General features: G+C 42.3%; 44 protein-coding genes, 1 tRNA gene and 1 pseudogene (2 of these 46 running past the window's edge). 31 read left to right on the top strand and 15 right to left on the bottom strand.

Going from position 1 to position 57,671, the window contains the following annotated elements:
- Both GSF13_RS01945 and GSF13_RS01940 read left to right on the top strand, forming a co-directional pair.
- A protein-coding gene (locus GSF13_RS01945; protein ID WP_010375246.1) for a cation diffusion facilitator family transporter crosses the window boundary here: on the top strand, positions 1 to 537 show its 3' portion. 354 nt of this gene lie to the left of the window's left edge; only the last 537 of its 891 coding nucleotides appear in the window; the start codon falls outside the window, past its left edge; it ends in the stop codon at positions 535 to 537.
- Positions 538 to 654: 117 nt separating this feature from the next.
- A complete protein-coding gene (locus GSF13_RS01940) occupies positions 655 to 3,438 on the top strand; it encodes an ATP-binding protein (protein WP_211865835.1) in 2,784 nt (927 codons plus the stop codon).
- Between the two features lie 28 nt (positions 3,439 to 3,466).
- Here the strand turns inward: GSF13_RS01940 and GSF13_RS01935 are convergent, their stop codons facing one another.
- On the bottom strand, positions 3,467 to 7,954 hold the full coding sequence (locus GSF13_RS01935) for an EAL domain-containing protein (protein WP_211865826.1): 4,488 nt from the start codon (positions 7,952 to 7,954) through the stop codon (positions 3,467 to 3,469).
- Between the two features lie 480 nt (positions 7,955 to 8,434).
- Here GSF13_RS01935 and GSF13_RS01930 point away from each other — a divergent pair, with 480 nt between their 5' ends.
- A complete protein-coding gene (locus GSF13_RS01930; RefSeq protein WP_010607506.1) occupies positions 8,435 to 8,629 on the top strand; it encodes a (2Fe-2S)-binding protein in 195 nt (64 codons plus the stop codon).
- Between the two features lie 32 nt (positions 8,630 to 8,661).
- Here GSF13_RS01930 and bfr (GSF13_RS01925) read toward each other — a convergent pair whose 3' ends face one another.
- Both bfr (GSF13_RS01925) and bfr (GSF13_RS01920) read right to left on the bottom strand, forming a co-directional pair.
- Positions 8,662 to 9,126 (bottom strand): bacterioferritin, encoded by a 465-nt coding sequence (bfr, locus tag GSF13_RS01925; RefSeq protein WP_102058584.1) that lies wholly within the window; start codon positions 9,124 to 9,126, stop codon positions 8,662 to 8,664.
- A gap of 17 nt (positions 9,127 to 9,143) precedes the next feature.
- A complete protein-coding gene (bfr, locus tag GSF13_RS01920) occupies positions 9,144 to 9,611 on the bottom strand; it encodes a bacterioferritin (RefSeq protein WP_010607507.1) in 468 nt (155 codons plus the stop codon).
- 272 nt (positions 9,612 to 9,883) lie between these two features.
- On the opposite strand from bfr (GSF13_RS01920), the gene GSF13_RS01915 reads away from it, so the two are divergent.
- The 11 genes from GSF13_RS01915 to GSF13_RS01865 all read left to right on the top strand — a co-directional run bounded on the left by GSF13_RS01915 (position 9,884) and on the right by GSF13_RS01865 (position 22,270).
- Positions 9,884 to 10,210, top strand: coding sequence for a DUF2946 family protein (locus GSF13_RS01915; protein ID WP_174170702.1), 327 nt, complete (start codon positions 9,884 to 9,886; stop codon positions 10,208 to 10,210).
- A gap of 372 nt (positions 10,211 to 10,582) precedes the next feature.
- Positions 10,583 to 11,692 carry an efflux RND transporter periplasmic adaptor subunit gene (locus tag GSF13_RS01910; protein ID WP_211865824.1) on the top strand — a complete coding sequence of 370 codons (1,110 nt, stop codon included), beginning with the start codon at positions 10,583 to 10,585 and terminating at the stop codon, positions 11,690 to 11,692.
- A 13-nt stretch (positions 11,693 to 11,705) separates the two neighbouring features.
- Positions 11,706 to 14,834 (top strand): CusA/CzcA family heavy metal efflux RND transporter, encoded by a 3,129-nt coding sequence (locus tag GSF13_RS01905; protein ID WP_211865822.1) that lies wholly within the window; start codon positions 11,706 to 11,708, stop codon positions 14,832 to 14,834.
- A 57-nt stretch (positions 14,835 to 14,891) separates the two neighbouring features.
- Positions 14,892 to 15,776: a cation diffusion facilitator family transporter gene (locus GSF13_RS01900; protein WP_174170705.1), complete on the top strand. Its 885-nt coding sequence runs from the start codon at positions 14,892 to 14,894 to the stop codon at positions 15,774 to 15,776.
- Between the two features lie 107 nt (positions 15,777 to 15,883).
- Positions 15,884 to 16,402 (top strand): hypothetical protein, encoded by a 519-nt coding sequence (locus tag GSF13_RS01895; protein WP_010607512.1) that lies wholly within the window; start codon positions 15,884 to 15,886, stop codon positions 16,400 to 16,402.
- A 14-nt stretch (positions 16,403 to 16,416) separates the two neighbouring features.
- Positions 16,417 to 17,028, top strand: a complete 612-nt coding sequence (locus GSF13_RS01890) for a superoxide dismutase (RefSeq protein ID WP_174170706.1) — start codon at positions 16,417 to 16,419, stop codon at positions 17,026 to 17,028.
- Positions 17,029 to 17,409: 381 nt separating this feature from the next.
- Positions 17,410 to 18,768, top strand: coding sequence for an AlkA N-terminal domain-containing protein (locus tag GSF13_RS01885; RefSeq protein ID WP_174170707.1), 1,359 nt, complete (start codon positions 17,410 to 17,412; stop codon positions 18,766 to 18,768).
- Positions 18,765 to 19,226 carry a methylated-DNA--[protein]-cysteine S-methyltransferase gene (locus GSF13_RS01880; protein WP_174170708.1) on the top strand — a complete coding sequence of 154 codons (462 nt, stop codon included), beginning with the start codon at positions 18,765 to 18,767 and terminating at the stop codon, positions 19,224 to 19,226. The genes GSF13_RS01885 and GSF13_RS01880 overlap by 4 nt, the downstream gene beginning before the upstream one ends.
- A gap of 104 nt (positions 19,227 to 19,330) precedes the next feature.
- Positions 19,331 to 20,056, top strand: a complete 726-nt coding sequence (locus GSF13_RS01875; protein WP_227387831.1) for a transporter substrate-binding domain-containing protein — start codon at positions 19,331 to 19,333, stop codon at positions 20,054 to 20,056.
- Between the two features lie 56 nt (positions 20,057 to 20,112).
- Positions 20,113 to 20,691 (top strand): thymidine kinase, encoded by a 579-nt coding sequence (locus GSF13_RS01870; RefSeq protein WP_010607517.1) that lies wholly within the window; start codon positions 20,113 to 20,115, stop codon positions 20,689 to 20,691.
- 181 nt (positions 20,692 to 20,872) lie between these two features.
- Positions 20,873 to 22,270 (top strand): ATP-binding protein, encoded by a 1,398-nt coding sequence (locus GSF13_RS01865; RefSeq protein WP_010607518.1) that lies wholly within the window; start codon positions 20,873 to 20,875, stop codon positions 22,268 to 22,270.
- Between the two features lie 115 nt (positions 22,271 to 22,385).
- Here the strand turns inward: GSF13_RS01865 and GSF13_RS01860 are convergent, their stop codons facing one another.
- Positions 22,386 to 25,250 carry a pitrilysin family protein gene (locus GSF13_RS01860; protein ID WP_211865818.1) on the bottom strand — a complete coding sequence of 955 codons (2,865 nt, stop codon included), beginning with the start codon at positions 25,248 to 25,250 and terminating at the stop codon, positions 22,386 to 22,388.
- Between the two features lie 343 nt (positions 25,251 to 25,593).
- Between GSF13_RS01860 and GSF13_RS01855 the strand changes: the two genes are divergently transcribed.
- The 6 genes and pseudogenes from GSF13_RS01855 (at position 25,594) to GSF13_RS01830 (ending at position 32,877) form a co-directional block, all read left to right on the top strand.
- Entirely contained in the window at positions 25,594 to 26,850 is a 1,257-nt protein-coding gene (locus GSF13_RS01855; RefSeq protein WP_088532372.1) for an HlyD family efflux transporter periplasmic adaptor subunit, read from the top strand.
- Between the two features lie 14 nt (positions 26,851 to 26,864).
- On the top strand, positions 26,865 to 27,587 hold the full coding sequence (locus GSF13_RS01850; protein ID WP_010607521.1) for an ABC transporter ATP-binding protein: 723 nt from the start codon (positions 26,865 to 26,867) through the stop codon (positions 27,585 to 27,587).
- A 3-nt stretch (positions 27,588 to 27,590) separates the two neighbouring features.
- Positions 27,591 to 28,903: pseudogene (locus GSF13_RS01845) on the top strand (ABC transporter permease).
- Between the two features lie 18 nt (positions 28,904 to 28,921).
- Positions 28,922 to 30,124 (top strand): FtsX-like permease family protein, encoded by a 1,203-nt coding sequence (locus GSF13_RS01840; RefSeq protein ID WP_211865816.1) that lies wholly within the window; start codon positions 28,922 to 28,924, stop codon positions 30,122 to 30,124.
- 114 nt (positions 30,125 to 30,238) lie between these two features.
- Positions 30,239 to 31,579, top strand: coding sequence for a sigma-54 dependent transcriptional regulator (locus GSF13_RS01835; RefSeq protein WP_174170712.1), 1,341 nt, complete (start codon positions 30,239 to 30,241; stop codon positions 31,577 to 31,579).
- Positions 31,580 to 31,587: 8 nt separating this feature from the next.
- A complete protein-coding gene (locus tag GSF13_RS01830; protein ID WP_211865814.1) occupies positions 31,588 to 32,877 on the top strand; it encodes an ATP-binding protein in 1,290 nt (429 codons plus the stop codon).
- Positions 32,878 to 32,917: 40 nt separating this feature from the next.
- Here the strand turns inward: GSF13_RS01830 and GSF13_RS01825 are convergent, their stop codons facing one another.
- The 4 genes from GSF13_RS01825 to GSF13_RS01810 form a co-directional block, all read right to left on the bottom strand.
- The gene (locus GSF13_RS01825; RefSeq protein WP_010607526.1) at positions 32,918 to 33,562 is read right to left on the bottom strand and encodes a 2OG-Fe(II) oxygenase; all 645 of its coding nucleotides are present in this window, start codon (positions 33,560 to 33,562) and stop codon (positions 32,918 to 32,920) included.
- Positions 33,563 to 33,625: 63 nt separating this feature from the next.
- The gene (locus GSF13_RS01820; protein WP_102058596.1) at positions 33,626 to 34,099 is read right to left on the bottom strand and encodes a low molecular weight protein-tyrosine-phosphatase; all 474 of its coding nucleotides are present in this window, start codon (positions 34,097 to 34,099) and stop codon (positions 33,626 to 33,628) included.
- 193 nt (positions 34,100 to 34,292) lie between these two features.
- On the bottom strand, positions 34,293 to 35,462 hold the full coding sequence (gene hmpA, locus GSF13_RS01815) for an NO-inducible flavohemoprotein (RefSeq protein ID WP_211865812.1): 1,170 nt from the start codon (positions 35,460 to 35,462) through the stop codon (positions 34,293 to 34,295).
- Positions 35,463 to 35,487: 25 nt separating this feature from the next.
- The gene (locus tag GSF13_RS01810; protein WP_211865810.1) at positions 35,488 to 36,702 is read right to left on the bottom strand and encodes an NnrS family protein; all 1,215 of its coding nucleotides are present in this window, start codon (positions 36,700 to 36,702) and stop codon (positions 35,488 to 35,490) included.
- Positions 36,703 to 37,088: 386 nt separating this feature from the next.
- On the opposite strand from GSF13_RS01810, the gene norR reads away from it, so the two are divergent.
- The 8 genes from norR to GSF13_RS01770 all read left to right on the top strand — a co-directional run bounded on the left by norR (position 37,089) and on the right by GSF13_RS01770 (position 47,943).
- On the top strand, positions 37,089 to 38,651 hold the full coding sequence (norR, locus tag GSF13_RS01805) for a nitric oxide reductase transcriptional regulator NorR (protein ID WP_211865807.1): 1,563 nt from the start codon (positions 37,089 to 37,091) through the stop codon (positions 38,649 to 38,651).
- Between the two features lie 241 nt (positions 38,652 to 38,892).
- The gene (gene bfr / locus GSF13_RS01800) at positions 38,893 to 39,363 is read left to right on the top strand and encodes a bacterioferritin (RefSeq protein WP_010374801.1); all 471 of its coding nucleotides are present in this window, start codon (positions 38,893 to 38,895) and stop codon (positions 39,361 to 39,363) included.
- A 3-nt stretch (positions 39,364 to 39,366) separates the two neighbouring features.
- A complete protein-coding gene (bfr, locus tag GSF13_RS01795) occupies positions 39,367 to 39,849 on the top strand; it encodes a bacterioferritin (RefSeq protein ID WP_102058600.1) in 483 nt (160 codons plus the stop codon).
- A 152-nt stretch (positions 39,850 to 40,001) separates the two neighbouring features.
- Entirely contained in the window at positions 40,002 to 41,231 is a 1,230-nt protein-coding gene (locus GSF13_RS01790) for an ABC transporter substrate-binding protein (protein WP_211865805.1), read from the top strand.
- Complete coding sequence (locus GSF13_RS01785; protein WP_174170721.1) at positions 41,228 to 44,539, top strand: response regulator; 3,312 nt, start codon at positions 41,228 to 41,230, stop codon at positions 44,537 to 44,539. Before GSF13_RS01790 ends, GSF13_RS01785 begins: the two co-directional genes overlap by 4 nt.
- Before the next feature lie 78 nt (positions 44,540 to 44,617).
- Entirely contained in the window at positions 44,618 to 46,771 is a 2,154-nt protein-coding gene (locus GSF13_RS01780) for an exonuclease domain-containing protein (RefSeq protein WP_211865803.1), read from the top strand.
- A 54-nt stretch (positions 46,772 to 46,825) separates the two neighbouring features.
- Positions 46,826 to 47,152, top strand: a complete 327-nt coding sequence (locus GSF13_RS01775; protein WP_249122664.1) for a DUF1294 domain-containing protein — start codon at positions 46,826 to 46,828, stop codon at positions 47,150 to 47,152.
- A 278-nt stretch (positions 47,153 to 47,430) separates the two neighbouring features.
- On the top strand, positions 47,431 to 47,943 hold the full coding sequence (locus GSF13_RS01770) for an Mpo1-like protein (protein WP_174170723.1): 513 nt from the start codon (positions 47,431 to 47,433) through the stop codon (positions 47,941 to 47,943).
- 48 nt (positions 47,944 to 47,991) lie between these two features.
- On the opposite strand, the gene GSF13_RS01765 is transcribed toward GSF13_RS01770, so the two are convergent.
- Positions 47,992 to 48,948, bottom strand: coding sequence for an FHA domain-containing protein (locus tag GSF13_RS01765; protein WP_010374789.1), 957 nt, complete (start codon positions 48,946 to 48,948; stop codon positions 47,992 to 47,994).
- 591 nt (positions 48,949 to 49,539) lie between these two features.
- Between GSF13_RS01765 and GSF13_RS01760 the strand changes: the two genes are divergently transcribed.
- Positions 49,540 to 50,127 (top strand): CBS domain-containing protein, encoded by a 588-nt coding sequence (locus tag GSF13_RS01760; RefSeq protein WP_010607539.1) that lies wholly within the window; start codon positions 49,540 to 49,542, stop codon positions 50,125 to 50,127.
- A 130-nt stretch (positions 50,128 to 50,257) separates the two neighbouring features.
- On the opposite strand, the gene GSF13_RS01755 is transcribed toward GSF13_RS01760, so the two are convergent.
- Both GSF13_RS01755 and GSF13_RS01750 read right to left on the bottom strand, forming a co-directional pair.
- Positions 50,258 to 51,175, bottom strand: coding sequence for a M14 family metallocarboxypeptidase (locus tag GSF13_RS01755; protein ID WP_010607540.1), 918 nt, complete (start codon positions 51,173 to 51,175; stop codon positions 50,258 to 50,260).
- 91 nt (positions 51,176 to 51,266) lie between these two features.
- Positions 51,267 to 51,674 carry a hypothetical protein gene (locus GSF13_RS01750; protein ID WP_010607541.1) on the bottom strand — a complete coding sequence of 136 codons (408 nt, stop codon included), beginning with the start codon at positions 51,672 to 51,674 and terminating at the stop codon, positions 51,267 to 51,269.
- A 426-nt stretch (positions 51,675 to 52,100) separates the two neighbouring features.
- Here GSF13_RS01750 and GSF13_RS01745 point away from each other — a divergent pair, with 426 nt between their 5' ends.
- Positions 52,101 to 52,493 (top strand): hypothetical protein, encoded by a 393-nt coding sequence (locus tag GSF13_RS01745; RefSeq protein WP_010607543.1) that lies wholly within the window; start codon positions 52,101 to 52,103, stop codon positions 52,491 to 52,493.
- Between the two features lie 130 nt (positions 52,494 to 52,623).
- Here the strand turns inward: GSF13_RS01745 and GSF13_RS01740 are convergent, their stop codons facing one another.
- Positions 52,624 to 54,168 carry a PAS domain-containing methyl-accepting chemotaxis protein gene (locus tag GSF13_RS01740; protein WP_249122663.1) on the bottom strand — a complete coding sequence of 515 codons (1,545 nt, stop codon included), beginning with the start codon at positions 54,166 to 54,168 and terminating at the stop codon, positions 52,624 to 52,626.
- A gap of 358 nt (positions 54,169 to 54,526) precedes the next feature.
- Here GSF13_RS01740 and GSF13_RS01735 point away from each other — a divergent pair, with 358 nt between their 5' ends.
- Positions 54,527 to 55,237 carry a MauE/DoxX family redox-associated membrane protein gene (locus GSF13_RS01735; protein ID WP_211865940.1) on the top strand — a complete coding sequence of 237 codons (711 nt, stop codon included), beginning with the start codon at positions 54,527 to 54,529 and terminating at the stop codon, positions 55,235 to 55,237.
- Positions 55,238 to 55,292: 55 nt separating this feature from the next.
- On the opposite strand, the gene GSF13_RS01730 is transcribed toward GSF13_RS01735, so the two are convergent.
- The 3 genes from GSF13_RS01730 to GSF13_RS01720 form a co-directional block, all read right to left on the bottom strand.
- Complete coding sequence (locus GSF13_RS01730) at positions 55,293 to 56,060, bottom strand: DNA/RNA non-specific endonuclease (protein WP_010607546.1); 768 nt, start codon at positions 56,058 to 56,060, stop codon at positions 55,293 to 55,295.
- Positions 56,061 to 56,745: 685 nt separating this feature from the next.
- Positions 56,746 to 56,822 (bottom strand) — tRNA-Pro (locus GSF13_RS01725).
- 163 nt (positions 56,823 to 56,985) lie between these two features.
- Positions 56,986 to 57,671 carry the final stretch of a sodium:alanine symporter family protein gene (locus GSF13_RS01720; protein ID WP_010607547.1) on the bottom strand. 733 nt of this gene lie beyond the right edge of the window, so only the last 686 of its 1,419 coding nucleotides appear in the window; its start codon lies beyond the right edge, outside the window; the stop codon is at positions 56,986 to 56,988.

The following is a 57,671-nucleotide window of genomic DNA, read 5'->3' as shown; positions in this document are numbered from 1 at the left end:
TATTTAATGTCTATGATTGCTGCAATTGGGTTTTTGTTTCATGGGGCCTCCGCTTGGGTGCTGTACAAAGGCCGTAAAGACAGTATTAACGTCTATGCTGTTTTCTTGCACTCATTTTTTGATTTACTGTCCACCATATCGACATTTATCGCAGGTGTGATTATACACCTCACAGGCTGGGAGGTGGTTGATATTCTCTCGAGCATGCTGATTTCTGTCTTTGTATTGTTCACAGGAATTAAGGTGATAATTGCTTGTCTTAAAGGACTTGCTACACCCCCAGAAGTTTTACCTACGGTTCAAGAAGTTGAGAGAACGATTGTGTCTACGGAGCATGTTGAAAGCGCCCATAATATTACGGTTAGCAAAATTGATGGGGCGGTTGTCGTTGGTGCACATGTGGTATTAAAGCATCACTGTACTATCGAATCTCATGATTCAGCGTGTCGCGTGGAAGTGGAAGAAGCGTTGAAAAAGTCCTTTAATGTGCTGAGTAGTGTGCTACAAATAGAGAGCCATGACTGCCCTCATCATTAGGGAAAATAAACCCAATGTGTGATATATTTTTTAGTTATTTGTTGCACTACCTTGGCAGGTTTTAAAATATTTTTTATTGTTATACATAGGCAATATCAAAAACCGGTGATGTAACATTTGAATCAAAAGCAAGCGCTCATCATAACTTTAGTCTTAGGTGTACTTGGCGGGCTGGCCAATCTGTTGCCAATTTGGTTTTTGGATAGTTCTGAATTCCTTTTTGGCCAGCTGTTTGTATTATTTATCCTGCTGCTATGCGGATGGCGCTATGCCATCATCGCTGTGATTATAGGTGCCGGTTTTATTTGGTATCGATGGGAGCATGCTTGGCCTTCTGTGGTTTTTTTCTTCGAAGTGTTGTGGCTTCACTTTGTCTGCGTCCGTTTCGCCAAGCCATTTTTTGTTCGGGGTATCGTTTATTGGATTTTGTTGGGGTTACCTGCATTATTTATTTTTGGCTATTTTGCCCTCGAACTGCCGTTACTCGTTATATTCACTGCACTTGCTAAGTACCTAATCAACGCTGGTATTTGCCTCGCTGTGGTCGACTTGCTGAGCTTTTTCTTTACTCGCAGCAAATGGCAAGGGATGCCGCTCAATCAAATTCTGAATTCTACCGTCAACCTTGTTATCGTTTTAGTTGTATTAATGACAACCGTCGTGCTGACAAACAATTACTATAAAAGAATTGAAGCAGAGATAAAAACACAGCTTGAAGAAGCCTCCGGTTCTATTGTCGCTCAAATTGATGACTACCTTGATGCATACCGTCGCGCGATGGTGATATCCGCAACGGATGTATCCTTAGGGATTGATGCTGATTATGTTATTGAGCGGTTGCTAAAAACTCATGCTAATTTTAGAACCGCGATTGTTGCGGACAAAGATGCTAATGTTACTCACCTTTATCCGCAGCATTTTGCTGAGACGATGAAGGGAACAAACGCCAATGTGTCAGATAGAGACTACTTTATTAAAGCTCCCGAATACCCAGAAGGATTTGTTTCAGGCATATTTCAAGGACGTGGTTTTGATGAAGCGCCTATTGTCGCAATTTCAGCACCAATCTTTATCGCTGAAGAGTTTAGGGGGATTGTGGAAGGGTCTTTAATATTTGGTTCATTTGAACGCTTTATTCCAAAAATTCTTGCTGAAGATGCCAATTTGATTGTGTTGGATAAACACAAAAGGGTTGTCTATAGCTCGTTAAAGACCGAATTTAAAACCCTAGATATGCCAAGTGATGTGGTGTTGCAAGCCCTATTTGATAAGGAATCCTCAACTTTTGAAGACTCGACTGAGCAGATCTTATTTAAACAAACTGCGGTATCTAAACAATATGAATGGTCAGTTATCACTATGCTTGACCGTAAATATCTTAACTTAGTTGCTGCTGAAGCTTGGTCAGATGCATTGGGACTTGCGCTTGCGATTATTGTATTGAGCTCTATTTTTGTCCGTCAGCTCACGCGATTGTTGGTGCGTCCAATTGTGGCGCTCAGTCATGATATTCGTGCTTACGAACCTTCAACTTTAATCGAAAATTCGGCTAATGCAGACAGCAGCTTTCTAGAAATAATTGAGTTGCAGCAACAGTTCAATCAGCTGGCTTTTAAGCTAACACTGAGTTTTACAAAACAAAACCAAGCCAGCCTAGAAAACGAAAGACTTAACCGCAAGCTTACCGACTTCAATCGTGAGTTAGAGCAACAAGTTGCTGAGAAAACGGAAGAGCTAACCAAAGCCGTAGAAGCCGCTAACGCTGCTAATCATTCCAAGAGCCGGTTCCTCGCCAATATGAGTCATGAAATTAGAACGCCGTTAAATGGAATTATCGGTATGTCGGATAGCTTGATCAGAGAGCAAAGTCTTAGCAATGAGATGGCAGACCAAATAACAATTATACGGCAGTCGGCAAAGAACCTGATGCTTATCCTCAATGATATTTTGGATTATTCTAAAATTGAGGCGGGGGCTTTGAAAATAGAACGCCGGGCAGTGAATTTACAAGAAATGCTCGACAGTCTGGTCAGCATTTTCAAAATTTCTAACGTCAGATATGGTGTTGAGTTTAAGTACGAGAAGGGGGCTGAACTCCCTACATACCTTGAGTTAGATGAACTACGCGTGTCACAAGTGGTAAATAATTTACTCAGCAATGCTGGAAAGTTTACCAACAAAGGCCACATAACACTTTCCGTCCATTATGAGAGTGGGATGTTAAAGTTTACTGTTGCTGACACTGGAATTGGCATTTCAAAAGCGCAACAGGAAACGTTGTTCCATGAGTTTACTCAGGCAGACCTTTCAACCACAAGAAAGTTTGGTGGTACCGGACTTGGCTTAGCTATTTCTAAAAAACTAGTCGAAGCGATGCATGGCGAGATAAGCATTCACAGTGAACTTGGGCTCGGTAGTAAATTCTATGTAGATATTCCAGCTTCAAAAGGGCAGGGGGTTAAGAGAGAGCAACAAGAAGTAGGGGCTCCTGATTTTAATGGCCTCGATGTTCTATTGGTAGAAGACAATAAAATTAACCAAGTGGTTGTTGGTAAGTTGCTAGAGAAAACGCACTGCTTGTTAGATAAAGTGGACGACGGAGTCGAAGCTTTAGTTGCAATGAAGGCGAAAAACTATGCCTTGGTTTTAATGGATTGCCAAATGCCGAATATGGACGGCTTTGCTTGTACCAAAGCGATCAGAAACGAGCCAAATATATACGGCAATCCACATATTATTGCGATAACAGCGAACGCCTACGAAGAAGATAAACAAAAATGTATCCAGGCAGGCATGGATGATTTTATTGCTAAACCCATTGATATTAACGAACTTTATCAAAAGCTTAGTGAATGGCAGCGCTCAGAACTGCCTGGTAGTGAAACGCAAGATAAGGGCTAACGCTTAGGCTAGCCCACCCAACCCGCGATCAAGCTCGTGAGCGTTCATGCTGTTCGTAAAATGCGAGCAAATCGTCAATCGCCATAGGCTTTGCGAAGTGGTAGCCTTGCATATATTCACAGCCTACGTCTCTTAGATAATTAAGCTGAGATTCTGTCTCGACACCTTCTGCAATACACTTCATGTTTAAGCTTTGCGCCAATAAATAAATGGTTCTAATGATAGATTTATTCGCGGGTTTTGCGCTCATATTGCGTACAAACCCTTGGTCAATCTTTATAATATCAAGAGGGAACTCATTCAGATACGTGAGTGAAGAAAAGCCAGTGCCGAAGTCGTCGAGTAGCAATATAAAATCAGCCCGCTTCATTTCGTTGATAGTTGCTCGTGCCTTAACCATATCAGACATAAAAATTGACTCGGTGATTTCAAGTCTTAAGCAACGATTAGTAAGACCATGCGCTTTTAAAATCTCAGTGAACTGGTGTGCGATATCTGAGCGTAAAATATGTACCGCGCTTAAATTAAGAGATAAATAAAAGTCTGGTTCTTGTGTAAACAATGGACGCAATTCTATTAAGGCTCTGATAAGCGCTTGCTCAGTCAAGGTTTCGATCAAGCCGCTTTCTTCAGCGATTGGAATAAAATCGCATGGAGGAATTAGCATGTCATTATTGCGCCAACGCATGAGTAACTCAACGCCTGCAAGCTGACCCGTTGTGGTATTGATGATAGGCTGATAGTGATTGAAAAACTCACCGTCTTTAACTGCCGTTTTCATTGCGGTTTCTAACCGAAGCTTTTTACTGATCTCTTCATTCATTGTCTCAGTAAAGAACTTGAATGCATTTCTTCCCGATTGCTTTGCATGGATCATGGCGATATCCGCGTTACGGATTAAGGATTCTGAGTCCGGTGCATCAAACGGGTAAACTGCAACGCCAATACTGGCAGATACACTCATGGTGATCCCATCAATTTCGATACGTTCGGGTATGTGCTTCACTAAGCGGGAGACTACCTCGCTCACATATTCGATGCTAGGGAAGGACTTAATTAGCACAAGAAACTCATCGCCACTCTGCCTTGCTAAGATACAATTATTGTTAATTTGCTCTTTGATCCGCTTAGTTATCGCGACCAGTAGTTTATCGCCAATATGATGTCCATAGGCATCATTAATTGGTTTAAATTTATCTAAGTCAATAAAGAGTAGGGCACAGCTTTGCTGTGTGTTGTTTGCGTTAAACAGCGCAAATTCAATGTGCTGTAGCATTAAGCTGCGATTCGGCAGCTCCGTCAAAGCGTCGAAATTGGCGAGATATCTAAGTTCATTCTCGGCTTTTTTCTGCTCAGTCAAATCGGTAACAACGACCACGAAGTATTGGAGATTCACATTGTCCTTGGAAACCGCGCTAATGCTTAGTTGAACTGGATGCACTTTATCCCAGCCGTCTGTAACTTGAACTTCCTGTCTTAGATATTGATTTGGTCCAAGAGATTTTAAATTTGCAATTAAACCGTGGAACTTCTTTTGCCCGATGGCATTAACAAAACGCTCAGTCGTTAAGTCGTTTAACGCTTCGTTTTCCTGTAGTTGAAATGCTCTACAGAAGCTACTATTGACCGAAATGGGCTGTAAGTTAGGGTCTAAGATCACAATCCAATCGTTCACTTGGCTGAAGGCCTCACCCAGCATATTTGCGCGCATCTGGTTCGCTTTTTGCGTGGTTACATTGGTATAAATACCGTGTAGTTCAGTGGCTTTGCCTTGTGCGTCAAACTCTGCGACTTGGCCAAAGTCGTGAAACCAGTGCCAATTATTGTCAGTGCAGCGCAGTCGATAAGATAGAGAAAGCTGCTCTTTGGTCGGGTTAGAAATAAATTTCTTCCAAGCACGCTCGACAACTTCTCTATCATCCGGATGAATGGCGTTATAGTGTTCTTGCAACGTCATAGTATCACTCTCAAAGCCAAGCGCTTCGGCGCGCTGCTGTGTGATTTGGCGTGCAACGACATCTGCTGACCAAACGCCGCTTTTGGTTGATTTCAACGCCAGCTTCGTTTGCCTTCCTGCATGCGTAACGGCTTTAAGTGCAGTTTCAAGCTGACGTTGTTTCTGTTTGTGCTTAATAACGACGAGCGATATTAGCGCGAATGCACTTAGACTGTATAAGATTAATGCAACAGGCGAGCGCCATGGAGAGTGAGCAACATGAAAGCGCAAGTTGAGTGCGTTGCTCAGGTCATCACCGTCAAGCGAACGCGGTGCAACGATTAACTGATAATCACCAGGGAGTAATTGATTTAGAAATACTTTGTTTCGTTTTAAGCTTGAAAACATAAGTGCACTTGGACCATGCAAAGAAGCTTGGTATTGAATATGATGATTGGCATTGAAGTCAAAATCAGAAAACTGTAGCTCAATGCCCATGTCATCAAACTTAAAATCAAATGCTTGCAAAATTGCATCAGGTGCTAAGTAGGTTTGATCCCTGCTTAAAATATCCATTTGAGTGACCAGTAGTGGGCGGCGCTTAACCGCGCCATCTGAAAACTGTTCCGGATCGAAAGTGATAGAGCCGTTGACTGTACCGAACATCAGCTTGCCAGATTCAAGTGCTGCTGCTGCCCCTCCGTTAAACTCAAGCGTCGGCAGGCCTTGATTCGTTCCAAAGGTTTCCAATACTTTATTTATTGGATCAAATTTAAACATGCCGCGTTGACTGCTGGCCCAAATCATTCCATCTCTATCTAACTGGAGATTGTAGATAGCATTACTCATCAAACCTTGTTCAGTGGTTAGCTTGTATTCTTCGGCGTAAGTATCTTTATTGATCCCGACTAGACCTTCGGTTGAGGTTGCCAACCATAGTGTTCCAGCTCTATCTACTACCCAACTATTAACGGCGGAGACCAAGTGCTTATCCGATTTGTTGTAAATTGTTGTTAGGGTATCTGTTGACTCATTATATTTGACCAAACTGATGTCCGTACTTATCCAATATTCATCGTTAGTCGTATCCAAAGGCGGTAGGATCAAAAAGCTCTGTGCCGCTGCCAGCTGCTTTGACAGTCCTTCTAATGCCCGCACTGTACTAGTGGCAGCATCATATTCATAAAACCCGTTGCTATTGATAAATGGAAACTTACTTTCTGAGTACTTAGCGATACCCCAGCTATATGGTTCAAGTTTGTCACCATTTTCAAGCGTAATTGGGTTTAGCTGTTTGGTGTCGGTGTTAAATAGTGCGGTCTCTTGAGTTGTTTGTATAAGAAATGTATTTTTGTCGAAATATGAAGAATTAAAAATAGAGAATACAGCATCTGCTCCGTACAGCGCTTTTGGGTCTCTATTTTGCAGGTAACTGGATTTCAATTGCTGGGTGCTCAAATCAAACTCATTAATGCCGTTATCCGTACCAAGGAGTACCGTGTTATTGTTGGTAGGGTGAATCGACCAGATATTGTTATTGGCAAATCTGTCTTGGGTGTTTATAAATGTTGTAAAGCGCAGCGAGCTTGAAGGCCATAAATATGCACCATCATTATACGTGCCCATCCATAGGTTATTGTTTCTATCTGCGTAAAGGTTAGTGATACTGGGATTGGTGAGACGATATTGCCCCTCGGTTAAGGAAAGCACCTTTGAACTGGTTTTTTTTCTTCTATCAATAAGCAACAATCCATGTTCGGTAGCAATAAACTCGCCATAGGGAGTGATTTGATGTCCCCAAATATTTTTCTCAGGCACAAGCTCATAGCTTTTTGAAGCAACAAGTGTTTGATTACTGACTGGAATTACAAATAAGCCTTCTACAGTACCAACGAGTAACCCCAACGATGGGTCGCGTTTGAGTAATTTAACATCATGACTGAGTTCTGACTTTGAATCTGTGTAATTTATTTGCTCTACATTGCCGGTCGCAAGAGAATAGGTGAATAGACCTTCCGTTGTACCAATAATCACAAAATTACCGATAACGTTTATGGCGCGAATGTAGCTACTTGGTGCGAAGTGAGTGAGTAATTCTGACTTTAACGTATCGCGATCTAATGTGTAGAGGTCACTTTCAATGGAGAAGATGATATTTTCTCGATGAGCAATGGCTGTAGCGATGGGTTTTGGAGCTGCGTTGTTGTCTTGACGTTTACCGTCGTAGATTTGTTGAACTGTGTAGTCATCAACATTCAGTAAATACGCACCGCTGATACCAGTAGAGATCAGTAACTCGTCATTCGAGATATTGAATAACCCAACTATTTCTTGCTCATCAAGACCCTGAGAGGCTGCAATACTAACGATTTGATTGCCGTCATAGCGGTTTAAGCCTTGAAGAGTACCGATCCAAATAAAGCCATGTTTATCTTGTGTGATGGCGGTGATTGCTGATTGACTTAACCCCTCCTCAACAGAGAAACGAGAAGTATATTGACCGAAGTTATGGGCGTGGCTAGGCGCGACTATGCAACACAAAGATAATAATATAAAAAAACACAATAGCGCTTGCTTCATTAAAAGACCTTTCTCTATCCAATCTCATTTAGTCCTTTAACAACATGTTACCAATCAAACTAAGCTGATCCGCGCTAATAAAACTGTTAGCGGTGACGCGAAGTCTAGCGGAAATGCTAGATTGAAATCAACTTAAACCTTGGTTTTTATGCAATATATTTAACAATTTATACATGTTTAAGGTTTGTCATTTGTAGCAAACAAAACAATCTTCTTGGGTGAAAGTGCACCCAAACTCTCATGTTTAAAGTGACACTCATCTGGTTAAGTTAAGCGTAGCAGTTTTACTGGATTTTTCTTAATTTTATAGAAATAAACGTCGGCTTGAGTACGACGTTTTACGAAGTGTGAATAACGAAGTCTTTGCTGCAGCTTACAAAGAAAAATAATTCGCATTTATAGCTAAGGTATGTGTTGATAATTGTTATCGTTTAGATTAGACTTGTTGTCAGTTAATGAGTTTGAGATTGGTTTTCATTTATGTACGTGTGCATTTGCCATGGTGTTACAGATAAAAAGATTGCAGAGACGATAGACGATGGTGCTCGTTCAATGCGTGATCTTAGCCAGACATTATCTGTTGGTAAGCAGTGTGGAAAGTGCTGTAACTGTGCGAAGAAAATTCTAAATGAAAAGCTGATTGCGATTGTTGATGTCACTGATCAGGTTGCGTAACAGTACATTATCACGCAACCTCGATTAAATACTTATAGTTGAGACTGTAAGTAGTTTTCTATTCCCATCACCTTAATTAGATGTTGCTGAGTTTCAAGCCAGTCAATTTGCTCTTCTTGCTCGTTTTGGATTTTATCTAACGCTTCACGGCTGATGTAATCTTGCTTTTCTTCACACAATTTAATTGCTGCTTGGAGGTCGACCAAAGACGCTTGCTCAAATGCCATATTGCAATCAATCATCTCAGCGCTGTTTTCACCAATTTTTAAACGACCTAAATCTTGTAAGTTAGGAAGGCCTTCCAAGAACAAAATTCGCTCGATAAGGCGGTCAGCGTTTTTCATTTTTTGTATTGAGACTTTATAATCCGCTTTGTCTAACTGGCTAAAACCGAAGTCTTTAAACATACGTGCGTGCAAAAAGTATTGGTTGATACCTACCAACTCATTGGCCAAAACTTTATTAAGCGCTCCGATTACTTCTCTATCACCTTTCATTTGTCGAGTCCTTAATATTAAAGCTGAGATTGGATATAATTCGGAGCACCGATAAGATCAATCAGGCGAATTTGCTGCTCTAGCCAGTAAACATGATCTTCTTCTGTATCAAACAACAGCTTTTCAAGCGTTTCTCGAGATTGGTAATCTTGCTCTTCTTCACAGATTTTGATTGCTTCTTTAACGCATTCGACAACTTCAAGCTCTAGTTTTAGGTCGTTTTCCATCATGGACTTAACATCTTGGCCGATGAGTAGATCACGACGTTTTGTCATGTTAGGTACCCCTTCCAAGAAAAGAATGCGTTTGATCAACCAATCTGCATGCGTGGTTTCTTCTTCACGTTCGTGCTCAAGGCGTTGGTATAGTTTGCTCAACCCCCAATCTTCGTACATACGTGAATGGATGAAATATTGATCGATAGCTGCAAGCTCATTGGCTAATAGCTTATTGAATGCGTCGATGACTTTTTGTTTACCTTGCATGCTGTTACCTCAAACTGTGAATATGCGGCTAGTCTAACGGATTTATGTGATGTGTCAATGAAAAATCTTTATAAAACATGGTGTTATATATTGATTATAATTCGCATTTAAGTTGATGTTTTGGCCTAACAATGCAAATTATTGTTATTTCATTTTGAGTAGGATCAGTAATGACAGCAAAAAATAAGACTTAAAGCTTAGCGCTACTATTGACAGAACAAGTGCAGGTGGTAAATTGACAACGATCTTTTGTTTTAAAGAGAAATGTAGATTTGAATAAGCTAGTTTTGATTTTTGTGATGCTCTTACTTTCGGTGCAAGCTGTGAGTGTGTTCGCGTCTGAATCTAGCTTCCATCAAATCGAAGTGTCTCACCTCCAACATACTCACGACCATGCTGAAGATGCGCAAGCAGACTCCAGCGACCATCACACAAAAGATTGCCACCACTGTGGCCATTGCAGTGGGACGCATTTGAATTTAGTGATTTTAAAATCTTTTATCCCCTTTGAAATGCGACCAAATAGCGAAATTTATCCTCAATCAGATACTAAAGTGCGTGCTTTTGTAGAGCAAGCACATCGTCCACCGATCGCTTAAGTCGCGGTTATCATTGAAGGCGTGAACTCAATTTAACTTGTTTAGGTTAATGCGTAAATTGATAAACCCAACTTAGCGCAAATTCGTGTTAGTGAGCAAACAACTAGACCTGTTTTCTATGCTTATGTGTTTTGCTTTCAGTGATATTGCCCACTCCGTTTATACCAATTGTATTAAGTAAATGAGCTACTTTAACCCTGATTGGTATTACTCCTTCTTAGCTGATGACGTTGATTACAGATAAATCTCGTCTGCTTGAGAAGCGCATTCTTGTTTACGAATTGGCACTGTAAAAGCAATGCTTGGTGCAATTCGCTACACAAGCTAACGGTTTTGAACGTCAACTTACGTTCTTGAGTAAAAGAGTATCGAATGACAAACTTTAAAATTTTCTCCATCTATTTCGCGGTGAACGCGCTTTTTAGCTCGCTAGCATATGCTGGCGATGGTCATGAAGAACATGAAGAGGAAGAAAATGCCATCGTACTAACGCAGCAACAAATGCGTTTTGCCGGAATTCAGACCAAAGAAGTCAAGTTGGAAAGCCATGAGCGCTTTTATTTTGCACCTGGAGAAGTAAAAGCCAATGGTTATACCAGCTATTTAGTATCGCCAAGAGCCGATTCAATCGTGTTAAAGCGACACACTACACTTGGCTCTATGGTTAATGTTAACGACCCACTTATCACCTTATTCTCAGAGGCAATGGCGCAGGCCCAAGCGCAATATTTGGTCGCTTCAACAGAATGGGATAGAGTTAAACGCTTAAGCAAAGAAACCATCAGTGAGCGTGAACGCGTTCAAGCAAGTGCCGATTTTAGTTCGGCTTATTCAAAGTTGTTGGCACTTGGAGTAACAGAAAAGGAGATCAAAGAAATAGCCACTAAGCCCGCCAGTGAACTTGGCCAATATACGCTCGTTGCTGAGCGCGAGGGGGTGGTGACTCAAGATGCCTTTACTCAGGGCCAGCATGTTGCTTCTGGCACAACTTTAATGGCAATCACTGATGAAAGCGAGCTATGGGTGGAAGCCCGTTTACAACCGAACTCTCAACTTTCGTTAGCGGTTAACTCTAAAGCATTGATTGGCATAGAAGATCAGCAATATGCGGCTCGAGTTATCCAAGCAGCGCATACAATCGACCCCATTACTCGAACCAGACAGATCCGCCTATTGGTTGAAAATAGTGACGACAAGCTACACGCAGGGATGTTTGTTAACGTCAACTTTATCATACCGTCAAAAGAGCCAACCATTGCGTTACCTGCAGACGCGTTAAGTCGTGGTCCTGACGGTGATTGGGTGGTGTACATCGAAGAAGCGCCCGGCGAGTTCCATCCCAAAGAAGTGACTTTAGGTGAAGATTTTGGCACTCAGGTTGAAGTTATCGGTTTGGCTGTGGGTGAGCGCGTGGCCGTAACCGGGGCGTTCTTTATTGCGTCAGAGCAAGCCAAATCAGGCTTCGATCCGCATAACCATTAAGGGGAGCCTCATCATGTTTAATCGAATTATCGATTGGTCTGTAAACAATCGCCTTCTAATTATTCTTTTTTTACTCGTTATCACGGCAACTGCTAGCGTGACTATTCCAAAACTCAACTTAGATGCGTTTCCCGATGTAACGAATGTGCAGGTTGCGGTGAATACTGAAGCGCCGGGACTGGCAGCGGAAGAGGTTGAGCAGTTAATCACTTATCCAATTGAGGCTGTGATGTATGCCTTGCCTGATGTGCAGCAAGTGCGTTCAATTTCTAAAACAGGTCTATCTGGCGTTACGGTGGTATTTAAGGAAGGCACCGATATCTATTTTGCCAGACAGTTGGTATTTGAGCGCCTCCAAGCTGCAAAGGAGTTGATCCCAAGTGGTGTGGGTACGCCGGAAATGGGGCCAAATACCTCAGGGCTTGGTCAAGTATTTCAATATATGCTGATGAGCGAGCCGAACTCTGAATATGATGCAATGGCCTTGCGTAGTCTCAATGACTGGGTGGTCAAGCTGTTAATTATGCCAATTGACGGAGTAACTGATGTATTGGCCTTTGGCGGCGATGTGCGCCAGTATCAAGTCAATATCGACCCAAATAAGCTATTGGCTTATGCGCTCACTCAGCAAGATGTGGTGAGTGCCATCGAGCGTAATAACCAAAATGTCGGCGGCTGGTATTTAGAGCGCGGTCAAGAGCAATTGGTGATCCGCGGAACTGGCTGGTTTCAAAGTGGGGAGAAGGGGATCCAGGAGATTGCCAACGTGCCCGTCAAAACCATTGATGGCACGGTCGTGACTGTGGCTCAGGTTGCTACTGTATCGATTGGTGGAGAAATCCGTCAAGGCGCTATCACGATGTCTAGAAAAAGCGCCTCTGGTGGAGTGGAACAGCTCGGTGAAGTCGTAACAGGCATAGTGCTAAAGCGAATGGGAGCAAACACCAAAGCAACCATTGATAGCATTAACAACCGCGTGGAACTTATTAATAAAGCGCTACCCGAAGGGGTAAGGTTTGAGCCGTTTTACGATCAGTCTGATTTGATCAGCAAAGCAGTACAAACTGTCGTTGAAGCCTTGGCACTGGCATTTATTTTTATCGTTGTGGTGCTCGCGCTGTTTTTAATGAACCTGAGAGCAACTTTTCTGGTGCTCATTTCAATTCCTATTTCAATTGCCATTGCACTTGTGGTTATGGCGTGGCTTGGCGTCTCGGCCAACTTAATGTCGCTAGGCGGTATCGCAGTCGCGATAGGGATGTTAGTTGACGGCTCAGTGGTGATGGTAGAAAACATCTTTAAGCACCTAACAAAGCAAAAGGAAAGTGATGACTTTTCTGTAGGACTCATTGTTGAGCTCGCAGGAAAGGAAGTGGCAAGGCCAATCTTTTTTGCTGCCAGTATTATCTTAGTGGTATTCACCCCGTTATTTAGTTTTGAAGGAGTTGAAGCTAAGTTATTTCAACCCATGGCAATCAGTATTATTTTGGCTGTTGTTGCGGCGATATTTGTTGCCCTTATCATTGTCCCAGCGCTTGCGACCTACTTATTTAAACATGGCGTTAAAGCGCGAGAGAGTATAATTCTCGTCGCGCTAGAAAAAGGTTACCGCTGGACGTTAAATCGAGTGTTGCATAGGCAAAAGTTGTTGATGGCAATCGTCATATTATTGATGGCGGCGGCCGGTTTTACGTTCACTAAAATTGGTACCGAGTTTGTCCCAGAGCTTGAAGAAGGCACCATCAACCTAAGGGTAACGCTAGCGCCTTCCGCCAGTCTTGAAACCGCGCTTAATGTTGCGCCTGAGCTGGAAAAAATGCTGCTCACTTTTCCTGAAGTAAACTACGCACTAAGCAGAATTGGTCGAGCGGAGATAGGTGGCGATCCTGAACCGGTAAATAACATTGAAATCTATATTGGCCTTGCGCCAGTAGCACAGTGGCAAAGCGCAAATAATCGCTACGAATTACAAGCTTCGATGGAACAAAAACTATCGGCTTATCCCGGCTTACTGTTTAATTTTTCACAGCCTATTGCGACGCGTGTCGATGAATTACTCTCAGGTGTTAAAGCGCAGTTGGCGATTAAGTTGTTTGGCCCAGACTTAGCTGTGCTTGCAAAAAAAGGCAAGGAAATTGAGGCTGCCGTGGCGCAAGTTGAAGGAACAGAGGGCGTACAACTTGAGCAAATAGCTGGTGAGTCACAGCTGATCATCACCCCAAAACGTCAAGCCTTATCGCGCTACGGTTTAGCTGTCGGGGACGTTATGGCTTTAGTGCAAGATGGCATTGGCGGCAGTAAAGCGGGGCAGGTTATCAACGGTAATGAGCGCTATGATATTTACGTCCGCTTGGCACCTAAGTACCGTCAAAGCAAACAGACCATTGAAGAAATACGTTTACAATCAAGTTCAGGTGCGTGGATCCGGTTGGCTGATGTTGCGAATGTTGAATATCAATCTGGTCCACCGCAAGTAAGGCGAGATGACGTTCAACGTCGAGTGGTGATCCAAGCTAATGTGCAAGGTCGTGATATGGGCAGTGTAGTAAGTGATATTCGCGCGGCTATTGATAGTAAAGTTGACTTACCAACAGGTTATGGTGTTGAAATCGGTGGTCAATTTGAAAACCAGCAACGAGCACAAAAACGCTTGGCAATCGTGGTGCCGTTATCTTTGGCGCTAATAGCACTCTTGCTTTACTTTGCATTTGGTTCAATGGCTCAGGCTGCGCTTATTTTAGTGAATGTGCCGCTTGCGGTCATTGGTGGGGTATTTTCTTTATATATCTCAGGACAATATCTCTCGGTCCCAAGCTCGGTTGGGTTTATCACCTTATTCGGTGTCGCGGTACTCAATGGTGTGGTCATGGTTGAGAGCATAAACCAGCGATTGGCTGCGGGAGAATTGCTTCATTCGGGTGTCTTTGAGGGAGCAGTTTCAAGGCTTAGACCCGTGCTTATGACTGCGATAACCTCAGCGCTGGGACTTATTCCCATGCTGCTATCGACAGGAGTGGGCGCTGAAATTCAAAGGCCGCTTGCCAGTGTAATTGTTGGTGGATTATTAACGTCAACCTTGCTGACTTTGTTTGTATTGCCAGCACTTTATCCACTATTCTCAAAGCAAATTAAAAATTCGTAATGCCCGTGGGGGCCATTGAAAGTGGCCCCTTCTTCGGATCAATAAATAGGATTTAGTATGTCTCACGCACATCATCACCATCATGGAAATAAGCTCGGTTGGGCCGTATTTGTTAATATTCTACTGAGTGTCGCGCAGGTCGTTGGTGGCATTCTTTCTGGTAGTCTCTCTTTGGTTGCTGATGCGCTACATAATTTAAGTGACGCCGGTGCGCTTATTATCGCGTTAGTCGCGCAAAAAGTTGCAAGAAAGCCGGCCTCACTTGAACTCACTTATGGCTATCAACGTGCTGAAATAATTGGGGCGTTAATTAATAGTGCGACACTCATCGTTGTTGGGGTTTATCTGTTATTCGAGGCGATTTCTCGATTTTTAAATCCAGAGCCAATTGATGGCTGGATAGTGGTGTGGCTCGCGGCCTTGGCGTTAGTTATCGATGTTATCACAGCACTTATTACTTATTCTGCAGGTGCAAAAACCAGCCTAAATATTCGTGCGGCATTTATTCATAATGTTTCTGATGCTGCGGCTTCCGTTGCGGTGATCGTGGCTGGAACATTAATCATCTTATATCAATGGTATGTGGTGGATCTTATCGCCACTGTATTGATCTCCGCGTACGTGATTTACCATGGTGTTGAACTGAGTAAAAGTAGTATTAGAATTCTCATGCAGGCGACGCCAGATAATTTGAATATTCAAGAGGTTAAGGAATACCTTGAGACTCAAGAGAATGTTAAGACAGTAAGCCATATTCATGTTTGGCAGCTCAATGAGCATGATTATATTTTAGAGGCGCAAGTTGTCATTACGTCCTTGAGCGACCAAAGCACGCTAGTGCGGTTGAAAGAGGGGTTACAGTCGCGGTTTGGATTGTCGCATACCACACTTGAATTAACCGAGGACTCTTTGGTAACACATCAGTGTGTAGAAATTAAATAAATACAAATGAAAATAGTTTGCATTAATGTTTGTGTGATCATATAGTGCTCCAATAGCTCATACTGGTTTGCTTGCACAAGTAAGCTAGTTCGGTATAAGGGTAAAATATGAAAAATCGCATGGACCTTAGTGCAAATCGCTTAGCAAGCGGAGCTTGCGCGTTATCTTCAGTGTTGTCACCTTGGCAAGCTAAAATACTCTCTGGTAATCAAGCATATCAAGCGCAAATATTTCTGCGTGCCCGTGATGAATATCAGGTTGCATTGACACTCGCGACAGGTATTTTAGATGAGTTTTTATTATGCCAAAAGGACAGCGTCGTGATGAGTGCCATAGAGCACAGTTTACCAGCCGTCGTAGTATCCGCACATAATCTAGCTGATACCTTTATTGCGCTTGACCAACCAAATAGAGCGTGCCAGCAACTTATCTCAATCCATCTGAAGATACATGCAACCTACCTTGAATATAACAATGAACTTGCGCCTACCGTCTTACATCATTTGCATAAAACTCGACAAGAGCTGATCCATTTTGCAACACGCTATCCTCATTTACCTGAGCTTATTCATCAAATTAACGAAGCGATGCTGGTAACGCACCAGCATTCTCGCGTTTTACATTAACATTTGGAGGTCGAATGGCTTATACCTTACCTGAATTACCGTACGTATATGATGCACTGGAACCACATATCGACGCGAAAACGATGGAGATCCATCATACTTTGCATCATCAGACATATATAAATAAAGCAAACGCAGCATTAGAGGGGACGGAGTTCGAGGGTAAAGACACCGAAACGTTGCTGAGAAACATTAAAACGTTACCTGAAACCTTACAAAAAGCAGTGCAAGAACATGTCGGCGGGCACAATAACCATAGTTTGTTCTGGCAAATTATGACTCCGAATTCTGCGCCTTTGTGTGATGGGCCGTTAAAACAAGCGATAGAAAGTGAATTCGGCGGTTTTGATAGCTTTAAAACTGAATTTACAAACGCTGCTGTCAGCCGATTTGGCAGTGGCTGGGCATGGTTAGTTGTAGATGAAAATGGCAAGTTAGCGGTGACGAGTAGTCTTAACCAAGATAGTCCCTACATGGAGCAGCACACCCCAATATTGGGCTTAGATGTGTGGGAACATGCCTATTACCTCAAATATCAGAATCGTCGACCAGAATACATCGCGGCTTTTTACAACGTCATTAATTGGTCTGAAGTCGAGCGCAGATATAATCAAGCAATAGGTTAGTACTTTTTCCTCAGTTATTTAACCTGAGGTTTGGGTAAGTAATGAGCTAACATATAGTTTTAAAATTTATCTTGAATGACTTTCTGTCTAGCCAGAGAGTTTTAGGGATAACACCGCTTCCGCGTCCTGCTCTCGCTAAGGTACCTACTTCCTGTAGGCAAGGCGAATTTACGCATTAATAGCGGGCTATTGGAAGTGAATTCAACGCAGTTAGCGCTAAAACTGGCTGCTAGAAAGGCATTAGTTATCCGAAGCTCAGGTTAGAAAGCCCCTAGCGGGCTTTTTTCATGAATACTCCAAATATGGTTGAGTACCAAAAATGGCTAGTTTGCTATAGTGATAGCTATTAGACTGAGTGAAAACGAAGTACGAGCGAAAGTCATGTATACACCAGAAGTTTGTTCTCAAGCTAGAAATAGTCGCGATGCTAGATTTGATGGGTTGTTTTTTGTTGCGGTAAAGAGCACCGGCATTTATTGTCGGCCAATATGTCCAGCACCTGCTGCAAAAGAAAAAAATGTTGAGTATTTTCAATTTGCCCACAATGCAGCGCAAGCTGGCTTTAGACCTTGTATTCGCTGCCGCCCTGACAGCGCACCGGGTAGTTATGCATGGCTTGGCACGGAAACAACCGCAGTCAGAGCCAAAAAGTTAATCGACGAGGGGGCCTTGATACGTCATTCGACAGAAGACTTAGCCGATAGGTTAGGCATTTCGGTCCGTTATTTAAATAAAGTATTCAATCAATATTTTGGCACCAGCCCCAAACAATATGCACTTTATAAGCAATGTGACTTAGCTAAGCAGCTATTACAGCAAAGTGACCTTCCTGTCACGCAAGTCGCGTTTGCCGCCGGGTTTAATTCATTGCGACGCTTTAATGATGCATTCCAAAAACTGTATCAGTTATCACCAAGTCAACTCAGAAGAGACGCAGGTAGTGGCTCAGCCATTGCGATTTACTTGTCTTATCGACCACCGTACAACTGGGATAAAATGCAGCAGTTTTTAGCAATGAGAATTGTGCCAGGTATCGAGTGGTTAACAGAAAACGGTTATGGGCGAACCGTGATGATAGAAGGGGAAACAGGGCGCTTCACCGCGACTATTGAGCCTGAAAAACATCGCTTTAAAGTGGTTATCGCGCTCAGCGATTTATCCTTGTTAGTTCCGATGATTGCGCAGATCAGGCGTGTGTTAGATTTGGATGCGGATACCTGTTTTATTGAGTCTCACCTTCATGAAGCCGCACCTGATTTGCCGCTACAAGAGGGACTCAGATTACCTGGGATCTGGAGTGAGTTTGAAGCGGGAATGAGAGCTATTTTAGGTCAACAAATCAGTGTTCAAGCGGCGAGAAACTTACTTGCTTTATTGGTTGAAACACTTGGTGAGGTAGCTGAAGATGGCATGCGTTACTTCCCTAAGCCTAAGGCCGTATTTGATAGTGATCTCGCCTTTTTCAAAATGCCTGAGCGGAGAAAAGCGGCTATTAAAGCTTTCGCTGAGCAATATGTTGGTTCGGAACATGTTGAACTTGATGACTGGTTAAAGATTAAAGGGATAGGCCCTTGGACTGTCGACTATGCAAAAATGCGCGGATTGAGTCACCCAGACATATACTTGGGTGGTGATTTGGGTGTCAAAAAGGCAATGGAAAAATCCTTAAAAACAATAGATATCGAAAAGTGTGCTCCTTTTCGTTCTTATTTAACTTTTCAACTATGGCAACAATTATGATTGAAACTACATTAGCCTCGCCCACTGGAGAGTGGATAATACAAGCATCCAATAATGGTTTACGATATGTTGGTTTTTTTCCAAAGACGCGTTATGAGCAAGGGGAAAATCGGCATACAGAAATGGCAAAAAAACAGTTAACAGAATACTTTGCTGGCAAACGCCAACGCTTTGATGTGGTACTTGATGTGGATGGTACGCACTTTCAAAAGCAAGTCTGGCAGGTGTTGGCACAAGTACCATTTGGTGAAACGCATAGCTATGGTTGGATAGCTGAGCGCTTAGGTAACAAAAATGCTGTCCGTGCTGTTGGCGCTGCTAACGGCAAAAATCCAATTAGTATCATAGTGCCTTGTCATCGCATTATTGGTGCAAATGGCAAACTAACAGGATATGCTGGCGGACTTGAAGCGAAAGAGTGGTTGTTACAACATGAGGGAGTGAGCTTCAAAAAATAGAGTATACTAGTGGTTAATCGTTGTTATTTCGATTTACTACATGTTTGGAGTGAATGTTGAGACTGCTATTTATTGCTTTTTGCGTTTTTACTTCGTGGGCCTGTATGGCAACAGAGGTTCGCTTTTGTTATGAAGATAAACATGCTCCACCCTTTATCCATGGTGCAGGACAAACTGTGCCATCGGCAAATCCAGGCGTCACGATCCAGATAGTGCAACAGCTTGACGAGCACGTAAAAGAGGTGAACTTCACTTACACTCGAAAGCCATGGAGCCGTTGCTTGCATGAGCTGGAAAATGGCAAAGTTGATGCTGTGGTGGCAAGTCACCGAGCATCCAGAGAAGAGCAAATGGCGTATCCAAAGAATCCCGATGGCACTATTGCACAGCAATATGCAATTAATCGGATCAGCACTTGTTTACTCAAAAGCAAAACTAACAAAGCAACATTAAATCTGAGCAAAGAAATAGAACTCGCAGTACCTCGTGGGTATGCTATTCGAGAAAGTATGCCCAAGCATTTTTCCATATTCGAAACCGACTCGTTGGAGCATGCTATTGCACTGGTTGAAAATGAATTACTAGATGCGACCATTGGCCTTTGCCAAATCGGTAATATGCCAATCACATTATCGCCTCCCTTTAACCACTTGGAAGCGGTTTTTCCACCGATAGAAACGTCGTTTGGTTTTATGGCATTTTCTGAGCAGTTTTATCAGCAGCACCCTGAATTAAGCTGGAAAGTGTGGCGTGCAAGTCAGCTTATTAACCTCGACACCTTATATAGTGAGTATTTGCGTTCACAACCCAGCCAAATGGATAAGCAATAGATCTTTTAATCGTTAGCCAGTAAACTAGCGCGAATTTTTATTTCGAAATATCTATTATGGCCCAGCTTTATTTTTACTATTCGGCAATGAATGCCGGTAAATCTACAACTTTATTGCAGTCGGCATTTAACTACCGAGAGCGAGGCATGCGCCCGTTTATTATCACTGCTGCAATTGATAACCGTGCTGGTGTGGGCAAAGTAGCGTCGCGTATCGGCTTAGAAGCTGAGGCGCAAGTTTTTGAAAGCCAAACAGATGTGAAAGCACTGCTGATGTCTGCCCACACCGAGAGTAAAATTGACTGCGTATTGGTAGATGAGTGCCAGTTTCTAACAAAAGCTCAAGTCGCAGAGCTGACGGATATCGTCGATGAGTTGCGGATCCCGGTATTATGCTATGGTCTGAGAACTGACTTTCGTGGTGAGCTGTTTGAGGGCTCACAATATTTACTGGCGTGGGCAGATAAATTGATTGAGCTAAAAACCATCTGTCACTGTGGTCGTAAAGCAAACCGAGTGCTTCGCACCGATGAGCATGGCAAGGCCATTGCGGATGGCGATCAAGTTGTGATTGGTGGTAACGATAGATATGTTTCTCTTTGTAGAAAACACTATAAGGATGCGCTAAACGCATAAGTATATTTAAACCTGATGTACTGCGAAGAGTGGCTTCTTAACAGTACAGATCCCGTTCTATCGTCACTCAGTATTTTTTCCTACCATAACGCTAAATTTATACTATTTTCTGGTTCGAATAATTTGGTAAACCTGTGGATTTGTACCATCCTTAAGAAATAGGAGTAAGGGTGTCATTTTAATGAGTCAGCAGCAGCCATTATCATTCTTAAACGTTTCAGAGCCTGATGAACAAAACCTAGACGAGTCTGCATCTCCTTGGGTGGTGTTGATTGTCGATGATGAACCTGAAGTTCACGATGTGACTAAACTTGTGTTAACGGCTTATCGGTTTGAATTAAAACCGCTCGAGTTGCTTCATGCCTATAGCAAAAAAGAAGCGATTGATATCTTAAGCAATCGAGATGACGTTGCATTAATTTTACTCGACGTCATCATGGAAAGTGAAGAAGCGGGCTTAGAATGTGCGCAATACATACGTGAAGAACTTGGCTATCATAACGTAAGAATAGTACTGCGCACTGGCCAGCCCGGCAGTGTGCCGGAACATGAAGTCATGCTACGCTATGATATTAATGACTATAAAAATAAAACTGACCTCACAAAATCTCGTCTTTTCACTATGTTAACCAGCTCGCTACGCTCTTACCGAGATTTAAATCGACTTGAGTTGTTGACCGATGAACTAACCAAACTTAACGAAGGATTGGAAGAAAAGGTCAAGCAGCGCACTCATGAACTTGAATCGTCAAATGATGCCTTAAGAGAGGCATATAACCGTATTGCTGAGCAGCAGCAAGCCTTGATCCAATCAGAAAAGCTCGCATCGGTAGGGCAGTTTGCTGCAGGTGTCGCCCATGAAATTAATAATCCGCTTGCGTACTTAAAAAGTAACTTAGAGTTTGTACAAAGTTCGTTGGTTAAGTTGTATCGAGCTTGGCAATTTTTGGCAAATAATTCGCAACTCTCTCCTGAATGTGCAAAATCGCTGAGTGAATTGGAAAAAGAGTATCAACTAAACTGGGCCTTGAGTGAAAGTGATGATGTGATGGCAGAAATGCACTCGGGACTCGACAGAATTCAATTGATTGTTAAAGAGCTGAGTGTGTTTTTTGAAAGCAATCAAACCCAGTTTCAGCAAGTAGAATTCTATTCTCAAATTATGGACTCTGTGATGATTAATTTGGAGTTGGATGGTACAAACTTGAGCCTGATTGAATTTGAAAAAGGAGAACGGTTTGAATTGCACTGTGCCCCTGCACTTCTAGAACACGGTATTTATTGCCTCATAAAGAACGCCTTAGAAAGTACCGGTAGAATGCGCAAGGCCATTAAAATCACCACGAAAGTTGAGAGTAAAACGCTCTCTATCGATATCTTCGATTGTGGTGAAGGGATTGCGGATAAGTTGGTGCATAAAGTATTTGATCCGTTTTATACCACTAAAGCCTCAGAAAAACACGTAGGACTTGGGTTAACGATTGCATCTAATATCATTAAATCTCACGGTGGTGAACTATCTTTAACGTCAGTGATTGGTAAAGGTACCAAAGCAGCCATCACTCTACCCTTAATCTGATTGCTAGTGTACTCTCTACTTTACCTTCGATGCTAAAGTTAGCATGATAAGTGCTATCAGCGCTTCCTCTGCGCTCACACTTATCATGCTTTATTACTTTGTTATTTTACCAAAGTTAATTGAGTCTTATCACTTCGCCAAGTCCTAGCGCCGTTAGGCGATTAGCTTGCGTTTTTGCATCTCCAACCACGATATATATTAGTTTATTCGGATGAATATACTGCTTGGCAAGTCCCTTCATGTCATCAACTCCCAGGCTTTCGATTTGTTCGTTGCGCTGCTGCATAAAGTTGTTTGCCAAATTCAGAGACCCAATTTGCTCAAGTACTTTAACTTTTGCTGTTAAGGTTTCAAAGCGTCTGGCATTACTTTTTAAATAGTAATTTTTTGTCGTTGTTAAATCGGTTAAAGTATACGTGTTCCCGTACTCTTCGACGATTTGTTTTACTAACTCCAGAGACTCCAAAGTGACATTGCTTCGGACGTTAGATTTTATTTCAAACATTGAAGAGACTGGTGTAGCGTCAAATTTTGAGCGTATATGATAGGTATAACCTTTGTCTGCTCTTAGATCCTGAACAAGGCGAGAAGAAAACCCACCACCGCCAAGGATGTAATTCATCGCTGTTGCGTTAAAGTAGTCAGTGTGATTTGCTTTAAGTGACGGATGAGCAATTAGTAGTGTCGATTGCTTTGCCTGCGGAATATCATAAAAATATATTGCTGCAGAATTAAGCGCATTTGGCTCAGGTAAAAGAGGAAGTGTTGCTTTTGATGCGGGCCAGTGGTCAATTAGCTGCTCAAGAGACTTTTGAATATTTGCATGTTTGACAGCACCTGCTACATATAATTTTGCCAATTGTGGGGCTATATTTTTTTGATGGTAGGTTTTTAGGTCATCAATTGTTATCTTCGAGATACTTTCTTCTGTGCCCAGTGTATTATTTGCCAACGGGTGATGTCTTGGATATGTAAGCTTGTATAGCTCTTTTTGGGCGATGGCTTCGGGATCTGCTGATGATTGTTGTAGTTGCCCGGTAACCGTTTGTTTAGCAAGTTCAAATTCAGTTAAATCCCACCTCGGTTGAGTCAGTATTTCACCAATTAATGCCATTGTGGCTTCATAATTACGTGCCAGAGTACTTGCTTTTAGCACTATTTGCTCGCGCTCTGCTGTTACTGTGATAGTTGAGCCTAGCTGTCTAATCTCATTGTTTAACTCTTCAGCTGATTTTGTCGCTGTCCCCCGGGTCAGCATATTTGCAACTAAGTTAGCGGTACCATTTTTATCTGGCGACTCGAGTAACAATGCACCATCAATAGTAAGTTTTATTTCAACCAATGGCACTTCGTCACTGTATAACGAAAAAACCTCTAGTCCATTTTTTAACTGAGCTGTTTTTACATCTGGCGTTGGTATTACCGGAGTTTTTCCAAACTCGGGTTCAATGGAACGATCAAAGCTAGATGGTGTTTTGCTAATCTGGAGTGGCTTGGCTGTATCGAGTTCGCTGATGTCTTCAAGGTTGATCTGCTCTTCTTTAATCACTGCCTTTTGGGCGGTGTCAACAGCGAGTTTTTTACTACCTTTAGGTACAAAACTAGTTGAAACAAAAGGCTTATTCTTTAGGTATGTGTTATAAACACGCCAGATATCGTCTGCGCTGACTGCACGCATCAAGTCAATTTCTTTATTAATGTATCCAGGATCATTTAGCAGCAAATTGTAATCGGCAAGCGCGACGCCTTTATTTACAACACTTGATAGATTCCGATAATACTCAGTTTCTATACCCACTTTTACACGATGAAGATCGTCTTGTGAAAATGCTTCTGTTTCGAAGCGCTTTAGCCCAATTTCAATCGCTTGCTCAACTTGATCTAAATCGACACCGTCATAGGCGGTTATCATCATGAGTAACTCGCCAGCTAATTCAGAGCGGATATCAAGTAGCATTAAACCAGAGCTTAATTTCTGCTTCTCAACGAGCTCATTGGTTACAGGCGCTTGGTTGCCATCAGTTAACAGCTTAATTAGCACATCCATCGCATAGCTATCTCGGTGAAAACGCGGCATAGAAGGCCAAGCTTGTGTTAACTGAGGAACTTGCGCAAAACTATCTTCATGATAGCGTTTTTTGCTGCTCGTCAACACGATGGGTTGCTTCGGTTGGGGTGAAACTTCCGGTCCTCTTGGAATATCGTTAAAATATTTCTCGACCCAAGCTTTTGCCTGGTTACTATCAAAGTCTCCAGAAATAACTAACGTAACATTATTCGGTCCATACCACCGTTTATAGAAGTCTTTGACGTCTTCGACCGTAGCGCTAGCTAGGTCTTCAAGGGAGCCTAATGGCAGCCAGTTGTATGGGTGATCGACTGGATACAAATTTTTTGTAATTACATCAAATACATGACCGTAAGGTTGGTTAGTGACGCGCTGACGCTTTTCGTTCTTTACTACTTCTTTTTCTTGTTGAAGAACGGGGATTGTTACGGTGTTGATGAAATAGCCCAGTTTATCGGCCTCAGCCCAAATCATCTTTTCCAGTGCATCATTGGGTACCGTTTGCATGTAATTCGTGATATCTCGGTTAGTTGAGCCGTTTGCACCAGAGCCTCCCACTCGAGCACTTAGCTTGTCTAGCCCACCTTTACCTAAATTTTCAGACTCTAAAAATAATAAATGCTCGAATAAGTGAGCAAATCCAGTTTTGCCTACCTTTTCACGTGCAGAGCCAACATGTGCAGCAAGGGTGACGGCAACGACGGGATCGGATTTATCAATATGAAAAACAACATCTAAGCCGTTATCTAAAGTGAACTTCTCAAAATCCACGTGAAAAGACGAGTTGGCATGATCAGGGACATCGGTTGCTGGCTGAACTGTAATATCTTGTTTTTGGAGATTAGAAGTAGAACATCCTGAAAGAGTGAACAAACTTGCCGTGATAGCAAGAGCAAGTGGCTTAACGTTCATTAACTTACCTTATAATTATAATTTCCTGTTAATTTAAACAGTTGCGAAACTATTGTCCATAAATAAGGGAATATTCCCTCGTAACGGTTTCAGATTTCTTATTGTGTCCGTTGCGGACACTTTTTCCGTCCGCGGACACATTTCATCCTCTTCTAAAATGAAATAAATAAATATAATCAACGACTTAAGTTTTGGCACAAAGTTAGCCTCTTTTACTGCATACAAACTAATAAAGAAGATACGTTATGTGGTTAAGTACTGCTTTTTTAATTTCACCCTTGATGATGTTGGCTGTAGCAACGGTCGTGGCGGTATTTGACTCGTTAATTCGAGGAGAATCATTATGATTAAAGACACAAGCGGACAAGATGAAGTGCTCCAAACTAGTAAATCCAAAAAGAAGCTTGGTCTTGTAATAGCGGGTGTTGTAATTATTGCAGCACTTACCGCACAGGTCGTGTTTGGTGGGCCAAATGCTAGTAGCTCCGTGGCCAAAGATAGAGTGCAAATTGCAGCCGTGACTTTCGGTGAGTTTACCCGCGATATTGCCGCCACAGGTTTTGTCGTTGCTGCAAATGCACCACAAATTTATAGTCCGGAGCAGGGTTATGTCTCTTTACAGGTCAAAGCGGGTGATAGCGTGACTCAAGGTGAAGTACTAGCCACGGTTAAAAGTCCAACTTTAACCAACCAGCTCCAACAAGAAGAAGCGGAGCTGCAAAGACTGAGTGGTGAGCTTGAAGGGAAAAAGTTAGATGTTAGACGTCAAAACTTGGCGTTAAATCGCTCCTTAGATCTCGCTCGCGTCGAACTATTAGCGGCAGATAGAGAAGACCGACGTGCTCAGTTGTCTATCCAAAAAAACCTCATCAGCCAAATTGATTTAGAAGAAGCGCAAGACGACCTTGCGCGGGCAAAATTAAACTTCAATCATGCAGAGCAAGAAGTTGCGCTAGGCAAAGATACCTTGGCTTTTGAACTTAAATCTGTTGAGAATCAGCTTGAGCGGCAACGTTTAATTGTTGAAGAATTAAAACGTCAAGTTGCAAGCTTAGATGTGATTGCGCCGGTTTCAGGCATAGTCGGTAATTTATTAGTTGATCAGAATGCGCTTGTGAACGCCAATCAAGGGCTGATGAAACTCGTTGACCTAAGTGCTTATGAAGCGGAGCTTCAGGTTCCTGAAAGTTATGCGGCAGAGCTTGGGCTCGGGATGGCCGTCGAGCTCAGGATTGGCAACCAAAATATTTCTGGCGTGTTATCTGCGATTTCTCCAGAAGTAAATAACCGTGAAGTCACCACTCGAGTACGCTTTTCGGACGAAAACATTGATGGCATTAGACAAAATCAACGTTTGTCTGCTCGAATTTTACTAGAACACAAAGAAAACACCTTAATGGTTAAACGTGGTGCTTTTATGAGTGAAGGTGGGCACATCGCTTACAAACTAAGTGGTGATATCGCTGAGCGAATTGAGATCACTACCGGTACCTCAAGCATCAGTGAAGTTGAAGTGCTTAATGGCTTAAAGCAAGGCGATCAAATCATCATCAGTAGTTACGACGCATTCGAACGTGCGCCCAGCATCTTATTAAGATAAGAAGGAAAATAATAATGTTAATTATGAATAATATCGGCAAAGTATACCAAACTGATATGGTGCAAACACACGCACTCAGAGATTTTAACCTGCAAGTAAATGAAGGAGAGTTTATCGCGGTAACAGGCCCTTCAGGCTCAGGTAAAACAACCTTCTTAAATATTGCTGGGATGCTAGAAGGGTACTCTAGTGGTCAATATATGCTAGATGGAATTGATGTTGGTAAGCTTAATGACAACCAAAGAGCTGATCTGCGAAACCAAAAAATCGGCTTTATTTTTCAAGGTTTTAACCTTATCCCAGATTTAAACTTGTACGAAAATGTTGAAGTGCCACTACGTTATCGTGGTATCAAGGCGGCTGAGCGCAAGCGCAGAATTGAAAACTGTCTAGAGCAAGTTGGCCTTGCTGGCCGTGCAAAACATTTGCCACAACAGTTGTCCGGTGGACAGCAGCAGCGTGTGGCGATTGCAAGAGCGCTTGCTGGTGAGCCACGCTTTTTACTCGCCGATGAACCAACGGGGAATTTAGATAGTTTAATGGCGCGTCAGGTGATGGAGTTACTAGAACAAATTAACCGTGACGGCGCAACGATAGTAATGGTTACCCACGACCCGGAGCTCGCAAGGCGTACACCAAGAAACATCCAAATTGTAGATGGACAGGTTGCGGATTTTACTTTGTATCAAGGTAAAGGTGCGGCTTCACAAGCGTTGAAATCTCAGGTGGGAGCTTAAGTTATGTTTGCGCATTACCTTGATTTAGCTTGGCGTAGCCTAAAAGCCACGCCGCTTGCGACTAGTCTAATGACGCTGGCTATCGCCATTGGTATTGGCGTCACTATGGTGAGTTTATCCGTGTATCACATGATGTCCGCCGATCCAATTCCAAGCAAAAGTGGCAAACTCTATGCTGTACAGCTACAAGTGATGGATGAGGGGCAAACCTATCATTCAGCTGATGATATTCCCTTTCAGTTGACATTTTTAGATGCGAAAAACCTGTATCAAACGCTAAACGTCGACAAAAAAGTCGCGATGTTTAAATCCGGTTTTGCGGTTCATGTAAGCAACCCCGAAGTGAGGCCCATGCTGCAAACGACACGGCTAATCACCCGAGAGTTTTTTGCCATGTTTGAGTTGAGTTTTTTGTATGGTGGAGTGTGGAGCCAAAGCCAAGCCGACAATGCTGCACCAGTGGTTGTAATTGACGAAACTATCGCACAAAAGTTATTTGGCCGCAGTGATGTGGTTGGAGAAAGTATTTATTTGGCGCAGCGAAGATATCAAGTAGTAGGGGTAACTAAGGAGTGGCAGCCAAACGTCAAAATGTATGACTTAAACAATGGCGCGTTTGCTGATGCCGAGCGTATCTTCATTCCCTTCAGTCATGCTGCAGCTTATGAGATTGACACTTGGGGTAATACGAATGGCTGGAAGAGGGAAGAGATTAACAACTTCACGGACAAAATGAATTCAGAAATGCTTTGGACTCAGTTTTGGGTTGAATTAGAGAACGAAAAAGAACAACAAGCGTTAGCAACACAACTGGATAATTACATCCAAACCCAACAAGATTTGGGAAGATTTAACCGTAAAACACGAGAGTTTTCACTTCGAAATGTCACTGAATGGCTTGAGTACAATAATGTGGTTAGTGAAGATAACAAAGTCATGATTGGTTTAAGTTTTATGTTCCTTGCCGTTTGCTTAGCCAATATTCTCGGATTGTTACTAGCGAAATTTCTTAAACGTGCCCCTGATGTTGGCGTAAGAAGAGCGCTTGGTGCAAGTAAAACGCAAGTGTTTTACCAACACTTAGTTGAAGTGGCGTTGCTTGGTTTTATGGGGGAGTGATAGGGATAGTTTTTGCTCAGCTTGGCTTATGGGGGATCCGCAAAACTAGCCATGTATACGAAAGTCTTGCAACGATGGATGTCTCTATGCTGTTAGCAGCGCCGAGCATCGCTATTGTGACTTGTATTCTTGCAGGGCTTTACCCAGCTTGGATAGTGTGTAAAACATCACCTGCTACTTATCTAAAAGTGCAATAAGGCAATAAGGAGAGTCCCATGTTGGAATTAAAACCCATTATCAATGCGTTATTGCGCTCTAAAGTTGGTGCCGTACTTGCCATCCTACAACTTGCCTTGACGTTGGCAATTGTCAGCAATTCGCTGTCCATTATTAGTGAGCGCGTCAGCTATCTCAACAAGCCAACTGGCTATCCAGAAGAGTCGATAATCACCTTCAGTGTCATGTCGTTTGACGACAAGGTAGATGCAAACCAGCAGCTTATCGTTGATGAGAGAATACTAAAAAAGATCCCAGGTGTTATAGAAGCTGTGGGAGTGAGTTCGGTTCCGCTTTCAGGAGGAGGTAGCAATTCGGGATTCAGCTTAACCCCAGAAGACGATGGTAAACATACAAACTCGGGGCATTTATACGCCAATGAACAAGTGATCCGTACCTTGGGCGTAAAATTGATAGAAGGCCGTGATTTCACATCTGGTGATGTCCTGATCTCAAGTGAATACGCTAAGCAACCAGATGTTGTTATTGCCAGTAAGGCGTTTACGGACGAGATATTTGGTAAGGGTAAAGGATTGGGAGAAACGATTTATTATGGTGGCGGCCCGTTAAAAGTCGTAGGGATTGTTGAGCGTATGACTAATGCTTGGCCACGTTTTAGAAATGCTGATCGCTTAATTATTTTTCCCATGGTCAATGCGAATGGATTTCAAGATTTCTTAGTTCGCACAGATCCGAGTTTGCGTGGCGAAGTAATGAAAAAAATAGAGTCGGTGCTGCTTCAAGAAAATCCAAATAGAGTGATCACCAATATGAAAGGGCTTGATGAAGTAAAGGAAAGGTACAACTCTAAAGACATATTGATGCTAAGAATGTTGCTAGTGCTAATCACAGCATTAGTCGTCGTGACGGCGCTGGGAATATTTGGTCTTACTCAGTTTAATATTAGTAAACGCACTAAACAGATTGGTACTCGCAGAGCTTTGGGGGCGCGTAAGTCTGCAATTGTTCGTTACTTTGTGGTAGAAAACCTCATTGTTTGTGCAATTGGCTTAGTACTTGGCACAGTGGCTACGGTTTTCCTAGGACAAAAGCTAATGTCTTTGTATTCAGTGCCACCGCTAGAAGTAAGCTATATTTTGATAACGGCGCTTGGGCTTATCGTGCTCTGTATCGCGTCAGTTATTTTTCCTGCTAAAAAGGCGGCGAACATTTCACCGAGTATCGCAACAAGAAGTGTATAACCCTTATACCAACTAGGTTGTGTGAGCAACCTAGTTGGTATTACTTTAACTTGCCTTGTATTAGTTGTGCTAGTATAGGTAAGTGGCAATATGTAATAACAAGAATAAAATCATATGGATAAAATCTTAATTGTGGATGATAACCCTGCGGTGCTTGATGCACTGTCATTGTTACTAGAGCTGCATGATTATCAAGTAGTTACCGCGTGCTCACCGTTAGAAGCAATTAAAGTGGTATCGTTTCAGCAAATTGCACTAGTTATCCAAGATATGAACTTTAGTGCAGACACCACCTCAGGAGAGGAGGGGGCTGCGCTTTTTCACCAATTAAAAGCACTAAATGCAAAACTCCCTATTATCTTATTAACGGCTTGGACTGAGCTCACCATGGCGGTTGAGTTGGTAAAAGCTGGAGCTGCAGACTATCTAGCCAAGCCGTGGGACGACCAAAAGTTACTCACCACAATCGCAAATCTCGTCGCGCTTGGTGAGGCACATAAGCAAGTTGCAAACTTTGAACGGGCTGAACAAGAACGCCAACAGTTTAATCAAGGCGCGGATTTATGCGGGTTTGTGTATAAATCGGTGGCCATGCAGCGAGTTATAGATATGGCGCTGCAAGTCGCCAAATCAGATGTGTCGGTGTTAATAACCGGTCCAAATGGTAGCGGTAAAGAAAAAATTGCGGAGATCATTCAAGCGAATTCACCACTAAAAAACCAACCGTTTGTCAAAGTGAATGCAGGCGCGCTCCCAAGTGACTTAATCGAAGCTGAGCTATTTGGTGCTGAGAGCGGTGCTTATACCGGTGCGAATAAGCAGCGTATTGGTCGCTTTGAAGCCGCTGATAAAGGCACGTTATTTTTGGATGAGATTGGTAATTTACCTCTCCCAGGGCAAACAAAATTGCTACGTGTTTTGCAAAGTGGCGAATTTGAGAGGCTGGGTTCAGTCGAGACAAAAAAAGTATCGGTCCGTGTCATCTCAGCAACAAACGCGGATCTGCTAGCGGATATTCGAGGGGGGAAATTCCGTGAGGATCTATATTATCGCTTAAATGTCATCGAGCTAAACCTACCCGCGTTGTCACAGCGAGTGGATGATATTTTACCTTTGGTCGCGCATTTTTTACCCGCAAGAGGGCTTACTTCGGATGCCCAGCAAGCATTATGTGAACACCCTTGGCCTGGTAACGTACGGGAGCTTGAAAATGCCTGTAAACGGGCGGCAGTATTGAATCCAGATGGCGAGCTCAGTGCCAAGGATTTTGGTCTTGATGTGCAGGCAAATACAGCACAAGTTAGCGCCTCGCATACCACACGAGAACCCAGTAAAGAAGAATTGGAGCAGGCGCTCAAGACTCATCTCGGTGTGATTGCGAAAGTGGCGCGACATTTTAACATGAGTAGACAAGCGCTTTATCGTCGCTTGCAAAAGTTTGGCATTGAATATTAAGGACAATAATGACGACCTCGCAGCAACATGCATTGATCATTGCCATCAGTATTATTATTGGCCTGATTCCTTTATGGTTCTTTCTCGATGACCACAGCGGTTTCATTGTAATAGTACTGGGCTCCGTCAGTGTAGCACTAGTGCTACATAGACTATTAATGCGTGAAAACAAAGCGGGGTGGGAGGCGTTAGAAGTCGGCCTGATGAACTTTAAGGATGGCGAATTTTCTACGTCAATCACCTATAACGCTAACAATGAGCTCGGTAGGTTGTGTCAATTATTCAATGAAACGGCAAAACAGTTAAGAGATGAAAAACAATGGATTTATCAGCGTGAGTTGATGCTAGATAAAGTGCTTGAGTCGTCACCTCAGGTACTTGTCCTTGTCGACTCACAAGATGTGGTGGTATTTGCTAACAATAGTGCAAAAACGTTTTTTAACTGTGAGCACCGCCTTGAGGGTGAGCGTTTTAGTAAATTGTTATCCGAAGTCCCCGATGAACTTCAGCAAGCAGCAAGCAACCAACTTGATGGCTTGTTCTCAATACAAAGTAGCATTGGAGAGTCGCAAATGTGGCATCTCGCCAACGGTGAGTTATTACTCAACAACCACTTTCACAAATTATATATTTTTAAGCAATTCACTCGAGAGTTGAGCCGCCAAGAAGTGCAAGTTTGGAAGAAAGTGATCCGCATCATTAGTCATGAGTTAAACAACTCGTTAGGGCCTATTTCATCTATGCTGCACAGCGGACAGATCTTGGCTGAACGCGTGGATGAACCTAGGCTAAGTCGAGTATTTGCGACGATAGAAGAGCGCATTGTGCACCTTAGCGAGTTTGTTCAGGGTTATGGTAAGTTCGCCAAACTTCCTCTGCCAAACATTGAACCTGTGAATTTGCAGGTTTTGTGTGCGCGACTGCAAAGCCATTGGTCATTCCAGTATCAGCTTAATCAAATGCAATTACAGGCAGACACGACACAGTTAGAACAGTTACTCATTAATTTGATAAAGAATGCGACCGAGTCTGGCTCAAAGATAGAGGAAATCCGCGTTCAATCTGAGCAGCGTAACGACGAGGTTTATATATGGGTGCTCGATAGAGGCGAAGGCATGAGTGACACTGTGATGGCTAACGCCTTAATTCCATTTTATTCTACCAAAGCGTCAGGAACTGGGCTTGGTTTAGCGCTGTGCAGAGAAATTGTTGAAGCACACAACGGTAAAATCAGCCTCTATAATCGCGAAGGTAAAGGTTTGTGCGTCGAAATTAGGTTACCGAACAAATTACCCTGAGTTTAACTCAGGATAATAAACTTAAGACTGAGAACATCAATTATTTTGGTGGATCAATCGAATGATTAATGCTGGCGTTAACCCTAAACCACCCTGCAATTGAATAGCGCTTTTCGTTGGCAACCAGTACTTCATGAGGGAATTCATCACTTAAAAAGGTAACTAGCGTGCCATAACTGGGCAGCACCGTAGTGAGTATTTCGTCGTGATTATCGGGATTGAAAACGACTAGTTCGCCGCCATTGTCTGGTGCCCAAGACTGATTTAAGTACAATACCGTGGTCAAAATTCGGTTGGTCTTTCCCTTAAAGGCGTCCATATGCTTTTTGTAAAACGCCCCTGGAGGATAAATGGCAAAGTGGCTTTCATAACTAAAGAGTCCCATAAACAGCCGTCTGTTTAAATAGGCTTTTAGCTCGCCCATGTAGTTGAGCCAAACAGATTCCAACTCATTGCTGCTATCTAGCCAGTGAATTTTATCTCTGCGAATTTTCTTATTTTGCTCGTGAGAGGCTAAACGACCAATTCCAGCTTGCTTAAAATCATCACTGCTTAGCTCTGCTATTCTCAATTCCAACTTGGATAAAATGTCGGGACTGACGAAATTTGGCAAAATACTAATGCCTGTGGTTTGTAAGTCCTGAGCTAATTTCTCGAACGGAAATTCTAAGTCTAAATCTAACAATAGCGGTGCCTCTAAAAAAGGTCTTTTTACCCCTTTGTTTGGTACCGATCCAGCGAGTTAATTTTACCTTGTCGATAAGCGAATTTTGTTAATGATGTTTTCGCTGGCGGCTTCGATTAAATCAAGCACATGTTCAAAACCTTGTTCACCACCATAATAAGGATCAGGCACTTCATGCTCACTCATGTCACCAAACGCTAAAAACAGCTGAACTTTATGCGCCAAGCCGGTAGGACAAATAGAGAGTAGATCGCGGTAATTTGAGTTGTCTGCGCACAAAAGTAAGTCGTAATCTTCAAAATCGCTGGGTTTTACTTGCTGCGCTGATATGCCTGAAAAGTCGTACCCTCTTGCGCTGCCTGCCGTGACACTGCGTGGATCTGGAGGGTTACCTTGATGATAGCCAATGGTGCCAGCGGAATCGATACGGGTTGTTAACTCTGTTGCTGCGAGTTTGTGCTTTAATACCGCCTCCATAGTTGGAGAGCGGCAGATATTACCCATGCAGACGACTAAGATACTAGAAATTGCGCTCATATTGTTGTCCTTCAAGTACGCTTTTATACCAATAGTATTTATTCTCCAAGTCTACCGATTTTTTAATTCAGAGCAAAATATAAGATTCCGGCTAATACCAGTAGTATTCATTCACCCAGTCTAGCGATTTTTTTAGAGCAAAATATAAGGCGCCGGCTAATACCAACAGTATCAGGACGCCAAATTTAAGCCGTTAGTTTGGAAGGTTTTCGTGAGGGCCAAATACCTCATAGAAGATTTGCTCGGCTTTTACACCGGCATTCATCAGTTGGGTTTTGATAAAGCGCATAAAGGCAACCGGGCCGCATAGGTAGAACTCTCCGTCTGTTAGCGGCAAAGTATCTTTGATTACGTTGATATCCATCAGTCCGGAATGCGTACCGTCGGCTTCTGACTCCAACCAAGTAACCACATTAAAATCTCGGATATTGCTACCAAGCTCATTGATTTCTTGGTTGAAACCTAAGTCACTGTGAGTTTTATTCGCGTGTAAAAAGTGTGCTTCGACTTCAGGTGAATGTTGGCTATGAACACCAAGCATGCAAAGCATAGGGGTTATTCCAACCCCAGCGCTAATGTATACCTTTGGACTGGCTGTGTGTTGTCTGACAAAGTCTCCAGCTGGTGGAGTGAGCTTGAGGGTGTCGCCCGCCTTAAGTGTATGAAGATATTGCGATACGGCACCGTCGTGTTTAGTAGAGATCCTAAGGTACGAACCATTGGGCGCAGCAGACAAAGAGTATTGGCGGATCTGCTGAAACCCTACCACTTCTTTTGGTACAAAGACAGAAACAAATTGTCCAGCTTGGTAATGAGGCAAGGCTTTACCGTCGACAGGCTTGAGATAAAAGCTTTTAATATTTTCAGTATTGCTTATCACCTTTTCAATTGTAAATTCACGCGTTCCTTGCCACCCACCTTGCTGCTCAAGCGCGGTTTGGTACAGGCCATGCTCTGCGGTGATAAATAAATCGGCTAAAAACTGGTAGGCATTAAGCCAAGCTTGCTCTATTTCGTCTGTGAATTGCTCGCTGAACTCGGCTTTGAGCGTTGCAATTAAATGCCGGCCAACAATAGCGTATTGCTCAGGTAAAATCCCAAGGCTAACGTGCTTATGGTTGATACGTAAAATGGCGTCACTGAGCACTTCTGGTTGATCAATGTAATTGGCATAGGCCGCTAATGCTGTAAATAGTGCCAACGGCTGTTTTCCCGAAGCCTGATGGGATTGGTTGAATACCCCTTTTAACTCTGGGTGTTGATTGAACATGCTATGATAAAACTTGGCGGTGATCTCGGGACCGACCTGAGCCAATAGCGGTGCACTTTGTTTTACCAACTCAATCGTATTGTGTGTAAGCATTAATATCTCCAGTTTGAGAGTAGAGTTAACCTATTCGCCCATCGACGCGTTTTTGTATCAGCATGGGCGCGAAGGTAATGGAAAAAAGCATAAAACCAAAAACCCAAGCTACGGCACTTAACAGCCATGCATTGTGCGGGTTTATAAAATGAATAAGGAATGCGCGGATAAGACCTGATACCGCGATACAGATAAATGCCAGTGTAGTTGTCGTGCCTACCTGTAATAGTCGACCTGTGTGGCCCAAGGTAACGCGAGTCATCATGGCTAAGATCATTAATCCCATGCCATTAATTGCCACTAAGTGAAGATGGCTGCGCAAATGCTCTGGTGCAAAGGTGTTGTTGTATGCGCTAAGTATTAAACCCACTGCGATTGCACAATATGACAGGTACAGTGACCAAAGCAGTGGTACGTTAAATAATTTACCGTTAAACCAATAAATTGCTCTTATCGAATGCAGTAGCCCAAGGAGCAGAAGTGCAGCACTTAAATAGTGAGTATTTTGCATCGTAAACTGCAGGATATAGGTGAAAACGCAGATGATGGCGAGGTAAAAGATCGCCCTGTCTAACCTTGGAGTATGTGGTTTTTGTGCTTGCTGCAATCCTCGGGCAATAAAAAACGGAATAACGCGGCCACCCACCACACCAATCAACAGCATGTAAGCAATAAGTGTTGCTTGGCTTGCAGCGCTTAGCAATGAGAAGTGCTGGTTGTGAAGTAAAATTAAAAATACGATGTTGCAGCCACACAACATACTTACAGCAAAAATAAAAACACGATTGTTTCTGGATTTTGCATCAACAATTACGGTCGTTAAATTGATTAGTACAATGAGCCAAAAACTCAGTTGTAGTAGCAAGGTGATGATTGATGAATTTGCCACAAAAAAGCTCAGCCTAGCGGCACACCAAATAATACAGAGTGACAGCAGTGCGCCACCATGTAATGTCTGTCTTTGTGTCCAATTTTTTGCAGCGGTTAGCAAAAATCCGGCGACGACAGCACCGCCAAAGCCAAATAGCATCTCGTGGGCGTGCCAATAGGTCGCTGGGTAATCATTACGCCAAACAACATTGCCATTGAGCAATAAAGCCCACACAGAAATACTCACGACAGCGAATAAGCCCGCGAGTAAAAATAGCGCTCTAAAGCCGAGCATCAACACGGGCCAAGTAGATGGTAAATACCAACACACTGCTTTTGGACTGGGCTCTTCTAGCTGGATTAAGCTCATTTACTTAACCTCCAAACCTAGGTGGTATAGACAGACAAGGCGGATGACGTAGGCAAGCTTAATCAAGGTGGCCAATACTATAGTACTAATATGTGCTGCAATTTGTGAGAAGAGGCTGAAGCTTTCAACGCTAAAAAAACTCACTTGCAGTGACAGCATAAACGCTGCGAGTGAAGTGAAAATGGCGATGTTGCTATATCTTAAAAGTTGGTATGCACGGCTCATCGTTAACTCTGCGAATGTTGATATATAGACTGCACATTGCAGGTGTCACGCCAACTTTAAAATGCTATATAAATCATCGTATTAGTATTCTATTATTGATGTTTGAGTCAAATTGACCTATCTTAATTAGTGTTTATTTGAATAAATTGAGTCTTTTTGACATGAATTCGTTAGCGCTCTCCAAATTGCTTGAGCTTAGTATGTCGTTATCACGACTTTCGTTGGCGCAAGAGGGTCGCGAGGTTAAGCAATACGCTAAGTCCTTGCTTTCAGCATTGAGTCAATCTGTTACCGCTGATGCCATCGCCATTCTTTATGGCGATCAGCATGCATTAACTATCCTAGCTTGCAATGGGTTGAGTGCGGACGCTGTTGGGCGGCAATTTTTGCTTACAGAGCAACCTAGATTGATGTCCATTTTCGAGTCTGACGAACTAGTTAGTTTTCCTGCCAATAGCGACTTACCTGACCCTTACGATGGTCTGTTGCTCGCCGAAGAAAGTCGCTTACCAGTGCATGCCTGCATGGGATTTAAGGTCGCGCTGCAAAGTAGCATCTTATTGGTGACGTTTGATTGTCTTAAACCGGATAGCTTTGAGCACTTGTCTGAGGTTTATATGAAAACCCTACAAGCAATTGTCTCAAGTAGTGCATTACGTATGTTTGAGGCTGAGCGCCTCTATGAGCAAGCACGTGCATCTACACTTACCCAATCTCAAAAGTCCGTTAAAAAGCAAATTTTAGTAGGAGAGAGTGCGGTGATGCACTCGCTTAAATCAGAAATTGAACTGGTTGCTGGTTCTGAATTTAATGTGCTTATTCAAGGTGATACGGGAACGGGTAAAGAGTTGGTAGCAAAACACGTACATTTTAATTCCCAACGAAATGACAAACCGTTTATACAAATTAACTGTGCGGCGCTTCCTGACTCGATAGCAGAAAGTGAACTCTTTGGTCACAAAAAAGGGGCGTTTACTGGGGCCGATAAAGACCGGTTAGGCAAGTTTGCAGCCGCGGACGGCGGCACGCTGTTTTTGGATGAAGTTGGCGAACTGAGTTTGACTTTACAGAGCAAACTATTACGTGTGCTGCAAAGCGGTGAGGTGCAAGCGGTAGGTGCTGACCGCATTCATATTGTGGATGTTAGAGTGGTTGCTGCGACTAATCGTGATTTAAAAGAAGAGGTGAGACGCGGAAAATTTAGGGCTGATCTTTATCATCGCTTGAGTGTGTATCCTTTATTTGTTCCTCCACTGCTCGAAAGGCTAGATGACATCCCGCTGCTGGTTGGGTTCTTTTTAGAGCAGCTAAGAGGCACGCTCAACGCAAAACAAGTGGTGATGGATAGGCAAGCACTCAGCCGATTAATGCATTACGACTGGCCGGGTAATGTCAGAGAGCTTGAACATTGTGTCAGTCGTGCAGCGTTAAAAGCTAAGCATCAACAGTGGCAGGCTAATATCATTGAGATCCATGACATAGACATCGCGCCAAAACACAATCAACAAATTCAGCAGGCTGAGTGCATGACCACGCAAGAGAAAACACCTCCTGTCGCCATGAAATTCGCCGTCGAGCTACTACAAAAAGACATGATCGTTAACGCGATGGAACGTCATGGGTTTAATTGGTCGGCAGCTGCGAGAGAGCTGGTAATGGATAGAGCAAATTTAGTTCGACTAGCAAAGCGTTTAGGGTTGGATGTTAAAAAGCAGTTGAGTTAAGCAGCCGGAGCTGCTTTTATAAATTTCAATAAGTTAGCATGTTTCTTATTCTGAGTTTTGATTGAATACAAGCCGTTCAAAAAATGAAACCCTAAATGTAATGAAAATTGTTATTAATACTCTTATAAGTTGTTTATTTTAAAAGGGTATATTAAGAAAACTGTTATTTTTATTTAATCTTGCGAAGAATAAATATTGAACTAGGGTTATAGGGCGTCACTCGACATTAATAGGGGGCCCTATGCAGGGTAATAAGCAAGTCATAACAGCGCTAAACCAAGTGCTTACGCTAGAGCTAACATCGATAAACCAGTTCTTTCTACACGCAAGAATGTACAAAAATTGGGGGCTTGAAGAGCTAAACGAGAAAGCGTATAAAAAATCAATCAAGGACATGAAGCAAGCAGATGACCTTATCGAGCGCATATTATTCCTTGAAGGGTTACCAAACCTTCAGCATTTAGAAAAGCTACGAATAGGTGAGCATACCGAAGAAATGATGGCGTGCGACTTAGCATTTCAACTCGATCAGCTTCCGACATTGCGCGATGCAATTGCGCTGTGTGAACACGAACAGGATTATGTTAGTCGAGAGCTACTAGAAGATATTCTTGAATATGAAGAGGGCTATGTGGATTGGCTCGAAACGCAGCATTTCTTAATCAAAAATACCGGCATTGAAAACTATCTGCAATCGCAGATTGAGGGGTAAGTTATGCAAGGCCATTCTACCGTTATCGACTTACTCAACAAACAACTTACGCTTGAGCTTTCTTCGATGGATCAATATTTGGCGCATGCCAAAATGTATGAAGATTGGGGACTGGAGAAGCTACACCATAAGTTATCTCACGAATACGAAGAAGAGCTCGATCACGCTAAGCGGATCACGGAGCGCATTTTGTTTTTGGAAGGCACGCCAGATACCGCTTCTCGTGCGCCGATCCACGTCGGTACTGACGTGAAAGAAATGCTAGAAAATGATTTGGCTGCGGAAATTCTGGTAAAAGACCATTTGAAAAAGGTGATAGCAGTGTGTGAGCAAGCGCAAGATTATGTTACCCGTGAAATGCTCGAAACCCTGTTAGATGACACCGAAATGGATCACATTTATTGGCTTGAACAGCATATCAATTTAATCAAACTAATTGGTTTACCAAACTACATTCAGAGCCAACTTGCTAATAGCCCTGAATGATCCCAACCACCGCACCTACCTTTGGGTGCGGTTTCTTTGTCTGCCATGCATTGTCTTGGTGATTTATAACGAGCAAGGTATTCGCTATAAAATTAAGCAATCACAATGATTTGAACTAAAGTTTAGTTATGTGTTGGGTGATTAGTAATACGATGAGAATATTATTACTGTTTTTCTGCCTCCTGAGCTCGGTTTGTCTCGCCGCAAACTCCAAGCAAGTGTTTCGTATTTATCATGACGCTGATTATTCTAATTTAAATGAGTCAGCCGAAGCGATAAAAATGGGCTTTTTAACCGCATTCGATGAAGTAGATAATCAAATCCAAGGTTATAAGATTGAATTGGTGGCCAAAGACCATCGTGGTAATAGTAATCGTAGCTTGCTTCACTTTAAGCAATTTTTAAAAGACCCGAATGCCTTACTCGTGCTTGGTGGTGTTCATTCTCCTCCTTATATTAAATTTCGTAAATTCATCAATGAGGGGGAAGCGCTGCTGTTAGTTCCTTGGGCCGCTGGTGGGCCAATTACAAGATACCCGAGTAAGGATAATTGGATTTTTAGGCTTTCTGTAGATGACACCAAAGCGGGTAAAGTACTCATCAATTATGCAAAGCAACAAGGCTGTGTTGCACCTCATTTACTCCTTGAGGATACCGCATGGGGGCGCTCCAATTACGACACATTGCTAGCGGAATATAAAACGGCCAAGCCTAACAACGCGTTGCCCGTATCTTGGTTTAACTGGGCGACACAAGAAAATGAGGCTCGGATCATGATCCATAATATTATTGAAAGTGAGCCGCAATGTATCATTTTTGTTGGCAATGCGATTGAGGGCGCAGAGTTCGTAAAAGCCATGGCGAGTATTGACGAGGCGCAGCGCCTGCCCATTATTAGTCATTGGGGGGTAACTGCGGGTAACTTTTTTAAAGTGGTTGGGGATAAGTTATCTGCTGACGTCTCATTGGCGGTCCTACAAAGCTGTTTTTCTTTTGAGAATAAACCATTAAGTATGTTTTCGGCACGAGTATTTAATCGTGCAAAACAGCTTTTCCCAACCCGGTTTGCAACGCATGGATTTGTTCAAGCAGCTCCCGGATTTATCCATGGCTATGACATTGCCAAGCTTCTTATTGCAGCAGCGGAGCAGATAAAACTGACAGATTCAGTCGCGACCAACAGAGTCTTATTAAAAAGCGCATTTGAGGATTTGCAATCGCCGATCAGCGGCCTCATAAAAACGTATCAACGGCCTTTTAGTGTCTGGAGTGATAAAAATGATTCAGCCCATGAAGCGCTAACCGTGCAAGACTTGTGTATGGGGCAATACCAGTCTAATGGCAGTATTAAACTAGTTTATAGTTACCCGGGGTCGCATTGAAAACTAAATTCACCTTAACGAGTAATCGCGCTTTTTACACCTTTTTAGGGTTAACGGCTATTGTTTCACTTCTGCTCAGTGCACTTTTTGTTGGGCTGAGATCAAATGTCATTGTCGAAGACTTAGTGAGAGAAACGAATGAAACCCAAGCTCAACTCGCAGTTAACAACTTAACTCAGTATCTTGAGAGCCGTAAGCAGATCCTCTCTGATCTTTCTCTACATCCTATTATCGTAAATGGTGCGATGGGTACAGGGCTCTCCGCTGCTAAGTTACGAGACTTTATGCGCAGTTTTCAAATTATAGGTAGAGAAGAAAAGTTAATGGTGATCAATGTATTGGGCGATGTTGTTTACGCAAACTTTGATTCTCATGAAGTGTTAGACCAAAAACCAAAGTGGCTCGATAAAGTGATCAATGCAGAGTTGGTCAGTGCGATAGATCTCACTCAGGTTGGCAACCTGCACTATTTCACAATAGCAGTACCGATTTACTATAACGGCTTTGCTGAGGGAGCACTTATTGGCGAATTTTCTACGAGTTTAGAGAGTCTGCTTAGCTCCTCATCATCCACATCTTTTCATAGCATTGGTTTAAAAGGCAGGTGGATTAACTTTTCTAACACCCAAAAAGTTGAAACTTACTTTAGTGTAAGCAGTCTCGATGTTGGCTCCACCGATTTAGTATTAGACTATCGAGTAGAGAAAAGTCAGGTCACTGACGAAGTGAAAATATTTGTGTGGGATCTTATTGGTGCTATTGCTTTTGGGCTATTCCTATCATTTGGCTTGCTCTATTTGTTTGGTAAGCAACTTCTGTTAAATCCATTCAAAAAACTAGAAGAATCGAGGACAACACTCAAACGCAGTGAAGAGCGATTTAAACTTGCAATATTTGGTAGCGATGATGGCCTTTGGGACTGGGATCTTGAGCGGAATGCGGTGTTTTATTCAGATAGATTTAAATCTTTACTAGGCTTTTCGCAAGAGACACAAGCTTTATTCTCTGCGCATATTTCTAGTTTATTTGACCGAGTCCACCCTGCAGATCTCCCCAATTTAGAAAACTCAATTAAGTTTCATATGACGGAAGAAGAGCCTTTTGGTGTCGAGTGTAGAATAAAAACGAGGCAAAACAGCTATCGCTATTTTTGGCTAAAAGGTGCCGCGGCGCTTAAAGATGGACAAGCGAAGCGGATAGTTGGCTCACTTTCAGATATTACCGATCAAAAGCTTCATCAAGAAGCGCTGAAAAAGGCCAAGGAACAAAATGATTTACTCGCTCAAGCAATAGAGTGCGCAAATGTCGGCATAACGATTGTTGACGCGACTAAGCCTGAATTGCCAATCGTATTTGCGAATAAAACATTTCAACAAATCACCGAATATGGTGATGAAGTACTGGGTAAAAATTGTCGCTTTTTGCAAGGTGAACATACCCAGCAGCAAGCGTTAGAGGAAATCAGGGAAGCAATAATAGCTCACGAATTCGTCAAAGTTGAATTGATCAATTACACCAAATCTGGAAAGGCATTTTGGAATAGTTTACAGATCTCTCCGGTGTTCAACGAACAAAATCAATTAACGGCATTCGTTGGCATCCAACAGGATATTACCGCTGCGGTTGAAGCGAAAAAAGAGCTAGAACAAGCGAAGCAAGCGGCGGAGCAGGGCGCGCAAGCTAAAAGCGAGTTTTTGGCGTCAATGAGCCATGAGATCCGCACGCCAATGAATGGTGTAATAGGCATGTTAAGTCTGCTAGAAGATGAGCACCTTACTCAAACTCAACTACATAAAGTGAGTCTAGCAATGGGGAGTGCCAAGTCGTTATTAAATCTCATCAACGATATTTTAGATTTTTCTAAAATTGAGGCGGGTAAGCTTGAACTTGAGTCACTAGATTTCGATGTTAGGGCATTACTTGGCGAATTGATTGAATCCGTTGCGTTGCAAGCACAGAAAAAGGGACTTGAACTTATTCTAGATGTAACCCAACTTGAAAAGCCATTGGTGCAGGGGGACCCGAGCCGTATTCGACAAATAATCACCAACCTAATTAGTAATGCAATCAAGTTTACCGAGCAAGGCGAGATCATCATCCGAGCTTGGTTCAGTGAGGTAGGCAATAAACTGAGATTTCATTGCTCAGTTGAAGATACCGGCATAGGGATACCAGAGGACAAAGCAGATAGGCTTTTTGCTAAATTCTCTCAAGTTGATGCCTCTACGACTAGAAAGTATGGAGGGACTGGACTGGGGCTTGCCATTGTCAGACAACTCTGTGAATTAATGGATGGCGATATCGCCGTTAGTAGTCGGTTTGGACATGGTAGCCAATTTGAATTTTTCGTGACTTTGATCCATGGCGATAATACTCAATTCGAAGCTGCAAAAATTGATTTACAAGGGATAAAAATACTCCTAGTTGACGATAACCTCTCAGCCTTGACGAGTTTGGAATCTCAATTGAGGCACTGGGGGGCGGATGTGTATAAAGCCAGCTCTGGAATACAAGCACTCTCGCTGTGTGAAGCTGAATACCAACGTGATAAAAATGTGTTTGATATCGCCTTACTGGATATGACGCTTAGAGGCATGTCGGGTGAGCAGCTCGGCGCTGCACTAAAAAATGATAAGCGATTCAAAGCGATAAAACTTATCATGATGACGCAAATGGGTACTAAGGGGGATGGCCAGTTTTACGCGGAGCGTGGCTATTCAGGCTATTTTCCAAAGCCCGTGACAACCAAAGACCTTTTTGATGCGTTAACCATTTTAGCTGAAGATGGCAAGGCGCTGGCGAATGCGAAACCACTGGTTACGAGTCACTATCTGAAACTGGTAAGAAAGGCGAACGAAACCGAATTTACGTGGCCAAAACCTTGTCGTATTCTACTGGTTGAGGATAATAAGGTGAACCAAGTTGTCGCATTAAGTATGCTCAAAAAATTGGGGATAACCCATATTGAAGTTGCCGAAAACGGACTGCTTGCCATTGAACTGCTCAAGTCACATCAAGATGAATGTCAATTTGAGCTAATCTTAATGGATTGTCAGATGCCTGAAATGGATGGCTATCGGACTACCGAGTTAATCCGAGACGGAGCCGCAGGTGAGAGTTATCAGGGAGTAAAAATATTAGCCATGACAGCCAATGCAATGTCCGGTGATAGAGAGAAGTGTTTAAATGCAGGCATGAACGATTACCTCACGAAGCCCATTTCGGAAGAGCCATTGAGCGAGAAACTACAATATTGGCTATACAAAAGCGAATATGCTTCCACAGACGATACAGAAGAAACGACTTAAGGGGGTAACTGAAGCAAATTGGCAATATTTCCTATCTATGATAATCTTTACTGTATATAAAAACAGTTTTCTGAATTTGTGTTGAGAAAAGAATTACCCGCCAAATATTACTTAAGCCACTTTAGTGAGCTTAGCGATTATTTACTTAAAGTATGTCAACCGCTATTAAGTAGTGCTCAGCGTGAGCTGCTGGCTGAGCTACACCGCTTGCCTGAAGATGAATTGTGTTTGTTAGTGCGGTTTATTTCCCGCAAAACTCCTTTTCTGGATATCAATTCACTGCGCTACGAAGAGATCAATAATATTTGTGAAGTCGCGTTTTCATTAAAAGCAAAGGGATTACTTCGTCAGGTACAACAAGACGACTTTCAAGCGCTGCTGCATTGCTTAACTAAACCATGTTTAATTGAACTTGCCGAGCGAGAGAATTTAACTACACTGCCAAGTAAATCGGCAAAAAAATCGCTATGGGTAGCGCATATCAATCAATCTGTCTGCGTTGAACATCTAAATGCACAAGAATACCTATCCCAGTATCTCACACTCTCATTTCAAGCCGATATCGACTACTTTCTATTTTTGTACTTTGGCAAGGTAGGCTTTAGCTTAGCGCAATTTTCGATGCGAGATCTTGGTGTAATGAATACCAGGAGCGCTGACGCCGCTTACCATGCACATTTTGAGCAAAAAGCAGAAGCCGTGAGCGCGTTTTATTATGCAAATGCACTCAGTGAGCTCAAAAATGCCCCTGAAGATGAATTAGTGTGGCGTGCTAGACAGGCCGCAGCGCAACAATTGCCAAAGGTTGATGGGCAATATGCAGTGGCTGCACATGCAAATTACCTGTTAACGCTTGCCAGAAAGTTAGGTCCTGAATTTTCCCATTTTAAAACCTTACTAGGTATGACTGAGCACCCTCAAGCTTGTGAGATGTTGATACGACATAATTATAAACAAGGTGAAGTTGAGCTGGTGCGAGAGCAATTAGAGCGCATTTTGCAGGGGGAAAGCGATGAAACATTGATGATCTTTGCGGAAGACTTTTATCAGCGTAAATTTAACCAAAAACGCACTTCTGTACTTACGGATATGCTAAGAAAAAGTCAACCAGCGATCCAAATTGATGAAGCTTTTAAGGGACAAACAGAAGCTGGCGTCATTGCTTATTATAAACGGCATGGCATCGAGGCCTATCATGTTGAAAATGAAATTTGGCTGGCCTTATTTGGATTGACCTTTTGGCAAGAACTCTTTTATCACCCAAAAAGTATCGTTGCTAATGGGTTTTCTAGAACTCCGCTGGCGTTAAAAGAAAATCGCTTTTACAACGAATTTGAGGAGGAGATTGAATGTCGCTTAGCGAGTTTTACAGATACTTCTGCTTGGATGAACTGGCTTCTACGCCAGATGAGCGAACATTACGGAGAAGCTAATCGGTTGTTTAATTGGCATGATAAGATGCTCGACTCAATAAAAATATTATTGTCTTACTTGGCAATTGAGGATGTCAAATCTGTTTTAAGGCTAATGTGTAGTGATTTTCATCTGATGAAATCTGGTTTTCCCGACCTGATGATAGTCGACGAAAAAGCGGGCTTAAGGTTTGAAGAAATCAAGGCACCAGGTGATAGTCTTAGCCGAAGTCAGCTAGTTAACATTTCTAAACTCTTGCAATGCAATATTCCCACGCGACTGCAAACCGTTGAATGGCATATTTGCAAAGAGCAACCTTATGTCGTTGTCGATATTGAAACCACCGGTGGCAACAAGGAGTTTGATCGCATCACCGAGGTAGCCATGGTAAAAGTCGTTAACGGCGAGGTCGTTGCTAAATGGCAATCACTTGTTAATCCGATGCGTCGTATCCCACAAAAAATCACTGAACTGACAGGGATCACTCAGGCAATGGTGAGTGATGCTCCAAGTTTTTTTGAAATTTTGGAGCAAGTTGAGCTGTTTAGCCAAGGTGCTATTTTTGTCGCGCATAATGTGAACTTTGATTATGGCTTTATTCGGCAGGAGTTTGCTCGAGTCGGCCGAGAGTTTACTCGTGCGAAGTTATGTACTGTGCAGTTAGGCCGAAAGTTTGTGCCGGGCCTGCGCTCATATGCGCTAGGGGCATTTTGCCAAGCGATGAATGTACCTTTGGTTAATCATCACCGGGCGATGGATGATGCTTATGCTACAGCTGAAATTTTCATTCAAATCAACACAATAAGACAGGAAAAGTAGCATGTCAGCGGTTCGTTTAATGCATCAGCAGATGGGCCTATTTTGGGGGCTGGCGTGTGGTTAGGGGCGCTTTGCGTATCTAAGCTACCTTGGCAAGCGATTATTTCTGCAGCGGTGTTGTTGGTTATCAATGTATTTATATTTGCGCTTTTTTGGTGGGATAAGCGCGCTTCAACACTTGCTCAATCGCGCATTCCTGAGCGTAATTTACTACTGTGTGGGTTACTTGGGCTCAATATTGTCACACCAGTGGCAATGTATATGCTCAGGCATAAAACCATCAAACCTAGCTTTAATTTTAAGCTGTTGATGGTGCTCATAATGCAGACTATTGTATTCGGTATGCTGTTTATTTGGTTATTTAACCTGAGGTTTGGATAAGGAATGTTCCAACTCATTGTTGCTAAAGTACAACTTAGTTTTTTCCTTGTCTAGCCAGCAAGTTTTAGGGAAAACAAGGCGAATTTACGCACCAATAGCTGGCTATTGGAAGTGAATTCAACGCAGTTAGCGCTAAAACTTGCTGCTAGAAAGGCATTAATTATCCGCAGCTCAGGTTATTTATATAAGCCCTAATACGCTAATAGAATTTTTTATTGATAAATTTTCTTTATTGACTAATTATCAGTAGGATAATTGGTATCAATGAGAGAACAATAATGAATAAACTAGAGACGTTATTAAGTCAGTATGCCATGTATCATCGCAGCAAAAGAAACATTCTGACTCACTTTTTTGGGATCCCGTTAATTGTCATTGCTGTTGTGGGTATGACTTTTATTCCGCTATTCAGTGTATCGGGAGTAGCCATTACCCTTGCCGCACTGATAGGGGTCGTTTTATGTGGCTATTACCTGATGCTATCCCCCATTTTTGGGCTCATGATGAGCGCCATCATACTGGCTTTTTATTTTCTTGTTCAAACGTTGAATCCGCTCATCGTTAATGCAGGAATAATGACGGTATTGTTTTGGGCTGGTGTTTTCTTTGTAGGTTGGGTGTTACAGTTTATAGGGCATTATTTTGAGGGAAAAAAGCCTGCGTTTGTCGATGATTTGATTGGTTTAGCAATTGGACCACTGTTTGTACTTGTAGAGCTTTTATTCGTATTGGGGCTATGTAAAGAGCTCGAAAGCAAAATAGTGAATAATGCTGGAGAGTATAAGGCATAGGTAAATAGTTGGGCAGAAATGCTATTTCTGCCCAACTAACAATATCGCTTAAGTTGTCATGCGAGTTTCTAATTTAGAGCCTTTTATTATCGTGATATCTTGGCAATTCAATCTTACTCGACCACAGCGAGTTTCTAATAAAAAGGTTGCTTCTGGGTAATCTTCGCCACCAGAATCGACAAATTGCTTGCGTGCGCGGTGAACCATAATGTTCATATGGTTTGTTTGTACACCGAGTGCTTTTGCTAAGTCATCGCGGTAAACCCAACCTTGAACATCCGATTCAAGGCCAGCATCTTTATCTTGGATCCGAGTTCTGGCAAGCAGCAACAGTAAGTAGTGATGACTTCTGACGCCTAAATCTAGGTGTTTATCGTCAACACTTAGTGTTAATTGGGTATCTTCTTCGTCTTGACTTACATTGAACTCTAGCGCCATTGGCTTGGCAGCTTTTTGGCATTCAAGGTGCTTAGTTACAGCGATTGTCGTGGCAGAAAAAAACATCCATTGGTCGTTCATCAGCGATACAATGCTGCCATCTATTAAGGCTTGTCGATCTGAAGTATTGAGATCTTCTAAAAACCAATAGTTGAGCAATTTATCATAGTAAATGATGTGTTTAGGATCATCTTCACTAGGTAGTAGAAGTTGATTCGTTACTTCTACTACTTTTTGGTTGTTTGACTGAGAAACTAGATATTGACACTCGGTTTGCAAGTTCGCCGCCACAAACGAGTTTTGACCAGGTGCTGCAAAATCAATCTTATCATTTTCGAATAGCTGATACGGCAGGTTCTTGTCGAGCTTTTTATCGTTTATCCAGATGCCGTTTGTACTCACATCTCTGATAAACCATTTGTTTTCATTGAGTTCGATAATGGCGTGATGTCGCGATACTCCCGGCTTGTCTATCAAGGTATCTACACTATATTTATAGCGGCCTACCGTATGATAGCTTTTAAGATAGACTCGTTCGAGTTTCTGTTCGTCGATTAAATAAGCCATAGTTAGTTCCGTATAACTTTGATGAAAATTACATGCTTATACAAAATAGATATCACAATTCAGCAAGGCGTAAATTTCATCTATATCAATGTATAAGTGCCGTGAAGCATACAATTTTATTTCCTTCTACTCAATGATAAAGACCCACGAGGTGGGTCTCGTTGAGGGAAGAATTCACCAGTACTTATCGTACCGGCTTGGTCTAATTTGGAATTACAGTTTTTCTAGTTTGACGCGGAATTCCAATGCCTAAACCAATTGTTTGATATTAGGGTGATAAATCCTAGCAAACATCTTCAGTCTAATTCGTTTGCTTAAATTTAGCTATTACACGGCATTACACTGAGATTACAGGAGTTTTAGACTGCATTGACTTGAATATATTCACTGAATAAACCATATTTTAATTAGAGAGGGGTGAGGTTAGCTCTCATGTGTTCGAGTTTTCGTAATCTCTCTTACTTTTCCAGTTACCTAAAATAATTTCTTACTGCCTTTGCACTGGTTGTTCTTTTTATTTTTAGCTGTGGATTGTTCACAGCAACATAAAAACCAGACTTTCGAAGAGCTTTATAGAAGCAGGAGTATAAAATGGGCCAATACAAAGCGTTAAAAACCGTTAAGTTGGAAGGGGTATTTCAGCTTTGTGATCACTTCGATTCAGAACCTTTAAATATGGACAGTAGTGCGATTAAGGTGGTGACTGACTTTACTCGCAGGCAGCCTCAGGTGATAGCAAAAGACGTCGATATTGATCATGCTTTATACATGATGAAAAATGGCCATGTGCGCTCAAAGCTCGTTGTCGACGAAGATGATAATTTCTTGGGAGTGGTAAACTGTCGCGACCTTACGGGTAGAAAGGTCTTAAGTGTTGCCCAGCGAAAGCAGGTGTCGAGAGAAGATGTGTGCGTTGAAGATGTGATGGTGAGTAAAGAAGAGCTCTACGCTGTTCCCTATGAAATGGTTGCTAAAAGTACAATAGGAGATGTGCTTGAAACCTTACAAAGTTTAGGATTGCAGCACGTTTTATTGGTTGGTTCGGAAGGGCTCAGAGGTATGATCTCAGCTAGTGACATCGCAAGAGCATTGCATATTCCAGTGAGTATTTTGCAAAAACCGACTTCATTCAAAGAAATCTTTGGGGTTGTTAGCGGTAAGGAAGACTTAGCGAATTAGGTTTTATTATAACAGGTCGTGTTGTTTTCACCGGAAAAGTTTAGCGCTTAACAATATGACAACTTGGTAGATCCTGTTCATTCTCCTAGCTCCTAGGTGTGGTTTTTAACAAACCACACCTTCTGAAACCTTATAGGCTTTCGCTTTGTAGGTATTTAATGGCCCCTCTAATTGCTGCCACTTGACCCGCGATACAGTTTTCTGGTGTTGCGTTTTGACCATCAGGGTAAACTTCTGTTGTTGTTACAAAAGCGGCATTTGTCATACCCATACATAAACCTAGCGCAGTACCGTCATAATTAATCACACCGTGCTGTTCTAAATCAACACCGATTAACTGCCCATGGTCATCTGCATCAGCAATCTGTGTTACCGCAGCTACTTCTTCGATAATACGTTTTTGAAATTTAGCTTCCGGTTTTTGTGTATGTCCGACTAAATAGAAACCGTCAGGAATGTTCCAATTATGATTCTCTTTACCATCTCTTGCTGCCAATGCTGGGCGGAATTCTGAGTTGTCGGAATCTGTGGTTTCGTGTAAATCAACATGACACAGAATATCCGCTGCTTTCTTATTGACAAAGTCTATTGCTGATCGAGACTCAGGCGCTGGACTATCCGCATAAAAAGAGCGATTAGGGTCAACGGCTTCTGGGTTCCAGCGGTTTATCGTTTCATAGCCCCAAGGACTCAAGCAAGGCAAGATAATGAAATTATAAGCCTGTTCATATTGTTGTGCTTCTGATTTGGCAAAAGCAAGAGCACCATGTACACCGCTTGTTTCGTAGCCATGCACGCCACCGGTAACCAGTATGGTCGGTTTGTTTTGCTGCCAGTTTTTTGTTGTTAATGCATATAGAGAATAAGTTTGGTTGGGGTAGTCAAGCTGACCATACTCGGTGACGTCAAAAGTGTGCTTGAGCGCTTCTATTTGAGTTACGACTTCTTCAGAATATGAGCGTTTTATCGATTGGTTTTCTAACCACAATGTTTTTTCTTTTGAAGTCCAAGGTACGCCGAGCGTACCTATAGCATATTGTCTTTGCATAATAACCTCGTTATAAGTTTAGGTTATCTTACTCAATGCCTCGTTTTGAAAGCAACTTTATGAGACTTACTACACGCGAATAAGGATAGAATTAAATGTACCCGAGTAGTTTAAGGCTATGTTGTTGCGCAAGATTGGGTTTGAAAGACCAGATCCTTAGTTCTCCGGTTGTAAGATAAAGTTTGGTGTAACTAAACCATAGTAATCCTTCTACGGAAATTTTTTCCACTTCTTCTGCTGGAATATAGTGCTTTTGACCTAACAAGCTGTGATAAACCACACCTTGATTGCAGATGATTACTCGGCTTTGACCACTGAATATTGCCCATAGCCCTGTAGCAATATAAAACATGATTGCCGCAGATAGCGTTAATTGGACAAACGAAATCATGCTAATTCTTTCAGACACTATTAAAGTATCTAAGATAAGCAAGCTAAGCGCGATAATAGAAAGGGAAATGAAAAATGATAAGTTCATTCCTAATTTTAACTCTTTCATTGTTGTTCCTATTTTTCTTTGATTGATTTTGAGAGTGTGCAAATTATTTCAACAAAATGAATCAATTGTGGAGGTCTAGAACTTTTCTTACTAATTCAAACTTTAAGATTGATGCTTTTTGGGGAGGCTGGTTCTTTATTCGTATGTGTTGGTGCTTGTGACCAGCATACGTAACCCATTTTAGCGATACAGACCGTAATGTTGAAGGAGTTTGGATGCTTCTTATATTGTGAAAAATAAAATGTAATAAGTTGGACCCGATAGTCCTTTTGACCTTTAACAAGCTTTGGAATGAGGTGTAAATGAACTTGCACTTTTTTAATATGACAAATGGAAAAAGTTAGCATATGTTTAAACATTAGCGTTTTTTGTTCCGTCTTGAAATATCTGTGATCTTAATTTGCAGAAAAGGGTTAAGGAAGAATTATGAAATTTGAACAGCTATTAAACCACTTTGATACTGGTGTTTGCGTCGATCAGATGCAAAAAGAAGCTCTAATTGATATCGCACTATTGTTTATTGGTGTTGACGGTGTCATCAGCGAAAGTGAAAAGCATGTTGTGCGAAAGTGGGCAAAAAGCCTACATTGGAACTCTGCAATCGCATTAGACGATTATATTGAAGACAGCCTGTCAAAGTCTGTTGTTGCGATAAAAAATAATGATATTGAAGCTTATGTGCAACACCGCATGAATAACATTATTGATGAACCGATGCGTAAACTTGCGAAAGATCTAGCCGTGCGTGTTATTGAAGCTGATGGCAATGTGAAACAGGCAGAAAAGGAGGCACTCGCCATTCTTGAGGCGGAACTATAACATTGTTTTATTTGCGAACTAAGTGGACCTAATTTGTCTAGTAAAATGCTTAGGTCCACTGATATTTAAGAGTAGTTACTGATTAGGCTTTAATGTACGCATACATTAAGTCCTGTTTCACTTTGATTTCTCATGTTTGAGAAAATTGCTGTATTAGGCGCGTTTGCTGCTCGATTTGAGTCAGCAATTCTTGACTTAAAATAAAAGATTTCTCGCCGTGCTCCGTGCCTTTCTCTGCGAGCGTAGTCACGCTGTCAACGTTTATGCTTATCTGTTTTACCACACAACTTTGTTGTTCAATGGCGGCGGCAACACTGCGATTTAAGTCGGCTAGATGCATCACATGGTTTTGAATGGTATCAAGGCTTGAACCGTTATTTTTTGCAAGATCAACACTTTGATTTGATAAGCTATTACTTTTTTGCACTGACTCTACAGCGGAGCTGGAAATATCATTTAGCTCTTTAAGTAATTGCGTGATTTCTTCTGTGGAAGTTTGTGTGCGTTGTGCAAGTGTGCGAACTTCATCTGCTACAACTGAGAATCCTCGCCCATGTTCGCCCGCTCGGGCGGCTTCGATTGCGGCATTTAACGCAAGCAAGTTGGTTTGATCGGCAATAGAGTTGATAACACTAAGGATATTTTGAATTCGATCATTACCGGAGACTAAGCGGTTCACGGCATTGTTCACTTCCATTAAATGCTCATCAAGGTAGTGAATCGAGTCGATGACATCCTTTACTGCGGCTTTACCACGCCCAGCCTGTTGTTCTGAGTTATTAGCCGCATCAGCAGCGTGGTTTACGTTTTCTGAGAGTTCGTCAATCGTTTGTGAAAATTCGTCCATGCAAACGACCATTTCTTTTGCCTCGCTTGTTTGCTGCTTTAGTAGTTCAGCAACAAATTGGCCGCTTTGTGTAGTAAGTTTTGCATTTTCACTTACTCGAACGGACACGTCGTTTACTCTGCCCACCACCGCAGAAATTTTTGCCTTCTGCATTTCAAATGCTAGTGTAATATCAGCAACCCGATCGCGAGATTGACCGTATATCACAGACATTAAATCATTATCAAAAATCGCTTTGGCTTGTGTGAGCAAAGCTTTATATTTAGAGCGAAAACGTGCGGTTAACGCAATTGTGATGAATAGTAGAGTCAAAGGTAGCAGCGTAAACCAATGGTTGTTTAATAGCGATGCTAGAGGCAAAGTTATCGCGATGAAAAGCAATAACATAAATGAGAGGCGAGTGCTGTCATAGCGACTCGTTTTTTGTTGGCTATCAAGAGTGCGATAAGCATTTTCTGCGCGTTTAATTACCTCGGGAGAAGGACAAGTTCTTACAGATTGGTATTCAACTATGTTGCCTCGCTCGTCTTTAATGGGAGTGACAAAAGCGTTTACCCAATAGTAATCCCCATTTTTTGTTGAGTTTTTAACAGGTCCCATCCAAGATTGGCCATTTTGAATGGTAGACCACATATTTCTAAAAGCCGCTTTTGGCATATCCTGATTACGAACTAAGTTGTGGGGCTGACCAAGCATTTCTTCAATGCTAAAGCCTGATATGTCACAAAAAGATTGATTTGCGTATGTAATTCGACTGTCCAGATCCGTTGTTGAAAGCAATACACTGTGCTTGCCTAACTTTATTTCCCTACCCATTATTTTTGACATTTGTTTTTTATCTCGGTAGCTAAAGACAAGGCGAAATATAAATCTAAGACTTTATAGTCAGAAGGTTTTTTTACCCGAATTGCGCTTTAATAACGTGTTTTCTGACCAAGATCAGGTTTATCTTTGGTTACCTCATTCGAGGTTAATTTGATTGTGATGCATCAATAAATTCAACCAGCTTTCATGTTATTGAGTGTAATTAAAGGTGGTATGGAATTCGCTTTAGTTACAATCATTAAGCTGAAATTGCGCTAATGTCGGCAGATTTTTCTTAGCTGATTTACTCGGTCGGTAATTTCTACTTATGTTTGTAATAAAATAGGGGGAGCCACCAGTGAAAAATGCGACACTTTACCGAATGCATACCTCATCGCACATTTGCCCTTTTGGTCTCAGAGCTAAGGATTTGCTTTCACGAGAGGGTTTTTATGTAGACGACAGAGTGCTCAAGTCAAGGGAACAGACGGATGAATTTAAAGCCACTCATAACGTTGACACTACACCACAAATATTTATTAACGATGAACGTATTGGTGGCTATGAGGCGCTGCGTCGATATCTAGGTAAGCCGTCACATAAGGAAAAGAAAAACGTATACTGGCCAGTACTTTCGATATTTTTAGTCGCGCTGCTGGTCACATTCGCGATACAATTTCCTGTCAATAGTCTTGTGGAATGGGTAATGCCCTTTATTGGGTTTTCCATGCTGTTACTCGCGGTACAAAAGATACGCGATGTTCATAGCTTTACAAACTCCTTTATCACTTACGATTTGTTAGCGATGCGTCACCTAAAATACGCGTATGCTTACCCCTACTTAGAGTTATATGCCGGCGTTTGCATGCTAACAACTTTGCCAGCCATTTATTATGCACCAGTGGCAATATTCATAGGGTTTATAGGCGCAATCTCAGTGTTTAAGGCCGTATATATTGATAAAAGAGTGCTCAAATGTGCATGTGTTGGTGATGACACTGATGTGCCTTTAGGTTTTATATCATTAACCGAAAATGTGATTATGTTTGGTGCAGGGTGGCTTATGTTGCTCAGCTATTTTAAGCTAACCTAAAGTTCGAATAAGACCTGCTAGGCACTAAAGGGCTACCAACTGGTAGCCGTCACAACTAGCAACCTAGTGGTGCGCTAAGACCGCCGACTCGACCCTCAATGTCGGTGGCTTTATAGCTTGGCAGGCTAGGTAGGATATTCAGGCCTGCTCTTTGTTCTACTTCGTCAATGGTTACTTCTGTTTTGCAGTAATCAAGGTATCTTCCAGAAGTTTGCTCCATGATAAAAGCAGAAGCCTTCACATTTGAGCCAGCTATTGTGACGACGACCTTAAAATAGCCTGACGGAATAGTGTGAGATTCATCAGCACCAGGCAAGGTAGCAAAGTAATATTCATACAAGGGACCCGTGAACACATAGGCATTTTCGCCCGTTCGCACTAAACTTCTCACTGCATTCTCTAATTTAACCCATGGACCCTGATTAAGGTTTGATGATTGTGGGGTAATGTTCGAGAGATAGTTAGTATCGCTCCAATTGGATGTATTGGAAAACGACGCCAAAGGCACTTGATGACCTCTATCTGTATGGATAGTTGCCCACGCATCGCTGTAGTCACTTGGCTCTAGCGTGTATCTACTTGCAATTTTAGGGTCTGATTTCCAAGTTCTAGAACGGCTTGGTCCGTCAATTGTGCTTGGTGTGACTTTGTATGCTACCCAGTCCGCAAACTTTGTTGCGCGATTATTGCTAAGCACATATATAGGTCGCTCAACGATATCATTACTTGATGGTGTGCCAGTTGGGCAACCGTAGTTGCTACATATGTTGGTGTTTGCATTTGCAGTCGCACTGACTGCAAGCATGAGTATTGCGAATTTCATTTTAATCTCCGTGCTTAATTGAAAGTCACGCAATACTAGGTTGGTTATTTGTCAGTATTATTACCTTGATGTAAATATATTGTGTTTTTTGATTGCTGCTGTTAGTTGAAAACTACTGTGAAAGAACCGATTTATAAGGCGTTATAGCTATAAATTATGTTAAGAATCCCTCATTTTCATTTTACTAATTAACTGGAAAATAGAGGTTAGGAGCAGAGCCTACATAATGGAATAGGCACAAATAATCCAAGCCTGAGTAATGCATGCCTTTTGGTCTTGTCACGTAGAGTACTGGAAGTAGAAACTACACTGTTTGAAGTTTAAAGTGAGAGGTTGTGTCGGGAGAAAGCATTTAATAGCCGACATCAGCGATATGTTTTGGTGTTCTTATTTCGGCAAATCAATCTATTCAAGCTGAATTAGCCATCAGAGTTATTCGTTTTTGAAGGCTTTGCCTCTGGCGGGAAATTTTTCTTACATTGTTTTAAGGCGCTGACATTGAAAGGAGTCGCTAGCGATGCTCATTGAGGTGAGCTTCTAGTACGTCAAAGAAAACAAAGTTCATAAGTCTAAACAGGAATAACGAACGAAAATCGGAAAAGTTATATTACGAAGATACTAATACAGCGTATTTTACGAACGGAAATGAATGAAGTTAACTATATTGAATAGAGTGTAGAAAAGCTGGTCGGCATAGCAGGATTTGAACCTGCGACCCCTGACACCCCATGACAGTGCGCTACCAAGCTGCGCTATATGCCGACTTATGCTTTACTATACGGATTTTTTTTTGAAAGGCAATAAGTGATTGGTTTGTTTGGACATTAAATGAACTCAAGGGCGTATTTTTGTGTTCTTCTTCATTAAAATTGGGTTTTATAAGAAGAAGGCGCACTAAATATAAGCATTAGTGCGCTGTATTGGTCTATTTAGTCCAAATGCCTTTTGGTAGTGTTTTTTCTACTTCAGGGTTGGTACTAGGATCAAACTCTGGGGTTACGCCTGCTTTAAGCTGCTTTTTATAATCGTTGGCAAGCCATAGCACGACTTTGCGAAGCATAAAGAGTGCAACCACGTTTACTACAGCCATTAAGCCCATTGAAATATCAGCGAGTGTCCAAACCAGTCCAAGTTCGCTTACCGCACCAAACATTACCATACCTAATACACAAGCTCTAAATACCATCATGCCTTTCTTTGAATGGTGATCTAAAAACAGTAGGTTGGTTTCTGCATAACTATAGTTGGCAACAATGGAAGTAAAAGCAAAAAATAGAATAGCCACTGCAACGAAAATTGCGCCCCATTCTCCTACATGATGAACCAATGCAGATTGTGTTAATTCAATGCCAGTTAAACCTGAGTTTGGCTCGAGCTGACCAGATAAAAGAATAAGCGACGCGGTCGCGGTACAGATCACTATGGTATCTACAAATACACCTAGCATTTGTACATAACCCTGTGATGCTGGATGGTTTGGATTTGGTGTTGCACTAGCAGCAGCGTTTGCAGCGCTACCCATACCCGCTTCATTTGAGAATAAGCCGCGCTTGATCCCTTGAAGCATCGCTTGCATTACGGCGTAGCCAATAGCACCAGCACCCGCTTGTT

It is taken from the genome of Pseudoalteromonas sp. M8 (genome assembly GCF_018141365.1).
Taxonomy (GTDB): Bacteria; Pseudomonadota; Gammaproteobacteria; order Enterobacterales; family Alteromonadaceae; genus Pseudoalteromonas.
The sequence above is the reverse complement of the archived record's forward strand: the minus strand, read 5'-3'. Positions and strand labels throughout refer to the sequence as shown.

Excerpts from the sequence above, each read along its gene's own strand:
- GSF13_RS01935 (WP_211865826.1), bottom strand. The coding sequence starts at position 7,954 with ATGAAGCAAGCGCTATTGTGTTTTTTTATATTATTATCTTTGTGTTGC.
- GSF13_RS01930 (WP_010607506.1), top strand. The coding sequence starts at position 8,435 with ATGTACGTGTGCATTTGCCATGGTGTTACAGATAAAAAGATTGCAGAG.
- bfr (WP_102058584.1), bottom strand. The coding sequence starts at position 9,126 with ATGAAAGGTGATAGAGAAGTAATCGGAGCGCTTAATAAAGTTTTGGCC.
- bfr (WP_010607507.1), bottom strand. The coding sequence starts at position 9,611 with ATGCAAGGTAAACAAAAAGTCATCGACGCATTCAATAAGCTATTAGCC.
- GSF13_RS01910 (WP_211865824.1), top strand. The coding sequence starts at position 10,583 with ATGACAAACTTTAAAATTTTCTCCATCTATTTCGCGGTGAACGCGCTT.
- GSF13_RS01905 (WP_211865822.1), top strand. The coding sequence starts at position 11,706 with ATGTTTAATCGAATTATCGATTGGTCTGTAAACAATCGCCTTCTAATT.
- GSF13_RS01900 (WP_174170705.1), top strand. The coding sequence starts at position 14,892 with ATGTCTCACGCACATCATCACCATCATGGAAATAAGCTCGGTTGGGCC.
- GSF13_RS01895 (WP_010607512.1), top strand. The coding sequence starts at position 15,884 with ATGAAAAATCGCATGGACCTTAGTGCAAATCGCTTAGCAAGCGGAGCT.
- GSF13_RS01890 (WP_174170706.1), top strand. The coding sequence starts at position 16,417 with ATGGCTTATACCTTACCTGAATTACCGTACGTATATGATGCACTGGAA.
- GSF13_RS01885 (WP_174170707.1), top strand. The coding sequence starts at position 17,410 with ATGTATACACCAGAAGTTTGTTCTCAAGCTAGAAATAGTCGCGATGCT.
- GSF13_RS01880 (WP_174170708.1), top strand. The coding sequence starts at position 18,765 with ATGATTGAAACTACATTAGCCTCGCCCACTGGAGAGTGGATAATACAA.
- GSF13_RS01875 (WP_227387831.1), top strand. The coding sequence starts at position 19,331 with ATGGCAACAGAGGTTCGCTTTTGTTATGAAGATAAACATGCTCCACCC.
- GSF13_RS01870 (WP_010607517.1), top strand. The coding sequence starts at position 20,113 with ATGGCCCAGCTTTATTTTTACTATTCGGCAATGAATGCCGGTAAATCT.
- GSF13_RS01865 (WP_010607518.1), top strand. The coding sequence starts at position 20,873 with ATGAGTCAGCAGCAGCCATTATCATTCTTAAACGTTTCAGAGCCTGAT.
- GSF13_RS01860 (WP_211865818.1), bottom strand. The coding sequence starts at position 25,250 with ATGAACGTTAAGCCACTTGCTCTTGCTATCACGGCAAGTTTGTTCACT.
- GSF13_RS01855 (WP_088532372.1), top strand. The coding sequence starts at position 25,594 with ATGATTAAAGACACAAGCGGACAAGATGAAGTGCTCCAAACTAGTAAA.
- GSF13_RS01850 (WP_010607521.1), top strand. The coding sequence starts at position 26,865 with ATGTTAATTATGAATAATATCGGCAAAGTATACCAAACTGATATGGTG.
- GSF13_RS01840 (WP_211865816.1), top strand. The coding sequence starts at position 28,922 with ATGTTGGAATTAAAACCCATTATCAATGCGTTATTGCGCTCTAAAGTT.
- GSF13_RS01835 (WP_174170712.1), top strand. The coding sequence starts at position 30,239 with ATGGATAAAATCTTAATTGTGGATGATAACCCTGCGGTGCTTGATGCA.
- GSF13_RS01830 (WP_211865814.1), top strand. The coding sequence starts at position 31,588 with ATGACGACCTCGCAGCAACATGCATTGATCATTGCCATCAGTATTATT.
- GSF13_RS01820 (WP_102058596.1), bottom strand. The coding sequence starts at position 34,099 with ATGAGCGCAATTTCTAGTATCTTAGTCGTCTGCATGGGTAATATCTGC.
- hmpA (WP_211865812.1), bottom strand. The coding sequence starts at position 35,462 with ATGCTTACACACAATACGATTGAGTTGGTAAAACAAAGTGCACCGCTA.
- GSF13_RS01810 (WP_211865810.1), bottom strand. The coding sequence starts at position 36,702 with ATGAGCTTAATCCAGCTAGAAGAGCCCAGTCCAAAAGCAGTGTGTTGG.
- norR (WP_211865807.1), top strand. The coding sequence starts at position 37,089 with ATGAATTCGTTAGCGCTCTCCAAATTGCTTGAGCTTAGTATGTCGTTA.
- bfr (WP_010374801.1), top strand. The coding sequence starts at position 38,893 with ATGCAGGGTAATAAGCAAGTCATAACAGCGCTAAACCAAGTGCTTACG.
- bfr (WP_102058600.1), top strand. The coding sequence starts at position 39,367 with ATGCAAGGCCATTCTACCGTTATCGACTTACTCAACAAACAACTTACG.
- GSF13_RS01790 (WP_211865805.1), top strand. The coding sequence starts at position 40,002 with ATGAGAATATTATTACTGTTTTTCTGCCTCCTGAGCTCGGTTTGTCTC.
- GSF13_RS01770 (WP_174170723.1), top strand. The coding sequence starts at position 47,431 with ATGAATAAACTAGAGACGTTATTAAGTCAGTATGCCATGTATCATCGC.
- GSF13_RS01765 (WP_010374789.1), bottom strand. The coding sequence starts at position 48,948 with ATGGCTTATTTAATCGACGAACAGAAACTCGAACGAGTCTATCTTAAA.
- GSF13_RS01760 (WP_010607539.1), top strand. The coding sequence starts at position 49,540 with ATGGGCCAATACAAAGCGTTAAAAACCGTTAAGTTGGAAGGGGTATTT.
- GSF13_RS01755 (WP_010607540.1), bottom strand. The coding sequence starts at position 51,175 with ATGCAAAGACAATATGCTATAGGTACGCTCGGCGTACCTTGGACTTCA.
- GSF13_RS01750 (WP_010607541.1), bottom strand. The coding sequence starts at position 51,674 with ATGAAAGAGTTAAAATTAGGAATGAACTTATCATTTTTCATTTCCCTT.
- GSF13_RS01745 (WP_010607543.1), top strand. The coding sequence starts at position 52,101 with ATGAAATTTGAACAGCTATTAAACCACTTTGATACTGGTGTTTGCGTC.
- GSF13_RS01740 (WP_249122663.1), bottom strand. The coding sequence starts at position 54,168 with ATGTCAAAAATAATGGGTAGGGAAATAAAGTTAGGCAAGCACAGTGTA.
- GSF13_RS01735 (WP_211865940.1), top strand. The coding sequence starts at position 54,527 with ATGCATACCTCATCGCACATTTGCCCTTTTGGTCTCAGAGCTAAGGAT.
- GSF13_RS01730 (WP_010607546.1), bottom strand. The coding sequence starts at position 56,060 with ATGAAATTCGCAATACTCATGCTTGCAGTCAGTGCGACTGCAAATGCA.